This is a genomic window from Streptomyces sp. AV19, assembly GCF_015999245.1.
GTDB lineage: Bacteria > Actinomycetota > Actinomycetes > Streptomycetales > Streptomycetaceae > Streptomyces.
The window spans coordinates 68,183-125,252 of sequence record NZ_JAEAMR010000010.1; the positions used below are offsets into that span (position 1 = coordinate 68,183).

Here is a 57,070-nt window from a genome sequence, read left to right on the forward strand (position 1 = left end):
GGCCTGATGCGGGGCTGCGTCCTCGCGTCCGCTCCCGGGGGCTTCGCCCCCTGGCCCCCCCTTCGGGGCTCCGCCCCGGACCCCGCATCGCGGCTTCGCCGCTCGTCCTCAAACGCCGGACGGGCTGAAGTGCGCGCCCGGGCCGGATGTCCGGTGCGGGCAATATCCGCGCGGGCGATATCCGGTGCGGGCGTGAAACCCAGCCCGTCCGGCGTTTGAGGACAACCGCGCGCAGCGCGGTTTCAGGGGTCCAGGGGGCGAAGCCCCCGGTCCGCGCGGGCGGAGTCGCGCAGTGGGGCCCGGGGCTCCGCCCCGGTTCCGGGAAGGGGCGGGGTGGGGTGGAGGAAAGGCCCAAGAGCCCTACCGCACCGGCGACTTCGTTCGTTCCACCCGCTGCGTCCCGGACTTCGTCCGGTACGAACGTGCCCACGACGCGGCCGACTTCGGGTCCCGCTTGTCGGCCAGGACGTAGTAGTCCATCTGCGCCCGCTCCGCGGTCACGTCCAGGACGCCGTAGCCGTGCGAGTCCATGTCGACCCACTTCACATGCCGGTTCGCGGCCTTGATGGCGGTGGCCGCCGGCAGGGAGACCGTGTGCGGCAGGACATGCAGCGTGTCGTCGAGGTTGTCGGCGGTCACCGAGGTGACGACGAACTCGGTGGCGACGGAGCCGGAGAACAGCGGGTACGTCGCGGCCTTCGCCGGCACGTCGTTGGCCCAGGCCATGTGGATGTCCCCGGTCAGGAAGACCGTGTTGCGGATGCCCCGCCCGGTGAGGTGCTCCAGCAGCTCGTGCCGGTCGTGCGTGTAGCCGTCCCACTGGTCGGAGTTGACGGTGATGCCCTCCCCGGGGAGCCCCAGCAGCTTGGCGAGCGGCCGGAGCAGGTGAGCCGGCATCGCGCCGAAGGCGACCGGGGCCATCATCACGGGGTTGCCGACGAACCGCCAGGTGGTGTCGGAGGCGGTCAGTCCCTCCTTGAGCCAGTCCAGCTGGGCCCGCCCGGTCAGCGTCCGCGACGCGTCGTCGACCGTGCCGCTGCCGGACTTGACCTGCTGCGAGCGGAAGGACCGCAGGTCCAGCAGGTGCAGGTCGGCGAGGCGGCCGAAGCGCAGCCGCCGGTAGGTGGTGCCGGCGACGGAGGGCCGCACGGGCATCCACTCGAAGTACGCCTGCTTGGCGGCGGCCATGCGGGCCGTCCAGTCGCCCTCGGTACCGGGCGTGTGGTTGCCGGCCCCGCCCGGCCAGGCGTTGTCGGCGAACTCGTGGTCGTCCCAGATGGCGACCATCGGCAGCGCGTGGTGCAGCGCCTGGAGGTCGGGGTCGGTCTTGTAACGGCCGTGCCGGACGCGGTAGTCGGCGAGCGTGACGATCTCGTGCTCGGGCTCGTGCTTGCGCACGACGTATTTGGCGGCCGGGTATTCGCCCGACTTGTACTCGTAGATGTAGTCGCCGAGGTGCAGCACCGCGTCCAGGTCGCGCCGGGCCGCGAGGTGGCGGTAGGCGGAGAAGTGGCCCGACTCCCAGTTGGCGCAGGAGACGACGCCGAAGCGCAGGCCGTCCGGTGCCGCGTCGGGGGCCGGGGCGGTGCGGGTGCGGGCGGTGGGGGAGACTGTGCCGTCGGCCGTGAAGCGGTAGAAGTAGCCGGTGGCCGGGCGCAGGCCGCGGACGTCGGCCTTGACGGTGTGGTCGGAGGCGGCGGTCGCGGTGACCGTGCCGGTGGCGACGACCCGGCCGAAGGCGGCGTCCTCGGCCACCTCCCAGGTCACCGGCACGTCGGGACCGCGTCCCGAGCCCGGGCCGGCCTCCGGGACGGGAGTGACTCGCGTCCACAGCAGGACGCCGTCGGGCAGCGGGTCGCCGGAGGCGACGCCGTGGAGGAAGGCGGGGCGGGCACTGCCGTCGGCGCGGGCCGGGGACGCCGGGGACGCGCTCAGCAGCGCTGCGCCGGCCGCTGCGGACGTGACGAGAGTGCGGCGGGATATGCGGGGGTTCACGGGCGATTACCTTAACGCTTTGGTAATGCCCGGGTAATGCGGGGCGGGTGATGAGCGGGTGGGGGAACGGCCCCTGCGGGCCGTCCCCCTGACGGCCCGTTACTTCTTCTTCGCGCCGAACTCCGCGTCGATCGTGGCGTTGAACTGCTGCTCCATGATCGGGGGGTTCTCCGTGCCCGGCACGGTCAGCTGCTTCTTGTTGTGCATGAGGGCCGGGGTGCCCTTCACCCCGTCCTTGCCCATGAGCTTGCCGATCTCCAGCGCCCAGCGGTCGAAGGTGCCGTCCTTGACGTTCTTCTCGAAGTCCTTGTTGTTCTTGAGCGCGGGGACCTGCTGGGCTATGTCGAGGAGCTTCTTGTCGTCGGCGAAGGCGTCGTCCGTCTCCTCGGGGTGGTTGCGCTTGGAGAACAGCGCCTCCTTGTAGTCCGCGAACGCCTCCGGGCTCACGTCGAACGCCGCGCCCAGGGCGCTCACGGCGTTCCTCGAGCCGGTGCCCTTGGCGGCGGGGTTGTCGTCGATGAAGCTGGCCAGCACGTAACGGACCTTGTAACGGCCCTCCTTGACGTCCTGACGCAGCTTCTGGCCGGAATTCTGCTCGAAGACGGAGCAGATCGGGCAGCGCGGGTCCTCGTAGACGGTGAGCGTCTCCTTGGCGTTCTTGTCGCCGATGACGAGCTCGGTGCCGTCCTTGCCCGAGGTGCCGGCCGGCTTCACGAGCGGCTTGCTCGCGGCGGCCTTCCACGGGCCGTCCTCGGTCTTGTTCATCTGCGTCACCGCGTAGGCGACGCCGCCCGCGACGGCGAGGACGACGACGAGGGAGCCCGCGACCATCAACTGGCGGCGGGTCTTGTCCTTCTTGGCCTGGCGCTCGCGCTCGGCGCGCAGCCGCTCGCGGGCGGCCTGCTTGTTCTGTGCGTTGTTCCGGTTGCTCATGATGTCTTCTCCGGGTCGTGTACGGGTGAGGGAACCTTTCGCTCAGGCGGTGAGGGCCTGAGGAGGTCCGCGCCGTACGACGGAGTGCACGAGCAGGGGGAGCGCGGGCGCGGGAAGGACGCCGCGCGGGCGCACGAGCGGCCCGCCGGGCCGCGGGGCCGCGCCGAGCACGGCGGTCACCAGCAGCAGCGGGCGGAACGCGAAGGAGGCCACGGCGCGCAGCAGCCGGGCCAGGGCCACCTCGCCGCGGCGCAGCCAGGCGGCGGCCAGCAGGCCGACGGCCACATGACCGGCGAGCAGCAGCCAGGGGAGCGCCGAGTCCAGCATCCCGGCGGTGTCGCGGCCCGCGGCCATGCGGGCCAGCGGGGTGCCGACCTCGCCGCCGCGGCAGACGAGGTCTATGCCCATGGAGCGCAGCGGGCCGGCGACCGGGCCGCCCGCCGCGCCGTAACAGGCGTGCTGGCCGGTGGTGAAGACGGTGTCCGCGGCCAGTTCCAGCGGGACCAGCAGCGCGGCTATGTGCCAGAAGCCCCGCTCACGGCCGGCCAGCGCGTAGGAGACCGCGAAGAACACGGCCGACAGCACGGCGACGGTGGACACCGGCAGCGGCATCCGGGTGAGCAGGACGTGGGAGGCGGCGGACAGGGTCACGCACAATGCGGTGAACAGCCCGGCGCGCAGCGCCCGCAACCGAACTCCCGTCCCCTTCATAACCGGGAAGTGTGCCATGACACGCCGTAATTGTCGTGTCAAGATTCGGCATCACCAAGCGGCATCGCTCGGGGGACGGGCGTCCGGTCCGGAGGGGTCACTTGAGCCGCGCGTTCACCGCCGACGTGAACTGGTCGCCGGTCATCGGGGGATTCTCGCTCCCCTCGGCGGTCAGCTTCTTGCCGTCCAGCTTGACGGTCGGGGTGCCGGTGATGTCCTTGTTCTTGTCGAACGCGTCGGACATCTCCAGGGCCCACTTGTCGAAGGTGCCGTCCTTGACGTTCTTCTCGAAGTCCTTGTTGCCCTTGAGGGCCGGGACCTGCTGCGCGATCTTCAGCAGGGTGTCGTCCTTCGCGAAGGCGTCCTTGGTCTCCTCCGGGTGGTTCTCCTTGGCGTAGAGCGCCTTGTTGTACTCGACGAACGCCTCCGGGCTGACGTTCAGCGCGGCGCCCACGGCGCTGAGGGCGTTCTTGGCACCGGTGCCGCCGAGGTTCCGGTCGAGGAAGGCGCCGATGTGGTACGAGACCTTGAACTTGCCGTCCTTGACGTCCTTCTCGACCGTCGGGCCGACGTTCTGCTCGAAGACGGAGCAGATCGGGCAGCGCATGTCCTGGTAGATCTCCAGGGTGTGCTCGGCCTTCTTGTCGCCGACGACGATCTCGGTGCCGTTCTCGCCGGTGGTGTTGGCCGGCTTGACGAGGGTCTTCTTGGCGGCGGCCTCCCAGGCGGCGTTCTTGCCGTTGCCGCCCATCTGGGTCACGGCCACGGCTATGCCGGCCGCGACGGCCAGGACGCCGACGAGCGAACCGCCGACGATCAGCTGGCGGCGGGTCTTCGCCTTCTTGGCCTCGCGCTCGCGCTCGGCCTTCAGGCGCTCGCGGGCCGACTGCTTGTTCTCCCAGGTGTTGCGCTTGCTCATGGTGGTGCTTCTCCGTGCTGGTGGGTCTTCAGGGTCAGGCGGGGACGGTGAGACCCGGGGGCCCGCGCCGGACGACGGAGTGGAGGAGCGGCGGCCCGCGCCGGGCCGGGACCGCGCGGCGTACGGGCCGTACGGGCGCGAGCCCGTCGGCCGCGGCCGGGGCGAGCGCCGCGACGAGCAGCCGCAGCGGGCGGAAGGCCGCCGTGGCGGCCGCGCGCAGCAGCCGGCCGAGCGCGGCCTCGCCGCGGCTCAGCCAGGCCGCGGCCAGCAGACCGGTCGCGACGTGCCCGCCGAGCACCAGCCAGGGGCCGGTGCCGGAGCCGAGGGAGGCCAGGGGGCCGCCCATGCCGCCGCCACCGCAGATCAGGGTGAGGGCGCCCGGCAGGGGACGCCCGTCGGCGCCGTAACAGGTGTCCTGCCCCGTGGTGAGGACCGCACCGGCGGCCAGCTCCAGCGGGACGAGGAGGGCGGCGATGGACCCGTACCGCCGCTCGCGGCCGGCCAGCGCGTACGCGAGGCCGAAGACGGCGGCCGTGACGGCGGCGACGGCCGGCGGGGGGAGCGGCCGGCCGGACAGCAGCACATGGGAGGACGCGGACAGCACCACGCAGAGCGCCGTGAACAGCGCCGCGCGCAGAGCCCGCAGTCGTGCCGCCGATATGTCCATGAGGACCGAGTCTGGCACGGGTGGTCATAAACGGCGACTAAAGGCCGTTTCGGTATCGACGATATCGAATGCGCATGCGCGTCGTCGCTCTTGGTGTGTGTGCCCATCGGTGCCCGGCCGCCTCCCGGGGCGCGGCCGGTAACCTTCGAAGCTGCCGTCCCACGCCCCGAACCCGCCCGCCGGAGGTCACTCACCGTGAGCAAGCCGCCCTTCACGCACCTGCACGTCCACACCCAGTACTCGCTGCTGGACGGTGCCGCGCGGCTCAAGGACATGTTCAGCGCCTGCAAGGACATGGGCATGACCCACATCGCCATGTCCGACCACGGCAATCTGCACGGCGCCTACGACTTCTTCCACCAGGCCAAGAAGGCGGAGATCACGCCGATCATCGGCATCGAGGCGTACGTGGCGCCCGAGTCGCGGCGCAACAAGCGGCGCATCCAGTGGGGACAGCCGCACCAGAAGCGCGATGACGTGTCCGGTTCGGGTGGCTACACGCACAAGACGATCTGGGCGGCCGACGTCACCGGTCTGCACAACCTCTTCCGGCTGTCCTCCGACGCCTACGCCGAGGGCTGGCTGACCAAGTGGCCGCGGATGGACAAGGAGACGATCTCCCAGTGGTCCGAGGGCCTGATCGCCTCCACCGGCTGCCCGTCCGGCGAGGTGCAGACCCGGCTGCGGCTCGGCCAGTTCGACGAGGCCGTGCAGGCGGCCAGTGACTACAAGGACATCTTCGGTGAGGGCCGGTACTTCCTGGAGCTGATGGACCACGGCATCGAGATCGAACGCCGGGTCCGCGACGGCCTGCTGGAGATCGGCAAGAAGCTCGGCATCCCGCCGCTGGTCACCAACGACTCCCACTACACGTACGCGCACGAGGCCACCGCCCACGACGCGCTGCTGTGCATCCAGACCGGCAAGAACCTCTCGGACCCCGACCGCTTCAAGTTCGACGGCACCGGCTACTACCTGAAGTCGACCGAGGAGATGTACGCCATCGACTCCTCGGACGCCTGGCAGGAGGGCTGTGCGAACACCCGCCTGGTCGCGGAGCAGATCAACATCGAGGGCATGTTCACGGCCAGGAACCTCATGCCCAAGTTCGACATCCCCGAGGGCTACACCGAGGTCACCTGGTTCCGCGAGGAGACCATGCGGGGCATGCACCGCCGCTTCCCCGGCGGCATCCCCGAGGACCGCATGAAGCAGGTCGAGTACGAGATGGACACCATCATCTCGATGGGCTTCCCGGGCTACTTCCTCGTGGTCGCCGACTTCATCATGTGGGCCAAGAAGCAGGGCATCGCCGTGGGCCCGGGACGGGGCTCCGCGGCCGGCTCGATCGTCGCGTACGCCATGGGCATCACCGACCTCGACCCGATCCCGCACGGCCTGATCTTCGAGCGGTTCCTCAACCCCGAGCGCATCTCCATGCCCGATGTCGACATCGACTTCGACGAGCGCCGGCGCGCCGAGGTGATCCGGTACGTCACCGAGAAGTACGGCGCCGACAAGGTCGCCATGATCGGCACGTACGGCACCATCAAGGCCAAGAACGCGATCAAGGACTCCGCGCGCGTCCTCGGCTACCCGTACGCCATGGGCGACCGCATCACCAAGGCGATGCCCGCCGACGTCCTCGGCAAGGGCATCCCGCTCTCCGGCATCACCGACCCCCAGCACCCGCGCTACAGCGAGGCGGGCGAGGTGCGCGGGATGTACGAGAACGAGCCGGATGTGAAGAAGGTCATCGACACCGCCATGGGCGTCGAGGGCCTGGTCCGGCAGATGGGCGTGCACGCGGCCGGCGTGATCATGTCCAGCGAGACGATCACCGACCACGTCCCGGTCTGGGTCCGGCACTCCGACGGCGTGACCATCACGCAGTGGGACTACCCGAGCTGTGAGTCGCTCGGCCTGCTGAAGATGGACTTCCTCGGCCTGCGCAACCTCACGATCATGGACGACGCCGTCAAGATGGTGAAGGCCAACAAGGGGATCGACATCGACCTCCTGTCCCTCCCGCTCGACGACCCGACGACCTTCGAGCTGCTCCAGCGCGGTGACACCCTCGGCGTCTTCCAGTTCGACGGCGGGCCCATGCGGTCCCTGCTGCGGCTGATGAAGCCCGACAACTTCGAAGACATCTCCGCCGTGTCCGCCCTGTACCGGCCGGGCCCGATGGGCATGAACTCGCACACGAACTACGCGCTGCGCAAGAACGGGCAGCAGGACATCACGCCGATCCACCCGGAGCTGAAGGAGCCCCTCGAAGAGGTCCTCGGCGTCACCTACGGTCTGATCGTCTACCAGGAGCAGGTGCAGAAGGCCGCCCAGATCGTCGCCGGTTACTCGCTCGGCGAGGCCGACATCCTCCGCCGCGTCATGGGCAAGAAGAAGCCCGACGAGCTGGCGAAGAACTTCGTCTTCTTCAAGGAGGGCGCGAAGAAGAAGGGCTTCTCCGACGAGGCCATCCAGGCGCTCTGGGACGTGCTGGTCCCCTTCGCCGGCTACGCGTTCAACAAGGCCCACTCGGCCGCGTACGGACTGGTCTCCTACTGGACCGCCTACCTCAAGGCCAACCACCCGGCCGAGTACATGGCCGCGCTGCTGACCTCCGTCAAGGACGACAAGGACAAGTCGGCGACGTACCTCAACGAGTGCCGCCGCATGGGCATCAAGGTGCTCCCGCCGAACGTCAACGAGTCGGAGTCCAACTTCGCCGCGCAGGGCGACGACGTGATCCTCTTCGGCCTCACGGCCGTGCGCAACGTCGGCCAGAACGTCGTCGACTCGATCATCAAGTGCCGCAAGTCCAAGGGGAAGTACACCACCTTCCCCGACTTCCTGGACAAGGTCGAGGCCGTCGTCTGCAACAAGCGCACCGTCGAATCGCTGATCAAGGCCGGCGCCTTCGACGAGATGGGGCACACCCGCAAGGGCCTCACCGCGCACTACGAGCCGATGATCGACAACGTGGTGGCGGTCAAGCGCAAGGAGGCCGAGGGGCAGTTCGACCTCTTCGGCGGGATGGGCGAGGAGGACAGCAGCGAGCCCGGCTTCGGGCTGGACGTGGAGTTCTCCGACGTCGAGTGGGAGAAGTCCTATCTCCTCGCCCAGGAGCGGGAGATGCTCGGCCTCTACGTCTCCGACCACCCGCTCTTCGGCATCGAGCACGTCCTCAACGACAAGGCCGACGCCGGGATCAGCCAGCTCACCGGCGGCGACTACTCCGACGGCGCGATCGTCACCATCGGCGGCATCATCTCCGGCCTCCAGCGCAAGATGACCAAGCAGGGCAACGCCTGGGCCATCGCCACCGTGGAGGACCTGGCCGGCTCCATCGACTGCATGTTCTTCCCGGCCACCTACCAGCTGGTCTCCACCCAGCTCGTCGAGGACGCCGTCGTCTTCGTCAAGGGCCGGCTCGACAAGCGCGAGGACATCCCGCGGCTGGTCGCCATGGAGCTGATGGTCCCCGACCTGTCCAACGCGGGCAGCAACGCGCCCGTCGTCATCACCATCCCCACGGTCAAGGTCACCCCGCCGATGGTGGAGCGCCTCGGACAGGTGCTCACCCACCACCGGGGCTCCACCGAGGTGCGGATCAAGCTCCAGGGGCCGCGCAAGACGACGGTGCTCCGCCTGGACCGGCACCGGGTCACGCCGGACCCGGCGCTCTTCGGCGATCTGAAGCAACTGCTCGGGCCGTCCTGTCTGGCGGGCTGAGGCCGTCGTATGTGAGTGAGGGCGCGCCCGCTTTGTGCGGGCGCGCCCTCACGCGCTTCCGGACGCCGGTCAGTTGTGCCGGTCGGTCGTGCCGGTCGGTCGTGTCGGTCAGTTGTGACCGAAGCGCTTCTGGCGGCTCTTCTGTGCGAGGTCGGCCGGGGTCACACGGCTCGACTGGGCCTCCATGGCCGATTTCTGCGCCTGCTCCTGGCTGCGCTCCGTCGCGCCGCCCTTCTGCTGCTGACTCCGGTCCTGCTTCTTGTTCTTGGCCATGACTGGTGTTCCTCCACTCAAGGATGCCCCCCGGGTGGTCCCCGTTCCACACCCTCGCATGGTCTGAAGAAACGTGCATTTCGGTGCATATCCAAGGGTGATGGGGGTGCTTCTCGGTCGCACCCCGTATCCGCCACGCCGATGATCCAGTTCGGACTGATAACCCCCGCGCGGTCGGGCAGACTCCTGGGAAAGTCATGCGACAACAGGGGCACTGTCGTGCCGGGGGCGACCGCACATCTGGACAAGCTGGACATACGGAAGAAGGTGCACCGTGGACCGCTGCGTCGTCCTGGTGGACGCCGGGTATCTGCTGGGCGCCGCCGCGAGCCTGCTGGCCGGGGAACCAGCCCGGTCACGCATCACCGTCGACCACGCGACCCTCATCCAGGGTCTGCGCGAGCGCGCCGAGGGCGACACCCAGCGGCCGCTGCTGCGTATCTACTGGTTCGACGGCGCCCCCGACCGGGTGCCCCAGCCCGAGCACCGCAGGCTCCGTGTCATGCCCCGCGTCACCGTCAGGCTCGGTGCCCTCACCCGCACCGACGGCCGCTGGGCGCAGAAGGGCGTGGACGCGGCGATGCACGCCGAACTCACCGAACTCGCCCGGAACCGGGCCTGTTCGGACATCGTGCTGGTGACCGGCGACGGCGACCTGCTGCCCGGGCTGATGTCCGCCAAGGAGCACGGCGTCGCCGTCCACCTCTGGGCCGTCCAGGCCGCGGACGGCGACTACAACCAGTCCGAGGACCTCGTCGCCGAGGCGGACGAACGGCGGGTCCTGGACCGCACCTGGATCACCCGGGCCGTCCGGGCCCGGGAGCTCACCGGGCCCTGCGCCCCGCCGCCGGCGCCCGAGCCCGAGATCGCCGCGATCCTGTCCGCGCCGCTGCCGGAGACGGGGGGCTCGGAGCGGTCCGGCTCCGCGTCGGCGGAGCCGGGCGAGCCCTCGCGCAACGGGACGCGGCCGGTGGCGTCCGTCTCCGGCGGCGAACGGTCCGACGGGGCCGGGGGGCGGTCCGTGCCCACGCCCAAGGACCTCGCGGTCCTCGGCAAGGGGCCCGGCGCCTCCGTTCCCGCGCCGGCGGTCGGGAACCCCAACGCGACGCTGCGCTGGTCGTCCGACAAGGGGCTGGTCGACCGGGCCTCGGGGCCCAACGGGCTCGGCGAGACGCCGGAGGCCGCGGCGCTGCCGACGCTCGCGCAGCTCACCAGTGCCGAGCAGCGGTGGGCCGACCGGGAGGAGGACATCACCACGGTGGGTGGCGACCCCTTCGAGGTCGGGCAGGTCTTCGCCCGGCGCTGGACGGAGCGGATCACGGACTCCGGGGAGTTGCAGCACCTGTCCACGGAGTATCCGCGGATCCCGCACCGGATCGACGGTGAATTGCTGCGGTACGCGGCGCGGTTCGGGTTGCTCGCGCACAAGGACGATCAGATCGACGAGCGGGATCGGTACGCGATTCGGGCCGGGTTCTGGCGGGAGATCGATGCGCGGACGGCGGCGGAGCATGCGCCGGCGGGGGATTGAGGGGGTTTGCCCCCGGCCCGCCCTTTCACCGTTTCTTCCGGGGCTGCGCCCCTCGGCCCGCTTACCGCGCTTCGCGCGGTGGGGGCGGGGGCTTCGCCCCCTGCGCCCCCACCGGGGCTCCGCCCCTGGCCCCCTTGCGGGGCTCCGCCCCGGACCCCGTGTGCTCGGGCGCGCAATTCAGCCCGTCCGGCGTTTGAGGACAACCGCGCGGAGCGCGGTTTCGGGGGGCAGGGGGCGGAGCCCCCGGTTCCGGGGCCAAGGCGCGGCTCAGGTCGGGCCAGGGGGCGAAGCCCCGAAGCGGGGCCCAGGGGCGCAGGGGGCGAAACCCGCTCTGCGCGCGGCGGAGCCGAGCCCGGGACCCGGGGCGGAGCCCCCGCCCACCGCGCGGAGCGCGGTTCGGGGCCGGGCCTGCCCCGGGAAATGGTGAAAGGGCGGGCCGGGGAGAAGACCCGCCCCACCCCGGCGCAAGTCGCGGGCGCCCCTGCGCGTACCCTCATAGCTCGTGGAGATGGGCGCGAGACAGGCGGAGCGGGGCGGCTCCCGGGGGCGGGCGGACGACGTCGTGTGCGCCGTGCGCGGGCTCGTCAAGACCTACACCCCGACCCGCGGCAGCGCGGAGGTCCGCGCCAGTGACGGCATCGACCTCGACGTCCGCCGCGCCGAGATCTTCGGGCTGCTCGGGCCCAACGGGGCGGGGAAGACCACGCTCGTGCGGCAGCTCACCGGGCTGCTCCGGCCCGACGCCGGCAGCGTCGACCTGCTCGGACACGACCTCGTGCGCCACCCCGACCGCGCCGCCCGCCTCGTCGGCTACCTCGGCCAGGAGTCCAGTGCGCTCGACGAGCTGACCGTGGCCCTCGCCGCCGAGACCACCGGCCGGCTGCGCGGGCTGACGCTGCGCGCGGCCCGCGCCGAACGGGACGCCGTCCTCGACGAGCTGGGGCTCGCCCCGATCGCCGGCCGGCCGCTGAAGAAACTCTCCGGCGGCCAGCGCCGCCTCGCCTGCTTCGCCACCGCCCTCGTCGGTGAGCGCCCCGTCCTCGTCCTCGACGAGCCGACCACGGGCATGGACCCCGTCGCCCGCCGCGCCGTGTGGGCCGCCGTGGACCGGCGCCGCGCCGAGCGCGGGACGACGGTGCTGCTCGTCACCCACAACGTCATCGAGGCCGAGACCGTCCTCGACCGGGTCGCCGTGCTGGAGAGCGGCCGGATCATCGCCTGCGACACCCCCGCGGGACTCAAGGAACTCGTCGCCGACGAGGTGCGGGTCGAGCTCGTCTGGCGCGACGCGCCGCCCCTCGACGTCCCCGAGGTCGCCGCCCTGCGCGGCGTGGCGACCGAGACCGGCCGCCGCTGGTCGCTGCGGCTCGACCCCGCCGGGGCGCGGGCCGCCGTCGCGGCCGTGACCGGCGGTCCGGCCTTCGCCGCGCTCGACGACTTCACCCTCGCCACGCCCAGCCTGGAGGACGTCTACCTGGCGCTGGGCGGTCGGGCGGAGGGCCTGGTAAAGGCGTGAAGGGCCCGTGTAGCGAACAGGAGTTGTGCCGCGTGAGTGCTGTATCCGAGGCGGTGCCCGGGAACGTCCGGGCGCGGGGCGTGGTCCGGGCGCGGCCCCCGCACGACGGGGCCGCCGCCCCGCTCGCGCCGCGCGCCCGGCTGCTGCCCGCGCTGTCGGCCGTCTACCGCGCGCAGCTCTCCCGCGCCCGGGTGGCGCGGATCCCGCTGCTGTTCGTCGCCACGTTCCAGTCCATCGGGATCATGGTCCTGATGCGCGGCGTGGTGGACGGGGGCGACGAGGCGCGGGCCGTGGTGGCCGGGTCCAGCGTGCTGGTCGTCGCGTTCGTCGCGCTGAACCTGCTCGCCCAGTACTTCGGCCAGCTGCGCGCCAGCGGCGGCCTCGACCACTACGCGACGCTGCCCGTGCCGCCCGCGGCCGTGGTGCTCGGCGCGGCGGCGGCGTACGCCTCGTTCACCGTCCCCGGCACGGTCGTCACGGCCGTCGTCGGCAGCGTGCTGTTCAAGCTGCCGCTCGCCCACCTGTGGGTGCTGGCCGCGGTGATCCCGCTGGCCGGCGCCGCCCTGTCCGGGCTCGGCGCCGCGCTCGGGCTGCTCGCGCCGCGGCCCGAACTGGCGACGCTCTGCGGCCAGCTGGGCATGTCGGCCGCGCTGCTGCTCGGCGTGCTGCCGGCCGCGCACCTGCCCGCGCCGGTGGCGTGGGCGCGTGATCTGCTGCCCTCGACCTACGGGGTCGAGGCGCTCGCCCGCTCCTTCGACGCGCGGCCCGACTGGCTGCTGACGGCCGCGGACCTGGGCGTGTGCGCCGCCGTCGGCGTGGTGTCGCTGGCCGTGGCGACCTGGGCCTACCGCCGGGCCGCGGTGCGGTGAGGCGGCTGACGCGCCGCGATGGGCGTTCCGCGGGCGCGACCTGGCACGATGGCTGGGTGACCGCACCGCTGACGCCCTCCCCGCACGACCGGCCCGTTCCCGTCTCCCACGAGGACCTCCCGCCCGCCCCCACCCTCTCCCAGGCGCTGCGGGCCGAGCTGCCGTCGGCCGCGGTCGTCGCGGCGGTCGTGACCGTGACCGGGGTGCTGCTGGGGTTCCTGTGGCTGTGGCTGGCTCCGCGGGTGCCGCTGATCTCGGACGGCAGGGCGGTGTTCCTGCGGAGCTCGGAGGGGGAGCAGGCGATCGGTGCCGACGGCACGTTCGCGCTGCTCGGTCTGGGCTTCGGGGCGGTCGCCGCCGCGGTCGTCTTCCTGCTGCGGCGCGCGGGCGGAGTCGGCGTGGTCACCGGGCTCGCGGTGGGCGGGCTGCTCGGGTCGCTGGTCGCCTGGCGGCTGGGGATCTGGCTGGGGCCCACGTCGGACGTGGTCTCCCACGCGCGCGCGGTCGGCAAGGGCGTCGTCTTCGACGCGCCGCTGCGGCTGGGGGCGAAGGGGATGCTGCTGGCGTTCCCGATGGCGGCGATGGCGGTGCATCTGGTGTTGACGGCGTTGTTCGGGCCCCGGGACGAGGTCGTCCCGGGGCCCGAGTCGGCGGTGTGACGCGTCGTCGTTATGCGGGCCTGCGGCCGTGGTTGGCGCGGTTCTTGCGGAGTCGCCATTTGCGCTTGCGGGTCCGTTTCGACATGTAGGTGTCGTAGCGCGGGTGGGGGTGGGTGTCGAGGGGGTGTGCTTCTCCCCGCCCCGCCCTTTCACCGTTTCTTCCGGGCTCCGCCCGGGGCCGGCACCGCGCTCCGCGCGGTGAGCGGGGGGCTCCGCCCCCTGCACCCCCTTTCGGGTCTCCGCCCCGGGGCGCGGAGGCGGGGGCTTCGCCCCCTGCGCCCCCAGGCCCCTCTCGGGGCTGCGGCCCGGGCCCACAACGCGGCTGCGCCGCGTTGACCGGGGGCTGCGCCCCCCCCGCCCCCGCTTCGGGGCTTCGCCCCGGGCCCCGCAACGCGGCTGCGCCGCATTGTCCTCAAACGCCGGACGGGCTGGATTCGGGGCTCCGCCCCGGACCCCGTGTCGCGGCTTCGCCGCTCGTCCTCAAGCTCCCCGGAGGGGGCCCCAGACGGCTGAAGTGCGCGCCAGGGCTGTATGTCCAGCGCGGGTGTGAGATCCAGCGTGGCGCGCACACTCAGCCCGTCTGGGGGGTGACCCCTCCGGGGAGCTTGAGGACAACCGCGCGGAGCGCGGTTTCGGGGGCGCAGGGGGCGAAGCCCCCGTTCCGCCCGGGACCCGGGGCGGAGACCCGAAAGGGGGCGCAGGGGGCGAAGCCCCGGTCAACGCGGCGAAGCCGCGTTGCAGGTCCGGGGCAGAGCCCCGCTCACCGCGCGGAGCGCGGTGCCGGCCCCGGGCGGAGCCCCGGAGGAAACGGTGAAAGGGCGGGGCGGGGAGAGCTCACCCCTTCCCGATCACCGCCACCACCGCCCCCGTCAGCCTCGCCAGATCCCCCGGTGCCAGTTCCACCTCCAGGCCCCGGCGGCCCGCCGAGACGTGGATCGTCGGGTGGGTCAGGGCCGACGCGTCCAGCGCCGTGGGCAGGCGTTTGCGCTGGCCCAGGGGGGAGATGCCGCCGCGTACATAGCCCGTCGTCCGTTCCGCCGCGGACGGGTCCGCCATGACCGCCCGCTTGCCGCCCACCGCCGCCGCCAGCGCCTTGAGGTCCAGCGAGCCGGCGACCGGGACGACGGCCACCGTCAGGGCGCCGTCCACCTCGGCGACCAGGGTCTTGAAGACCCGGGACGGGGCGACGCCGAGGGCCTCGGCCGCTTCCCCGCCGTAGGAGGAAGCTGCCGGGTCGTGTTCGTAGGCGTGGACGGAGAAGGGCACGTCCGCCTTCTCCAGGGCCACGATCGCCGGGGTGCTTCCCGAGCCGGACTTTCCGGGCTTTCCGAGCTTTTCGGGCTTCTTTCCCAAGGGGGTCCGTCTCCGATCAGTTGGGGCTCGTCGGGCGTCGCGTGAGGTCCACCGCCGGCACCGAGGGGAGCTTGGCGATCAACGCCGTCTCGGCGCGCAGCAGTTCGAGTTCGGTCGCGAGCCGGGTGGCCGTGTCGGGCGCCTCCAGCAGCCGCTGGCGCGCCGGGACGTCGAGCACGGCGGCGGCCGCGACCAGGTAGGAGAGGACGGACGGTTCCTGCGGGAGGTCCGCCCGGCCGGCCAGGGACCGTTCGGTCGCCCCGGCCAGCCGCTTCTGGTACGTGCGGAAGGCCCGCAGGACGCCGGAGGCCAGCGCGCCCGCGCCCTCGCCGGGCCGCTCCGGCAGGTCCTCCACCTCGCCGGTCAGATAGGGGCCGGAGGCCTCGACGGACAGCAGCCGGAAGCGGGTGGTGCCGGTCGCCAGCACCTCGTACGTGCCGTTCTCGCGCTCGCGGATGGTCGCGGCGTCCGCCACGCAGCCCACCGTGTGGAACGCCGCGATCGGGTCGGACCCGAAGCCGGTGGCGGGACCGGGCTCCGGCCGCGTCTCCTCGGGCAGGCCCGGCGCGCTGTGCGCCACCTCCAGCCCGTCGCGGATGGCCACGATGCCGAAGCGGCGCGGCTCGTCCTCGGGCAGCTCGTCGAGTTGGCGCATCATCGCGCGGTACCGCTGCTCGAAGACGTTCAGGGGGAGAACGAGGCCCGGGAACAGCACCGAGTTCAGCGGAAAGATCGGAAGGCGCGCGGAGGTCACAGCCGGTAAGCCTAACCGTGCGCGCTCTTCGCCCTCACTGGCGCCGCAGCAGCCGGGACGCCCCCGCGGCGACGGTCGTGGCCAGCACCCAGCCGACCAGGACGAGGCCGCTGGCCAGCCACTGCCCGGTCCCGGTGGTCCGCCAGGCCGGGCCCTGGCCGAGGTCGATCACCGGGAGCAGCAGGTCGAGGGTGTAGAGGGCGGGGTTCCAGCTGGGCCCCTCCTCCGGCTTGACCCGGGGCATCTGGTGTCCGGAGAAGTACGCCGTCCCCAGCGCCCACAGCACGGCCATCCACAGCGCGGCCCGCCCGGGGCGGTAGCCGTAGGCGACGGTCCAGTCCTGGAGGTAGCCCCAGGCCTTGCCGGCCGGCGGCAGCGTCTCGCGGCGGCGGCGCTGCTTGGCCAGCAGCACCGCGCGGGCGTCGGTGTCCTCGCCGCTGTCGCGCAGGGCCGCGGCCAGGCACTCGTACGGCTCGGGGGCGTACTCGGGGGTGGCCGCGGCCACCCACTCCAGGCGTCTGGAGAGCGGGAAACGGCCGTGCGGTATCAGCGTCTCGTAGGAGAAACCCGCCATCGTCAGGGAGCCGGGGCCGGGCCAGCTCTCCCACCGGTCGACCAGGTTGACGACCTTGGCGCCGGAGAGGACCACCCGCCCGCTCTCCGGCCGTTCCCCGAGGAAGCGCAGCTCGGGCGTCTGGACGCGGCGCAGCGAGAGCTCCTGGTCGCCGGTCATCACCAGCCGGGCGCTGCTGAAGTCCACCGCGTCGCCGAACCGGCCGTCGTCCAGCCGCATCCCGCCCTCGCAGGTGAAGCGGCGCATCCGGGTGCCGTGCTCGGGGGTGGCGGGGGAGATGCCGTACGGGGGCGTGCCGCCGGCCGGGGCGGGGCCGGTGTCGGCCGCGGGCGTCAGGTAGACGGTGCGCTCCACGGTGAGCTGCGGGGCGTTGAGCGCGCGCCGCCCGAAGGGGTTGCTCAGGGTGGAGCCGCGCAGGCTGAGCGAGACGCCTATCTTCGCGCCGCGCATGCTCAGCTCCCCGTAGGCGCGGGCCAGCTCGGCCTGGAGGTCCTGGCCGACCGAGAGCCCGTCGGCGGCGATGGCCACGCCGCGCCGGTCGCGGCGCACCACGGCCTGGTTGAGCAGCAGGTCGGTGCCGATCTGCGCGTCGGTCAGCCGGATGCCGCGCCGTACCACGCAGCGCGGCAGGTGCAGGTCGCCCTCGGTGTGCAGGCGGGCGGCCTCCAGCCGGGGGATGGCGCAGCCGACCAGGCGCAGCGTGGTGAAGCGGGTCTCCGGTAACAGCAGCTGCTGCTCGAAGCGGCAGTTCCGCATCTCGACGTAGGGGACGACGGTGCCGCCGGACAGGTCCAGCAGGCCGGTGATCTGCACGCCGTTGAGCTTGAGCGCGGCCACCCGGCCGGGCAGCGGCGCCGGGCCGTCGAGCAGCAGCAGGGCGATGACCCGGGCGCGCACGCTGCGCTCCGGGCCCCAGGTGTGCGGGCCGTTGGGGTCGTTCCGCTCGGGCTGGGGGGTGCGCAGGTCGTGGGTGGTGCCGGTGCGGAAGGACCGCCACATGCCCTGCTCGGCGACGGTGAGGCCGAGCCCGGGGGGCGGGCCGCCGTCGTCCCTCTCGGTCACGGTTCCCTCCCTGGCGGGCGCAGGCGTCCGTACCTCGGTGCGTACTGGCCCGATTCCCCGTGGGTCACCGCTTGAACACCGACCGTGCGCGCGAGTTTGTCGGGGCTCGGTCAAGCTGCCCGGGCGGCGTATCAGTCGGTGGTACGGAGAGCCGTGTGACGGGACGGGTCTGAGACAATTGGTCGCGTGATCTCCCGAATCGATCTGCGCGGCGGCGCCGTCACCGACGGCACCTTCGACCGCGACCTGCTGCCCCGAGCCGAACTCGACGTCGAGGCCGCCCTGGAGAAGGTGCGGCCCATCTGCGAGGACGTGCATCATCGTGGCACCGCGGCGCTGATCGACTACGCGCAGAAGTTCGACGGCGTGACGATCGAGCGGGTGCGCGTCGCGCCCGAGGTGATCGAGCGCGCCCTGGCGGAGCTGGACCCGGAGATCCGGGCAGCCCTGGAGGAGTCCATCCGCCGCGCCCGCCTCGTCCACCGCGAGCAGCGCCGCACCGACAAGACCGTCACCGTCGTCCCCGGCGGCACCGTCACCGAGCGCTGGGTGCCCGTCGAGCGCGTCGGCCTCTACGTCCCGGGCGGCCGGTCCGTCTACCCGTCGTCCGTCGTGATGAACGTGGTGCCCGCGCAGGAGGCGGGCGTCTCCTCGCTGGCGGTCGCCTCCCCGCCCCAGGCGCCCGCTTTCGAAAATGATCCGGCCGGTGGGCTGCCGCACCCGACGATCCTGGCGGCCTGCGCCCTGCTCGGTGTCGACGAGGTGTACGCGGCCGGCGGCGCCCAGGCGATCGCCATGTTCGCGTACGGCACCGAGGAGTGCCGCCCCGTCCACCTGGTCACCGGCCCCGGCAACATCTGGGTCGCCGCCGCCAAGCGGCTGCTCAAGGGCCGCATCGGCATCGACGCCGAGGCCGGCCCGACCGAGATCGCGATCCTCGCCGACGACACCGCCGACCCGGCGCACGTCGCCGCCGACCTGATCAGCCAGGCCGAGCACGACCCGCTGGCCGCCGCCGTCCTGGTCACCCCCTCCGAGGCGCTGGCCTCGGCCGTCGAGGCCGAGCTGAGCACCCAGGCCGCCGCCGCCAAGCACGCCGAGGAGCGGATCCTCCCGGCCCTGGCGGGCCGGCAGTCCGCCATCGTGCTCGTCGACGACCTCGACGCCGGCCTGGCCGTCGTGGACGCCTACGCCGCCGAGCACCTGGAGATCCAGACCGCGGACGCCTCCGCCGTCGCCGCCCGGGTGCGCAACGCGGGCGCGGTCTTCGTCGGCCCGTACGCGCCGGTCTCCCTCGGCGACTACTGCGCCGGCTCCAACCACGTCCTGCCCACCGGCGGCTGCGCCTGCCACTCCTCCGGCCTGTCCGTGCAGTCCTTCCTGCGCGGCATCCACGTCGTGGACTACAGCCGCGACGCGCTCGCCGAGGTCACCCACCACGTGGTGACCCTGGCCGAGGCCGAGGACCTGCCCGCGCACGGCGCCGCCCTCAAGGCCCGCTTCGACTGGAAGGTTCCGGGTAAGAGCACGTGACCCGCATCGACGACCTCCCCGTCCGGGACGAACTGCGCGGCAAGTCCCCTTACGGCGCGCCCCAGTTGGACGTCCCCGTCCGCCTGAACACCAACGAGAACCCGCACCCGCTGCCCGAGCCGCTGGTCGCCCGCATCGCCGAGCGCGTCGCCGAGGCCGCCCGGCACCTCAACCGCTACCCCGACCGGGACGCGGCCGAGCTGCGCACCCGGCTGGCCGCCTACCTCACCCGCACCGGCGGCCACGAGGTCACGCGCGAGAACGTGTGGGCCGCCAACGGCTCCAACGAGGTCATCCAGCAGCTGCTGCAGACCTTCGGCGGCCCGGGCCGCACGGCCCTCGGCTTCGAGCCCTCGTATTCGATGCACTCCCTGATCTCGCGCGGCACCGGCACCGGCTGGATCTCCGGGCCGCGCCGGGACGACTTCACCATCGACGTCGAGGCGGCCGTCCGCACCATCGCCGAGCAGCGGCCGAACGTGGTCTTCGTCTGCTCGCCCAACAACCCCACGGGCACCGCCGTGGACGCGGAGACCGTGCTGCGGCTGTACGAGGCCGCGCAGGCGGCGGGCCCGTCCATGGTGATCGTGGACGAGGCGTACGGCGAGTTCAGCCACCGCCCCTCGCTGCTGCCGCTGCTCGCGGGACGGCCGAACCTGGTCGTCTCCCGCACCATGTCCAAGGCGTTCGGCGCGGCCGGACTGCGCCTGGGCTACCTCGCCGCCGACCCGGCGGTGGTGGACGCCGTCCAGCTCGTCCGGCTGCCGTACCACCTCTCGTCCGTCACCCAGGCGACCGCGCTCGCGGCCCTGGAGCACACGGACACGCTGCTCGGCTACGTCGAGCAGCTCAAGGCCGAACGCGACCGCATCGTCACCGAACTGCGCGCCATGGGCTGTGAAGTGACCGAGTCCGACGCCAACTTCGTGCAGTTCGGGGTCTTCGAGGACGCCCACGCCGCCTGGCAGGCGATCCTCGACCGGGGCGTCCTGGTGCGCGACAACGGCGTACCGGGCCGGCTGCGGGTCACCGCCGGCACCCGCGAGGAGAACGACGCGTTCCTCGACGCGGTGCGCACCGTCATGAAGGAGAACCGATGAACCACCGCGTGGGTCGCATCGAGCGGACCACCAAGGAGACGTCCGTCCTCGTCGAGATAGACCTCGACGGGACCGGGCAGGTCGATGTGTCGACGGGCGTCGGCTTCTACGACCACATGCTCGACCAGCTCGGCCGGCACGGCCTGTTCGACCTGACGGTCAAGACGGACGGCGACCTGCACATCGACACCCACCACACCATCGAGGACACCGCCCTCGCGCTGGGCGCCGCCTTCAAGCAGGCGCTCGGCGACAAGGTGGGGATCTACCGCTTCGGCAACTGCACGGTCCCGCTGGACGAGTCGCTCGCCCAGGTGACGGTGGACCTCTCCGGCCGCCCGTACCTCGTGCACACCGAGCCCGAGAACATCGCGCCGATGATCGGCACCTACGACACGACGATGACCCGGCACATCCTGGAGTCCTTCGTCGCGCAGGCGCAGATCGCGCTGCACGTCCACGTGCCGTACGGGCGCAACGCGCACCACATCGTGGAGTGCCAGTTCAAGGCCCTGGCCCGGGCGCTGCGCTACGCGTGCGAGCGCGATCCGCGGGCCGCGGGCATCCTCCCGTCCACGAAGGGTGCACTGTGACCGGGCTCTCCGCCGCGCTGATCATCGTCGGGCTGTTCCTGGTCGGCGGCATCATCTCCTTCGTCAAGCAGGGCATGGGCAAGAGCGTCATCGTGCTGCTCGGCATCGGAGCCGCCATGTGCCTGACCGCCGGCATCCTCCGGATCGAGGGGCTGTGGTCATGAGCGACAGCCCCAAGAAGGTGGTCGTTTTCGATTACGGGTTCGGCAACGTCCGGTCCGCCGAGCGGGCCCTCGCCCACGTCGGCGCGGACGTCGAGATCACCGGCGACTTCGAGAAGGCCATGAACGCCGACGGGCTGCTCGTGCCCGGCGTCGGCGCGTTCGCCGCCTGCATGGAGGGGCTGCGCGCGGCCCGCGGCGACTGGGTCGTCGGCCGGCGGCTGTCCGGCGGGCGCCCGGTGATGGGCATCTGCGTCGGCATGCAGATCCTCTTCGAGCGCGGCATCGAGCACGGCATCGAGACCGAGGGCCTTGACCAGTGGCCCGGCACGGTCGAGCCGCTCAAGGCCCCCGTCGTCCCGCACATGGGCTGGAACACCGTCGCGCCCGCCGAGGGCTCGGAGCTCTTCGCCGGCCTGGACGCGGACACCCGTTACTACTTCGTGCACTCCTACGCCGTCCGCGCGTGGAATCTCGAAGTCACCAACGCGGCCATCCGCGCGCCCAAGGTCACCTGGGCCGAGCACGGCGAGCCGTTCGTGGCCGCCGTCGAGAACGGGCCGCTGTGGGCCACGCAGTTCCACCCCGAGAAGTCCGGCGACGCCGGTGCCCAGCTCCTCACCAACTGGATCGGAACCCTGTGACTGTGTCGACTGCAAGCGTGCTCGAACTCCTCCCCGCCGTGGACGTGCGCGACGGACAGGCCGTACGCCTGGTGCACGGCGAATCCGGTTCCGAGACCTCGTACGGTGACCCGCTGGCCGCCGCGCAGGCGTGGCAGCGCGCCGGCGCCGAGTGGCTGCACCTGGTCGACCTGGACGCCGCCTTCGGCACCGGCGACAACCGGGCACAGATCGCCGAGGTCGTCCGCGCCATGGACATCAAGGTCGAACTCTCCGGCGGCATCCGCGACGACGCCTCCCTGGCCGCCGCCCTCGCCACCGGCTGCACCCGGGTCAACCTGGGCACCGCCGCCCTGGAGAGCCCCGAGTGGGTGGCCCGCGTCATCGCCGAGCACGGCGACAGGGTCGCCGTCGGCCTCGACGTCCGCGGCACCACGCTCCGCGGCCGCGGCTGGACCCGCGACGGCGGCGACCTCTACGAGGCGCTGGCCCGCCTCGACGCCGAGGGCTGCGCCCGCTACGTCGTCACCGACATCGCCAAGGACGGCACGCTCCAGGGCCCCAACCTGGAGCTGCTGAAGAACGTCTGCGCCGTCACCGACCGGCCGGTCGTCGCCTCCGGCGGCGTCTCCTCCCTTGACGACCTGCGGGCGATCGCCACTCTGGTACCGGAGGGCGTCGAAGGCGCGATCGTGGGCAAGGCTCTCTACGCCAAGGCGTTCACCTTGGAAGAAGCCCTGGAGGCTGTATCCCGATGACCACGAACCCCGCCGCCCCGCGCCGTGTGCAGAGCGACAACTCCTGGGAGGAGACGATGGGCTTCGCACGGGCCGTGGCGGTGGGGGACCGGGTCCTCGTCGCCGGGACGACGCCCGTGGTGCGCGGCGTCCTGCAGGGCGAGGGGGACCCCTACGAGCAGACGAAGGCCGCCTTCGGCAACGCGCTGGACGCGCTGAAGCGCTTCGGGCTCGGACCGGAGGCGGTCGTCCGCACCCGGATGTACATCACCCACGCCCGCGACGTGGACGCGGTCGGCCGGGCCCACAAGGAGCTCTTCGACACGGTCCGGCCCGTGGCCACGCTGGTCGTCGTCTCCGGATTCGCGGACTCGCGCTGGCTGGTCGAAGTAGAAGTGGAAGCTTTTGGAACTTCCGGGGCTTCCGGAGATCTCGGAGGAGAATCCGCGTGACCCTCGCGGTCAGAGTCATCCCCTGCCTGGACGTGGACAACGGCCGGGTCGTCAAGGGCGTCAACTTCCAGAACCTGCGCGACGCGGGCGACCCCGTCGAAATGGCCCGGATCTACGGGCAGGAGGGCGCCGACGAGCTCACCTTCCTCGACATCACCGCCTCCTCCGGCAACCGCGAGACCACCTACGACGTGGTACGGCGGACGGCCGAGCAGGTCTTCATCCCGCTGACGGTGGGCGGCGGCGTCCGCACCGCCGACGACGTGGACAAGCTGCTGCGGGCCGGCGCGGACAAGGTCGGTGTCAACACGGCGGCGATCGAACGACCCGATCTGGTGCGGGAGATCGCGGAGCGGTTCGGGCGGCAGGTGCTGGTGCTGTCGGTCGACGCGCGCCGGACGCCGTCGGGGTCGTTCGAGGTCACCACTCATGGTGGCCGCCGGGGGACGGGGCTCGACGCGGTCGAGTGGGCGCACCGGGCGGCGGAGCTGGGCGCGGGGGAGATTCTGCTCAACTCGATGGACGCGGACGGGACGAAGGACGGGTACGACACGGAGATGATCGCGGCGGTGCGGCGGCATGTCACCGTGCCGGTGATCGCGAGCGGCGGGGCCGGGAAGCTTGCCGATTTCGCGCCTGCGGTGGCGGCGGGGGCGGATGCCGTTCTGGCGGCGTCGGTGTTCCACTTCGGGGATCTGCGGATCCCGCAGGTGAAGGGGGCGTTGCGGGAGGCGGGGCACCCGGTGCGGTGAGTTTTCCCCCACCCCGCCCTTTCACCGTTTCTTCCGGGGCTCCGCCCCTCGCCCCGAAGCGTCCTTCGGGCGACACCCGCGCGGAGCGCGGCGAGAAACGGTGAAAGGGCGGGGTTGGGGCTCAAATCCCCAGGCGGGCGGCCAGCAGCTTCGTCTGGGCCGCCTCGTCGCCCTCCAGGCGGACCCTCGCCGCGTCCTGGCGGCCGGACGCGAACAGCAGCAACTCCGCCGGGTCACCGGTGACCGTCACCACCGGGACCCCCCGGTTCCCCACCACCGTCCGCCCGTCCGGACGCCGCAGCACCATCCCCACCGGCGCCTTGCGCCCCAGCATCCGGGCGATCTTCTCCAGGCGGGACCACAGCGCGTCCGCGAAGACCGGATCGATCTCCCGCGGCGTCCAGTCCGGCTGCGCCCGGCGCACGTCCTCGGTGTGGACGAAGAACTCCACCGTGTTGGCCGCCTCGTCGATCTGCTTGAGGGCGAACGGCGACGTCCGCGGCGGCCCGGTCCGGATGAGCTGGATCAGCTCCTCGTACGGCTTGGCGGCGAACTCGGCCTGCACCCGCTCCAGCCGGGCGGCCAGCGGCTTGAACAGGGCGCCCGCCGCCGCGTCCGAGCGGCGCTCGCGCACCACGACGTGGGCCGCGAGGTCACGGGCGGTCCACCCCTGGCAGAGCGTGGGGGCGTTGGGGTCCGCGGTCTCCAACAGATCGGCGAGGAGCAGGCGTTCGCGCTGTGCGTGGGTTGACATGGCGTCAGCCTACGGTTGCCCCCGCCGCCCTGCCACGGTGCCGCGCCCACCGGTCGGTCAGCCCGGCAGCGGAGCGCCGAGCTTCGCCCCGCCCGGCTTGTCGCTGCGGGCGATCCAGCAGGTCACCCGGCGCTCGCTGGTCAGCAGGTACGTCCGCTCGTTGGGGTAGAGCGCGAAGTAGTAGTACAGCTTGCCGTCGTTGATGGACCTCAGCCGCCGCTCGGCGTCCGGCTTGCACAGCCGCTGGGCGTTGTCACGGATCGCCGACTCGGAGGTCAGCCCGCTGTCCAGCGTCCGGTTGGTGATCGCCTCGCCGTCGTGGGTGCTGTCGCAGGACTTCTTCTCGACCCGGGTGGCCGACGGGGTCATCGCCGGGTGGTCGAAGCACTCGCCGGGCTTGACGACGACCATCGGCACCACGACCTGCGAGGACGCCGAGGCGGACGGCCCCGAGGGCACCGGGATCTTCGGCAGCGGCGGCACCGTGGGCACCGTCGGCGGCGCGGACGGCGCCGACGACGGCTCCGTGCCGCCCGAGGCGCTCGGCGACGGGGAGGACTTCGCCGAGGCGTCGCCCTCGCCGCCCTTGAAGGCCAGCACGACGCCGCCGACGGCCAGGCCGACGACCAGCACCGCGCCCACGATGATCGCGGCTATCTTCGCCCCGCCCCCGGAGGACGGCGGCGGGGGCGGCGGGGCGGGCACCTGCCCGTACGGACCGTACGGCCCGAAGCCCTGGCCCTGGCCGTAACCCGGCTGCTGCCCCTGCCCGTAACCCGGCTGCCCCTGACCGTACGGCGGCTGCCCCGGGCCGGGCTGCCCGGCCGGCGGCGGCATCGGCCCCGGCGGCTGTCCGGGCGGCGGCCCGAAGCCCTGCGGAGGGCCGAAGCCACCGCCGCCGCCCGGCGGTTGCGGCGGGTTCGACGGAGGCGGAGGAGGCGGTGAGGTCATGACGGAAGCATGCCGCATCCCTCCGACATCCGTGCGACCGGGACCGGGGCCGTACCGCCCGGAACCGGGCCGGAAGCGGGGCGGCACAATGAAGGCATGACCGGCAACGCTGTTCCCCCCTCGTCCCTCGACCCCGCCATCGCCGCCCGCCTCAAGCGCGACGTCCACGGCCTGGTGCCCGCCGTCGCCCAGCAGTACGACACCGGTGAGGTGCTGATGGTCGGGTGGATGGACGACGAGGCCCTGCACCGCACCCTCACCACCGGCCGCTGCACCTACTGGAGCCGCAGCCGGCAGGAGTACTGGGTCAAGGGCGGCACGTCCGGCCACGTCCAGCACGTGAAGTCGGTGGCCCTCGACTGCGACGCGGACACCCTCCTCGTCAAGGTGGACCAGGTGGGACCCGCCTGTCACACGGGAGCGCGTACCTGTTTCGACGCAGGAGACCTGCCCCTGGGCCAGTAGGCTCCGCTGCCATGGCTGCCACCACCGACGTCGTACCCGACGCCGCCACCTTCCGCGCCCTGGCCGAGGACCGCCGGGTCATCCCCGTCACCCGCCGCTTCCTCGCCGACGGGGACACCCCCGTCGGCCTCTACCGCAAGCTCGCCGCCGAGCGGCCCGGCACCTTCCTGCTGGAGTCCGCCGAGAACGGCCGCACCTGGTCCCGCTACTCCTTCATCGGCGTCCGCAGCGCCGCCACCCTCACCGTCCGCGACGGCGCCGCCCACTGGCTGGGCACCCCGCCCGTCGGCGTGCCCACCGACGGCGACCCGCTGAAGGCGCTGCGCGCCACCGTCGAGGCCCTGCACACCCCGCGCGACCTCATCGAGGGCGCCGGCCTGCCGCCCTTCACCGGCGGCATGGTCGGCTACCTCGGCTACGAGGTGGTGCGCCGGCTGGAGAAGATCGGCGAGCACTCCGGCGAGCGGGACGACCTCGGCCTGCCCGAGCTGACCATGCTGCTCACCTCGGACCTGGCCGTCCTCGACCACCGGGACGGCACCGTCCTGCTGATCGCCAACGCGATCAACCACAACGACCTGGCGACCGGCGTCGACGAGGCGTACGCGGACGCCGTCGCCCGCCTCGACGCCATGACCGCGGACCTGCACCGCCCCGTGCCCTCCCACCCCGCGCCGCTGCCCTCCGCCGAACTGCCGGAGTACACCCGCCACTGGGGCGGCCCCGGCTACATGGCCGCCGTCGAGGACATCAAGGAGCGCATCCGGGCCGGCGAGGCGTTCCAGGTGGTGCCCTCCCAGCGCTTCGAGACCCCCTGCGCCGCCTCCGCGCTGGACGTCTACCGGATGCTGCGCGCCACCAACCCGAGCCCCTACATGTACCTGCTGCGGTTCGACGGGTTCGACGTGGTCGGCTCCAGCCCGGAGGCCCTGGTCAAGGTCGAGGGCGGCCGGGCCATGGTGCACCCCATCGCCGGCACCCGGCCGCGCGGCGCCACCCCGCAGGCCGACGCCGCGCTCGCCGACGAACTGCTCGCCGACCCCAAGGAGCGCGCCGAGCACCTGATGCTCGTCGACCTCGGCCGCAACGACCTCGGCCGGGTCTGCGAACCCGGCAGCGTCGAGGTCGTCGACTTCATGTCGATCGAGCGCTACAGCCACGTCATGCACATCGTCTCCACCGTCACCGGCCGCGTCGCCCCCGGCCGCACCGCCTTCGACGTGCTCACCGCCTGCTTCCCGGCCGGCACCCTCTCCGGCGCCCCCAAGCCCCGCGCCATGCAGATCATCGAGGAGCTCGAACCCGCCCGCCGCGGCCTGTACGGCGGCTGCGTCGGCTACCTGGACTTCGCCGGGGACTCCGACACCGCCATCGCCATCCGCACCACCGTGCTGCGCGACGGCACCGCCCACGTCCAGGCCGGCGCGGGCGTCGTCGCCGACTCCGACCCGGTCGCCGAGGACGCCGAGTGCCGCAACAAGGCCGCCGCCGTACTGCGCGCCGTGCACGCCGCCCAGCGGCTCACCCGCCCGGGGGCACCGGCGTGACCCCGGCTGCGCGGCGCCCCGGGCGGCAGGGGATAGTGGAGGAGTGAGCGCAGCCGTACCCCACCCCCGTCCGCGGCCCGACGCGAAGCGCCCCGGCCGCAGTGCCCGGCGCAGCGTCGGCGTCGCGCTGTTCCTCACCGTCGCCGGTGCCGCGCTCGTCCTGCTCGCGGGCGGACGCGCCTGGCTCACGGGCAGCGCCGCGAACGCGCGGAACGCCACCGTCGAGCACGTCACCGGCCAGGACGTCAGCGGCGTGCCCGGCGCCCTGGCCCTCGTCGGCCTCGCGGCGCTCGTCGCCGTCTTCGCGGTGCGCGGCGCCGCGCGGACGGTCGTCGCCGCCCTGCTGACCCTGTGCGGCGCGGGCACCGCCGTGATGTGCCTGCGGGGCCGCGGGGACACCGCCACCCTGGAGGAGAAGGCGTCCCGCTCCACCGGCCTGGCGAGCACCGCCGTCGAGCACGTCACCCACAGCTCCTGGCCGTGGGTGTCGCTCGCCGGCGGCGTGCTGATCCTGCTCGCCGGACTGCTCGCGCTGCGGTACGGCCGGCACTGGCCCGCGATGTCCGGCCGGTACGAGCGCGACGGCACCCCGCGCCCGCGCCGTGCCCGCAAGCCGGCGGACCCGGAGCGGCCCGAGGAGCTGTGGAAGGCGTTCGACCGGGGCGAGGACCCCACCGGCGAGACCTCGCCCCGCTAGACCGGGCGGGGACACGACCACCCCACGTCGAGACGGTCACGGGCCGTCAGGGACAATGACCGCGAGGGTCACGCGCCCGCGGGCGCGACTCAGCGAGCCCCATACAACGAGGAGTCACATCATGTCGGGCAGCGCCCAGCACGTCGACATCATCCCCCGGGCCCACCACGGGAAGACCCCGGCCGCCTGGACCGGCGTCGTCATCGCCTTCATCGGCTTCTGCGTGGCCAGCGTCTTCTGCGTGATGGCCAAGCCGGTCGGCTTCTGGGCCGGCGTCGGCCTGTGCCTCCTCGCCGCGGTCGTCGGCGGGATCATGAGCATGATGGGCATGGGCTCGCGTCCCCCGCGCTCGGAGACCAAGGGCTGAGCACCCGGCCCGGCCCTCTCCGACGGCGCGGCCCCGGCCCGTACGGGCGCCCGGGGCTGCGCCGTCGCGCTTCCCGGCCCAGAATCGCGGTGTGAGGCAAGCAGCCCCCCGCCTTGCCGCGCCCCTGGGCGTGGCCGCCCTGCTCGGCGCGGCCGCGGCCCTGGTCGCGGCCGTGGACCCGCACGAGCCCGGCCACTACCCCGCCTGCCCCCTGCTGCGGTGGACCGGGGTGCTCTGCCCCGGCTGCGGCGGGCTGCGCGGGCTGCACGCGCTGCTCCACGGCGACCTGGCCGCCGCCCTGCACGCCAACGCCCTGGCGGTCGCCGGGTACGCCGCCTTCGTCCCGCTCTGGACGGTCTGGTGCGTCCGTGCGGCGCGCCACGGCGGCGGGATGCCCGTCGGGGCGCTCACCCGGCGCCGGTGGGCGCTCGCGGCCCTGGTGCTGGCCTTCACGGTGGTGCGCAACCTGCCGTGCGGTGCGGTTCTGGCGCCCTAGGCCCCCTGGGAAACAGGGGCTCCGGCGACCGGATGCGCGACCTCTGCCCACGGCCAAGTACCATCGCAGTGTGCTGGTGGGGTGAGTACGAGCCGCATCAGCGAGGACCACCGAGCCCGGAAGGGGGCCGCTCGCGTGAGTGTGCTCGACGAGATCATCGACGGAGTCCGTGCCGACCTCGCGGAGCGGCAGGCGCGCGTCAGCCTCGACGAGCTCAAGGAGCGCGCGGCGAAGGCACCGCAGGCCAAGGACGGCGCCGCCGCCCTGCGCGGCGAGAACGTCTCGGTGATCTGCGAGGTCAAGCGCTCCAGCCCGTCCAAGGGTGCGCTGGCCGCCATCGCCGATCCCGCGGGGCTCGCCGCCGACTACGAGGCGGGCGGCGCGTCCGTCATCAGCGTGCTGACCGAGCAGCGGCGCTTCGGCGGCTCGCTCGCCGACCTGGAGGCCGTCCGCGCCCGGGTCGACATCCCCATCCTCCGCAAGGACTTCATCGTCACCGCCTACCAGCTGTGGGAGGCCCGGGCCTACGGCGCCGACCTCGCCCTGCTGATCGTCGCCGCGCTGGAGCAGGAGGCGCTGGTCTCCCTGATCGAGCGCGCCGAGTCCATCGGGCTCACCCCGCTGGTCGAGGTGCACGACGAGGACGAGGCCGAGCGGGCGGTCGCCGCCGGGGCCCGGGTCATCGGCGTCAACGCGCGCAACCTCAAGACCCTGGAGGTCGACCGGGGCACCTTCGCCCGGGTCGCCCCGGAGATCCCCGAGGGCATCGTCAAGATCGCCGAGTCCGGGATCCGCGGCCCGCACGACCTCATCGCCTACGCCAACGACGGGGCCGACGCGGTCCTGGTCGGCGAGTCCCTGGTGACCGGCCGCGACCCCAAGGGCGCCGTGGCCGACCTGGTCGCCGCGGGCGCCCACCCGGCGCTGCGGCACGGGCGGGGCTGAGACCCGCATGAGCCACCGCCGCGTCCGCCGCACGGCGCCGGGTCACCGCCCGGCGCTCGTCGCGGTGCCCGCGGTTGGTGAGGCGTACGCGGGTCTGGCCCGCGGGTGCCGTCCGCGCGGCTGCCGCGCTCCCGCGCGGCGCGTGCGGGGCCGTCGCGTGCGGTACCACATCGGGTGCGAGCCCGGGCAGATCAACGGGATGCGATGGCGCGGCGGCGTCACGCCGTAGCCGTCACCGCTTGCCGGGTGCGGCGCGTCCGCGCCCGCCCGTCGCTCTTCCCGTCACAGGAGTCCCACGTGCCTTCTGAGTTCTTCCTTCCCGACCCCGAGGGTCAAGTCCCCACCGCCGCCGGCTACTTCGGTTCCTTCGGCGGCAAGTTCATCCCCGAGGCGCTGGTCGCCGCCGTCGACGAGGTCGCCGCCGAGTACGAGAAGGCCAAGGCCGACCCGTCCTTCGCCGCCGAGCTCGACGACCTCATGGTCAACTACACCGGGCGTCCCAGCGCGCTCACCGAGGTGCCGCGCTTCGCCGAACACGCCGGCGGCGCCCGGGTGTTCCTCAAGCGCGAGGACCTCAACCACACCGGCTCCCACAAGATCAACAACGTGCTGGGCCAGGCCCTGCTCACCAAGCGGATGGGCAAGACCCGCGTCATCGCCGAGACCGGCGCCGGCCAGCACGGCGTCGCCACCGCCACCGCCTGCGCCCTCTTCGGCCTCGAATGCACCATCTACATGGGCGAGGTCGACACCGAGCGCCAGGCGCTCAACGTCGCCCGGATGCGGATGCTCGGCGCCGAGGTCATCGCCGTGAAGTCCGGCAGCCGCACCCTCAAGGACGCCATCAACGAGGCGTTCCGCGACTGGGTCGCCAACGTCGACCGCACCCACTACCTCTTCGGCACCGTCGCCGGGCCGCACCCCTTCCCGGCGATGGTCCGCGACTTCCACCGGGTCATCGGCGTCGAGGCCCGCAGGCAGATCCTCGAGCGCGCCGGCCGGCTCCCGGACGCCGCGCTGGCCTGCGTCGGCGGCGGCTCCAACGCCATCGGCCTCTTCCACGCCTTCCTCCCCGACGCCGGCGTCCGCCTCATCGGCTGCGAGCCCGGCGGGCACGGCGTGGAGACCGGCGAGCACGCGGCCACCCTCACCGAGGGCACGCCGGGCATCCTGCACGGCTCGCGCTCCTACGTGCTCCAGGACGAGGACGGCCAGATCACCGAGCCGTACTCGATCTCGGCGGGCCTGGACTACCCCGGCATCGGCCCCGAGCACTCCTACCTCAAGGACACCGGACGCGCCGAGTACCGGGCCGTCACCGACGACGCGGCCATGCAGGCGCTGCGCCTGCTGTCGCGCACCGAGGGCATCATCCCCGCCATCGAGAGCGCGCACGCGCTCGCCGGCGCGCTGGAGGCCGGCCGCCAACTGGGCCCCGACGGCCTGCTGTTGGTCAACCTCTCCGGACGCGGCGACAAGGACATGGACACGGCGGCCCGTTACTTCGGGCTCTACGACCCGGAGCAACGCAGCCGAGACGTAGCGGAGGCTGGGGGTGCCGAGGGAGGAACGACCGAGGCGCACCCGGCCGCAGCGGAGTCGAGGCGGAGTGCGACCAAGAATGAGGGGGCGGCCAAGTGAGCGGGAACATCGGGCTGTTGAGCGACGTCCTGGCCAAGGCCAAGGCGGAGGACCGCGCCGCGCTCGTCGGCTACCTGCCGGCCGGCTTCCCCTCCGTGGACGGCGGCGTCCGGGCCATGACCGCCATGATCGAGGGCGGCTGCGACATCGTCGAGGTGGGCCTGCCGCACAGCGACCCCGTCCTCGACGGGCCGGTCATCCAGACCGCCGACGACATCGCCCTGCGCGGCGGTGTGCGGATCGCCGACGTGATCCGCACGGTCGGCGAGGTGCACCGGGCCACCGGCGCGCCGATCCTGTGCATGACCTACTGGAACCCGGTCGACCGCTACGGCGCCGAGCGGTTCGCCGCCGGCCTCGCCGCGGCCGGGGGAGCGGGCTGCATCCTGCCCGACCTGCCGGTCGAGGAGTCCGACGCCTGGCGCGAGGCCGCCGAACAGCACGGCCTGGCCACGGTGTTCGTCGTCGCGCCGAGCAGCCGCGACGAGCGGCTCGCCAGGATCACGGCGGCCGGCTCCGGCTTCGTCTACGCGGCCTCGCTCATGGGCGTCACCGGCACCCGGGAGTCCGTCGGCCGCGAGGCCCAGGACCTGGTGCGCCGCACCCGCGCGGTGACCGGCCTGCCGGTCTGCGTGGGCCTGGGCGTCTCCGACGCCACGCAGGCCGCCGAGGTCGCCGGCTTCGCCGACGGCGTCATCGTCGGCTCCGCCTTCGTCAAGCGGCTGCTGGACGCACCCGACGAGGAGGCGGGCCTGGCCGCCGTACGGGCCCTCGCGGGGGACCTCGCGGCGGGCGTGCGACGAGGCGGGCGGCGACGCGGGTAACGCGACGCGGGTAACCCGTTCGAAGGAACCTGCGACCGGGGGTGCGCTGGGCCGTGCCCCCGGTTCGTTGTACGGGGACGTGAGCCAGAAGAACAGCGACGGAAAGCGCACCGCCCGCGAGCGGCTGCAGGAACAGCGCCTCAAGGACGAGGCCCGGGACAAACGCAGGCGGGGCATGATCGCGGGCGTGGTGGTGCTCGCGGTACTGGGCGCCGGCGCGGGCGTCGCGGCGCTGGTCGCGGGCTCGGGCGAGAAGAAGGAGGAGGCCGCCGGTCCGGCGGTGCCGCCCCAGGGCGTCCTCGGCAAGGACGGCTCGACCATCCCGGTGGGCAAGCGGGCCGCCAAGGCGACCCTCACGGTCTACGAGGACTTCCGCTGCCCGGCGTGCGCCCTGTTCGAGAACGCGTACCGCGAGACGATCCACGACCTCGAGGACGAGGGCAGGCTCCGCACCGAGTACCACATCGTTACGCTCATCGACAAGAACCTGGGCGGCAAGGGCTCCCTCGCCGCGGCCAACGCGGCCGCCTGCGCGCAGGACACCGGCAAGTTCTCCGCGTACCACGATGTGCTCTACAAGAACCAGCCGCCGGAGACGAACGACGCCTTCGCCTCCACGTCCCGCCTGTACGAACTGGCCGGCCAGGTCCCCGGGCTGAACACCCCCGGCTTCCAGAAGTGCGTGGACGACGGCACCCACGAGAGCTGGGTCAAGCAGAACCACGAGGCGTTCCGCAAGCTCAAGCTCAAGGCCACGCCTACCGTCCTGCTCAACGGCAAGAGCATCTACGGCGATCCCGCCCATCCGCTGACCTCGGCGAAGCTGCGGGAAATGACGGTCGCGGCGGCGAAGGAGCGCTGATCCCTCCCGTCGCGCCTGTTACGCCCGTTACGCAGCCGTTGTCACGGGTGGGTTGTCGCGTACGCGGCCCGGCAGGGTAGCGTCGGTGGTGCCATGAATCTCGCATACATCCCCAGCCCGTCGACCGGTGTCCTCCACCTGGGCCCGATCCCGCTGCGCGGCTACGCGTTCTGCATCATCATCGGCGTCTTCGCCGCCGTCTGGCTCGGCAACCGACGCTGGATCGCGCGCGGCGGCCGGGCCGGGACCGTCGCCGACATCGCCGTCTGGGCCGTGCCCTTCGGCCTGGTCGGCGGCCGGCTCTACCACGTGATCACCGACTACGAGCTGTACTTCGGTGAGGGCCGGAACTGGGTCGACTCCTTCAAGATCTGGGAGGGCGGCCTCGGCATCTGGGGCGCGGTCGCGCTGGGCGCGGTCGGCGCGTGGATCGGCTGCCGCCGCCGGGGCATCCCGCTGCCGGCCTGGGCCGACGCGGTGGCCCCCGGCCTCGCCGTCGCGCAGGCGATCGGCCGCTGGGGCAACTGGTTCAACCAGGAGCTCTACGGCAAGCGGACGGACGTGCCGTGGGCGCTGAAGATCGACGCCGACCCCGCGATCGGGCGGGTGGCCGGGACGTACCACCCGACCTTCCTGTACGAGTCGCTGTGGTGCCTGGGCGTCGCGGCCCTGGTGATCTGGGCGGACCGCCGGTTCAAGCTGGGGCACGGGCGGGCGTTCGCGCTGTACGTGGCGGCGTACACGGTGGGGCGCTTCTGGACGGAGTATCTGCGGGTGGACGAGGCGCATCATGTGCTGGGGCTGCGGTTGAACGGGTGGACGTCGATTCTGGTGTTCGTGGCGGCGGTGGCGTACATCGTGGTTTCCTCGCGGAAGGTTCCAGGGCGGGAGGCGGTTGTGGAGCCGGGGGCTGCCGAGGACGGTGGGTCGTCGGACGCGTCGTCGTCGGGGGCGGAGCCCAAGCCGGCTGAGTAGCCGGTGGGTTTGTGCTCCGGACCCCGCATCGTCCTTCGGGCGCTGTCCTCAAACGCCGGACGGGCTGAACAATCAGCCCGTCCGGCGTTTGAGGACGAACGCGGCGCAGCCGCGTTGCCCCGCGCGGGCGTTTGAGGACGAACGCGGCGCAGCCGCGTTGCCCCGCGCGGAGCGCGCGAGAAACGGTGAAAGGGCGGGGCTGGGGCAAACCCCCTGGTCAGCGCGGTAAGTTCGGCCTTCCTTGCTAGCGGATCACCCGCATTCGTGCGTACCTTCGACTCAGCAGAGCCCCACCGGGGCACCCCTGCCCGAAGGAGCACGCGAACACCATGGCTGTCCTCGACAACGCCGCGGCCACACACATCGCCCACCGCGACAACCACACGCACCGTGACGTCAACGGCGGCTGGCTCCGCCCCGCCGTCTTCGGGGCGATGGACGGCCTGGTCTCCAACCTCGCCCTTCTCACCGGCGTCGCCGGTGGTGACGTGTCCTCCCGGACGATGATGATCACCGGCCTCGCCGGCCTCGCCGCGGGCGCGTTCTCGATGGCCGTCGGCGAGTACACCTCCGTCGCCTCGCAGCGCGAACTCGTCCTCGCCGAGCTGGACGTGGAGCGCCGCGAGCTGCGCAGGCACCCCGCGGACGAGCAGGAGGAGCTGGCCGAGCTCTACGTCTCGCGCGGCGTGGAGCCCGCCCTCGCGGCGGAGGTCGCCCGGCAGCTGTCCCGCGACCCGGAGCAGGCGCTGGAGATCCACGCCCGCGAGGAGCTGGGCATAGACCCCTCCGACCTGCCGTCGCCGATGACCGCCGCCCTCGCCTCGTTCGGCTCGTTCGCGCTGGGCGCCCTGCTGCCCGTGCTGCCCTACCTGCTGGGCGCCACGGTGCTGTGGCCGGCCGTGCTGCTGGCGCTGCTGGGGCTGTTCGCCTGCGGTGCCGTCGTCGCCCGGGTGACGGCCCGGTCGTGGTGGTTCAGCGGGCTGCGCCAGCTGCTGCTCGGCGGGGCCGCCGCGGGGGTCACTTATCTGCTGGGTCTTGCGTTCGGCACCGCCGTCGGGTGATGCTTTTGCGGGGCACCGCATAACGCGCAGGTTTCGGCCCTGTTTCAACCCTCCGCCGACAGGGCACATTTATACGAACCCTGTTCGGCAGGGTGATTCCACCGTGAATCCATCCCAGATGTCCGCATAGTGGGATCTGCCTTCCGCATCGCGGGAGCCGGTGTGTAACCTGCACGAAATTTCGCGGAGGGCCAGCGTCGTCCCTCGGCACATGCACGGCATGACTGCCAAGACGACGACGGGAGCGCCGATGCGTTCTGCATCCCACCCCGCCCCGCAGGGGATGTACGACCCTCGCCACGAGCACGACGCCTGTGGCGTCGGGTTCGTCGCGACACTCACCGGCGAGGCGAGCCACGCGCTGGTGGACCGGGCGCTCACCGTCCTGCGCAACCTGGAGCACCGCGGTGCGACCGGCTCCGAGCCCGACTCGGGTGACGGCGCCGGCATCCTCGTCCAGGTCCCGGACGCGTTCCTGCGCGAGGCCGTGGACTTCGAGCTGCCGGAGCGGGGCGCGTACGCGGTCGGCATCGCGTTCCTCGCGGCGGACGGGGACGTCCCGTCCGTCGAGACGATCGCCGCCGAGGAGGGCCTCACCGTCCTCGGCTGGCGTGCCGTCCCCGTCGCCCCCGAACTGCTGGGCAGCTCCGCCCGGGCCACGATGCCGGAGTTCCGGCAGCTGTTCGTGGCGGACGAGGACGGGGAGAGCACCGGCATCGCGCTCGACCGCAAGGCGTTCGCGCTGCGCAAGCGTGCCGAGCGCGAGGCCGGCGTCTACTTCCCGTCGCTGTCCTCCCGCACGATCGTCTACAAGGGCATGCTGACCACCGGCCAGCTGGAGCCCTTCTTCCCGGACCTCTCCGACCGCCGCTTCGCCACGGCCGTCGCCCTGGTCCACTCCCGCTTCTCCACCAACACCTTCCCGAGCTGGCCGCTCGCCCACCCGTACCGCTTCGTGGCGCACAACGGCGAGATCAACACCGTGGGCGGCAACCGCAATTGGATGCGGGCGCGGGAGTCGCAGCTCGCCAGCGGTCTGTTCGGCGACGCGCCGCTGGAGCGGACCTTCCCGGTCTGCACCCCCGACGCGTCCGACTCCGCCTCCTTCGACGAGGTCCTCGAACTCCTGCACCTGGGCGGCCGTTCGCTGCCGCACAGCGTGCTGATGATGATCCCCGAGGCCTGGGAGAACCACGCCTCCATGGATCCGGCGCGGCGCGCCTTCTACCAGTACCACTCCACGCTGATGGAGCCCTGGGACGGCCCGGCCTGTGTCACCTTCACCGACGGCACCCTCGTCGGTGCCGTTCTCGACCGCAACGGTCTGCGGCCCGGCCGGTACTGGGTGACCGACGACGGGCTGGTCGTCCTCTCCTCCGAGGTCGGCGTCCTCGACATCGACCCGGCGAAGGTCGTCCGCAAGGGCCGCCTCCAGCCGGGGAAGATGTTCCTGGTCGACACCGCCGGGCACCGCATCATCGAGGACGACGAGGTCAAGGCGTCCCTCGCCGCCGAACAGCCCTACCGGGAGTGGCTGGAGGCCGGGCTGATCGACCTGGAGGACCTGCCCGAGCGCGAGCACATCGTGCACACCCACGCCTCGGTCACCCGCCGCCAGCAGACCTTCGGCTACACCGAGGAGGAGCTGCGCGTCGTCCTCGCGCCGATGGCCGCGTCCGGCGCGGAGCCGATCGGTTCGATGGGCACGGACTCGCCCATCGCCGCGCTCTCCGAGCGGCCCCGGCTGCTCTTCGACTACTTCACCCAGCTCTTCGCGCAGGTCACCAACCCGCCGCTGGACGCCATCCGGGAGGAGCTGGTCACCTCCCTGGTCTCCTCGCTCGGCCCGCAGGGCAACCTGCTGGAGCCGACGGCGGCCTCCTGCCGCAGTGTCACCCTGCCGTTCCCCGTTATCGACAACGACGAGCTGGCCAAGCTCATCCACATCAACGCCGACGGCGACCTGCCCGGCCTCAAGGCCGTCACGCTCTCCGGCCTCTACCGGGTCTCCGGCGGCGGCGCCGCGCTGGCCGCCCGGCTGGACGCGATGTGCGCCGAGGCCGACGCGGCCATCGCGGACGGCGCCCGGCTGATCGTCCTCTCCGACCGGCACTCGGACGCCGAACACGCCCCGGTCCCCTCGCTGTTGCTCACCTCGGCGATCCACCACCACCTCATCCGCACCAAGCAGCGCACCCAGGTGGGCCTGCTGGTCGAGGCCGGCGACGTCCGCGAGGTGCACCACGTCGCGCTGCTCATCGGCTACGGCGCCGCGGCCGTCAACCCGTACCTGGCGATGGAGTCCGTCGAGGACCTCGTCCGCGCCGGGACGTTCCTGCCGGACACCGAGCCCGAGCAGGCGATCCGCAACCTGATCAAGGCGCTCGGCAAGGGCGTGCTCAAGGTGATGTCCAAGATGGGCATCTCCACCGTCGCCTCCTACCGCGGCGCCCAGGTCTTCGAGGCCGTCGGCCTCGACGCCTCCTTCGTGGACACCTACTTCCACGGCACCACCACCAAGATCGGCGGCATCGGCCTGGAGGCCGTCGCGCGGGAGGTCGCCGCCCGGCACGCCAAGGCGTACCCGGCCACCGGCATCCCCGCCAGCCACCGCAGGCTGGAGATCGGCGGCGAGTACCAGTGGCGCCGCGAGGGCGAGCCGCACCTGTTCGACCCCGACACCGTCTTCCGGCTCCAGCACGCCACGCGCGAGCGGCGCTACGACATCTTCCAGCAGTACACCCGGCGCGTGAACGAGCAGTCCGCGCGGCTGATGACGCTGCGCGGCCTGTTCACGTTCGACAGCGACCGCGAGCCCGTCCCGCTGGACGAGGTCGAGCCGGTCGCCGAGATCGTCAAGCGGTTCTCCACCGGCGCCATGTCGTACGGCTCCATCTCCCGCGAGGCCCACGAGACGCTCGCCGTCGCCATGAACCGGCTGGGCGGCAAGTCCAACACCGGCGAGGGCGGCGAGGACCCGGAGCGGCTGTACGACCCGGCGCGCCGCTCCGGCATCAAGCAGGTGGCGTCCGGACGCTTCGGCGTCACCAGCGAGTACCTCGTCAACGCCGACGACATCCAGATCAAGATGGCCCAGGGCGCCAAGCCCGGCGAGGGCGGCCAGCTGCCCGGCCACAAGGTCTACCCGTGGGTGGCGAAGACCCGGCACTCGACGCCCGGCGTGGGGCTCATCTCCCCGCCGCCGCACCACGACATCTACTCCATCGAGGATCTGGCGCAGCTGATCCACGACCTCAAGAACGCCAACCCCGCCGCCCGCATCCACGTGAAGCTGGTCTCCGAGGTCGGTGTCGGCACGGTCGCGGCCGGCGTCTCCAAGGCGCACGCGGACGTCGTCCTGATCTCCGGGCACGACGGCGGCACCGGCGCCTCGCCGCTCACCTCGCTCAAGCACGCGGGCGGCCCCTGGGAGCTGGGCCTGGCCGAGACCCAGCAGACGCTGCTGCTCAACGGGTTGCGCGACCGCATCGTCGTCCAGGCCGACGGCCAGCTCAAGACCGGCCGCGACGTGCTGATCGCCGCGCTGCTCGGCGCCGAGGAGTTCGGGTTCGCGACCGCGCCGCTCGTCGTCTCCGGCTGCGTCATGATGCGCGTCTGCCATCTGGACACCTGCCCGGTCGGCATCGCCACCCAGAATCCCGTGCTGCGCGAGCGGTTCGCCGGCAAGGCCGAATTCGTGGTGAACTTCTTCGAGTTCATCGCGCAGGAGGTCCGCGAGCTCCTCGCCGGGCTGGGCTTCCGCAGCCTCCAGGAGGCCGTCGGGCACGCCGAACTCCTGGACGTCGAGCGGGCCGTGGGCCACTGGAAGGCCCAGGGCCTGGACCTGGCGCCGCTGTTCCACGTCCCGGACCTGCCCGCCGGCGCCGTCCGCCACCACACCGTCGCCCAGGACCACGGCCTGGCCAAGGCGCTCGACAACCAGCTGATCAAGCTGGCCGCCGACGCGCTCGACACGGTCGGCGCCGAGGAGCCCCAGCCCGTCCGCGCCCAGGTGCCGATCCGCAACATCAACCGGACCGTCGGCACCATGCTCGGCCACGAGGTGACCCGGAAGTTCGGCGGCGCCGGACTGCCGGACGACACGATCGACATCACCTTCACCGGCTCCGCGGGCCAGTCCTTCGGCGCCTTCCTGCCGCGCGGCGTCACCCTGCGGCTGGAGGGCGACGCCAACGACTACGTCGGCAAGGGCCTGTCCGGCGGCCGGATCGTCGTCCGCCCCGACCGGGCCGCCGACCACCTCGCCGAGTACTCCACCATCGCCGGCAACACGCTGGCGTACGGGGCCACCGGCGGCGAGATGTTCCTGCGCGGCAGCGTCGGCGAGCGGTTCTGCGTCCGCAACTCCGGGGCCACCGTCGTCTGTGAGGGCGCCGGCGACCACGGCTGCGAGTACATGACCGGCGGCCGTGCCGTCGTCCTGGGCCCGACCGGGCGCAACTTCGCGGCCGGCATGTCCGGCGGTGCCGCGTACGTCGTCGACCTGGATCCGCGCAACGTCAACAGGGAACTGGCCGGTGCCGTCGAGCCGCTCGACGACGCCGACCGGCGGTGGCTGCACGGCGTGGTGCGCCGCCACCACGAGGAGACCGCCTCCACCGTCGCGGCGGCCCTCCTCGCCGGCTGGGACGCGGCCGCGGACCGCTTCCGCAAGGTCCTCCCGGCCACGTACAAGGCAGTGCTCGCCGCCAAGGACGCCGCCGAGCGAGCCGGTCTCTCCGAGACCGAGACCCACGAGAAGATGATGGAGGCGGCGACCCATGGCTGACCCGAAGGGCTTCCTGACCACCGGCCGCGAGGTCGCCCGCTCCCGCCCGGTCGCCGAGCGCGTCCGCGACTGGAACGAGGTGGCCGTCCCGGGCGCGCTGCTGCCGATCATCGGCAAGCAGGCCGGACGCTGCATGGACTGCGGCATCCCGTTCTGCCACAACGGCTGCCCGCTGGGGAACCTCATCCCCGAGTGGAACGACTACGCGTACCGGGAGGACTGGCGGGCCGCCAGCGAGCGGCTGCACGCGACCAACAACTTCCCCGAGTTCACCGGGCGGCTGTGCCCGGCGCCCTGCGAGTCGGCGTGCGTGCTGGGCATCAACCAGCAGCCGGTCACCATCAAGAACGTCGAGGTCACCATCGTCGACAAGGCGTGGGCGGCCGGTGACGTCACCCCGCAGCCGCCCGAGCGGCTCTCCGGCCGGACCGTCGCCGTCATCGGCTCCGGCCCGGCCGGCCTGGCCGCCGCCCAGCAACTGACCCGGGCCGGCCACACCGTCGCGGTGTACGAGCGGGCCGACCGCATCGGCGGCCTGCTGCGGTACGGCATCCCCGAGTTCAAGATGGAGAAGCGGCACATCAACCGGCGCATCGAGCAGATGCGGGCGGAGGGCACGAAGTTCCGCACCGAGGTGGAGATCGGCCGCGACATCGACGCGGCGAAGCTGCGCGGGCGGTACGACGCGGTGGTCATCGCGGCGGGCGCCACGACCTCCCGTGACCTCCCGGTCCCCGGCCGGGAGCTGAAGGGCGTCCACTTCGCGATGGAGTACCTGCCCGTCGCCAACAAGGTGCAGGAGGGCGACTACGTCGCGCCCACCATCACCGCCGAGGGCAAGCACGTCGTCGTCATCGGCGGCGGCGACACCGGCGCCGACTGCGTCGGCACGGCGCACCGGCAGGGCGCCCTGTCCGTCACCCAGCTGGAGATCATGCCGAGGCCGTCCGACGCGCGCCCGGCGGGGCAGCCCTGGCCGACCTTCCCCCTCCTCTACAAGGTCACCTCCGCCCACGAGGAGGGCGGCGAGCGCGTCTACTCCGTCTCCACGACCCGCTTCGAGGGCGACGAGGACGGCAACGTGCAGTGGCTGCACCTGGCCGAGGTGGAGTTCGCCGGCGGCAAGCTCGAACAGAAGCCGGGCACCGAGCGCCGCATCCCGGCCCAACTGGTCACCCTGGCCATGGGCTTCACGGGTACGGACCGGGCGAACGGCCTGGTCGAGCAGCTCGGGCTGGAGCTGGACGAGCGCGGCAACGTCGCGCGGGACGCGGACTTCGCGACCAACGTCCCGGGCGTCTTCGTCGCGGGCGACGCGGGCCGCGGCCAGTCGCTGATCGTCTGGGCCATCGCGGAGGGCCGCTCGGCGGCCCGGGCCGTGGACCGCCACCTGACCGGCAGCAGCACCCTGCCCGCACCGATCCGGCCGACGGACCGGGCGCTGACGGTGTGATCACGCCATGTCGGCCCGCGCGTACAACTCCGGCGCGGGCTCGGCAGTCCACCGCATGTACGTGAACTCTTCGTCCTGTGGAAGGAACGCGTCATGCGACGGTTGACGACGACGGTGGCAGCGCTGGTCATGCTGACGGGCGCCGGGACGGCTACGGCGGTGGCCGCTCCGGTCCCTGTTCCGGCCTCGGCCGACTGCGCGTCCGGCTGGGGCAGCACCGACAAATCGGCCGAGGGAGCCGACTGCAAGCCGCTGAAGAACATCCGCACCGGCGCGCACGAGTGCTACGACCGCGTCGTCTTCGACCTGGGCGGCGCGCCGAGCCGGCTCGGCTACCACGTGGGCTACGTCGACAAGTTCCACCAGGACGGCTCCGGCGACGAGATACCGGTGGGCGGCGGCGCGATCCTCCAGGTCTACCTCTCGGCCCCGAGCTACGACCCGTCGACGGGCCGCGCGACGTACGCAGGGAAGGCGGGCAAGCCGCTCCCCGGCGTGGACATCGGCGGCTACCGGACCTTCAAGGACACGAAGTTCGGGGCGAGCTTCGAGGGTCAGACCCAGGTGGCCGTCGGCGTCCGCGCCAAACTCCCGTTCCGGGTGCAGCACTCGGGGGACAAGCTGATCGTGGATGTGGCGCACACCTGGTGACGCGTCGGGCGGGTCAGTGTCGCGTGAAGTGGTGCGCCATGTAGTAGCCCGCGAAACGGGCGGCCTTCTCCGTGTCCCCGCCGTGTGCCTCCGGTCGGCGCTCCGTGTCCAGCCGGGCGCACACGGCACAGCCGGGGGCCGGCCGGGGCATGGCCGGAGGCCCTGATACATGCTGGAGGGGCACCAGCCCGGGCAGCGGCATGTACGGCGGAGGCGTCATCATCAGGCGTCGCCTCCGTGCAGGCGCGCGCCCCGGCTCTCCGCGACCCGGAGCGCGTCCGTCAGGCACTCGGACAGCCGCACGCCGAGGTAGCGCAGCTCGCTGGTGGGCGCGTCCGGGTTGCCGAGCACGGTCCGGGTGAGTTCGAGGACTTCCGCGCCGACGGCGAGCTGGACGGCCTCCATCTCGTCGGCCAGCCGCGAAAGATGCCCGGACGGGTCGGCCGAGAGCAGCAGGCACGGCTTGCCGTCCTCCGCCCGCCAGGGCAGCAGCCGGGCCGGGCTCCGGCCGGCGGCGGCGTCGGCGAGGTCGCGCCGGCGTTGGTGTTGTTCGTCGGTCCTGTGGGTCATGGGTCGTCCCCTCGCGGCGGTTTCCGGTGAGGGGACCGTACGGGCAGGGTACGGGCCAAGCCATATACACGAGGGGGTAGTTCGCGACCACGCGCAAGCGATGTATCACGCTGCGCAGTACCTAGCCGGATACTCCCAGGTGAGAGGCCATGCCCCGCATGTCCTGGGTAAGTGTGCGCTTGCGGGTACGGAGAATGTCGGTCATCACGTAGCGCGCCATGGGCTGGTGCGTCAGCCATGACCCGGATGTGCGCCGGAGCTGGGTCAGTTCGTCCATGGCGTCCTGGTGGGAGCCGAGGAGGATGTGTGCGCGGGCCACGTCCAGGCGGTGCCTCCCCCAGTTGGGAGTGGTCGGCCTGCCGAAGTTGCGCAGTGCCTTGGCGCTCAGCAAGCCGTCGTCGGTCCGTCGGAGCACGGCCCGTGCGTCGCCTGCCAAGGCCAGGTCCTCCACCACCTTCATCTCCGCCGTCACCGGGCCGAAGCCACCCCAGTGGTCCGGGAAGGCGACGCACTCGGTGTCCAGGGCGCTGGCGGCCGTCCCCGCCATCCTGCGGGCTTCCCGTGCCACGTCCGGGCGGTTGTTGCGCACGGTGGCGGACGCGACCCTGAGCCACAGTTCACCCCACACAGCCAGCTGGCCCGGAGTCGCCGTGGACAGGCGGGGCTCGATTTCCGCGGCCGTCGTCGCGGCGACCTCTTCGCTTTCGTCGAACCGGTCCTGCCGCAGCAGGAGCCAGCACAGTCCTACGATCCCCGTCGCCGCGAGCTGGGTGCGATCCGTCTCGCGCGCAAGGCGGATGGCCTCGGCGAGCGCGTAATACGCCATGTCGTACTGCCTCACTTGCGTGAGGTACTTGCCGGTGAGCAGGAGGACATGACAGCGGGCGAGCAGCGCCTGGGACCTTTCCGCGCCCTCGGCCGATGCGACGGCCGATTCGGAACTCTCCAGTAGCAGCGGCAGCCTTTTCGCCACGGCACCGTACTGATCCGCCCAGTAAAGGGCGTGCCCTTCCTGAACACCCCTGTGCAGGGCGGAAAGCTCCGGCGGTTCACCCCGGGCGGGCCTCGGCGCGCCCAGCCCCACCGCCGGCATCAACGCCCGCCGCAACTCCGCGAGATAGCGCCGGTTCGCCTCGTCCTCCGGACCGACCACCGGCTTCGGCGCCTCCGTCGCGAACAGCGCCGACGTCGTCACCCCCAGCGCCCGCGCCATCGCGTGCAGGGTCTCGACGCGGGCGTCCCCGCCCTGCTCCACCTTGCGGATCGTACTGAGCGACAGATCCGCCGCCTCGGCCAACCCCTCCTGGCTCAGACCGGCCGCCCGCCGGAACTTCCTCACATTGTCGGCCAGTCCTGTGGGCATGGGATCACCGTCCTCTCAACCCCAGGGTAGACGGGCCCAGTTGCGGCACCGTCCGATGTTCCATGGTGTGGCTGTCGATGTGTCAGGCGCCGAGTGGGATCGCTGCCGCCACCGTCACTGTGGCTCGAAAGTTGCGTGCTGGGGTTTGAGTGAGTGTCGAGGCGCCGGCCAAGTTGAGATAGTCCGGCTGCCTCGAACCGCCTGTTCCGCCTGGCTCAAGCAGGGAGCGCTCCCGTGCTCTTGTTGCAGTCTCCCCCGGTGCGCGGACTCGCTGTCCTGTGCGATCGCCTTAAGTGCTGTAGATGTGGGTGTACAAGCCGAAGGGCCGCGTGGCCCCGGGGAGAGGGGGACACGCGGCCCTGCCCTTGGCGGCTGGAACCAGGGCCGTTACTTGTTGACCAGGGTGTTGCCGTGGGAGAGGTTGCCGACCCCGACCGCCGAGATCACATTGCCCCCGGCGTTCGGGGAGACGTGGGGCGCGACCTGGACGACGTTCCCGGCGGCGACGCCCGGGGACTTGCAGGCCGCGCCGTGGGCCCCGCTGCTGGCGGTGGCACCGGCGGCGCCGGCGCCGATGGCCGCGGCGGCCATCACGGTGACGGCGGCGGCGTTGCGCATGCTGCTCATAGCTCTCTCCATGGGTTGGGGGGAGCCAGTGCAAAAGCTCTGGCAAGAGAGAGTCTTGCGTATGAAAAACCGCTGACGTGATGGAGCGAGATATGTTCATCCTCCCTTGTGATCAAGGCGGTGGTATTGACCACCTGGGAGGTCTGTGCGTCAACTGCTGCTGAGTGTGGGTGAGTTGTGTGTCAAACCCGCGCCCTTCACCCGGTAGTTGCGGCCGGGGGGCGTGCCGGAGTGGGCCTCGCGCCGGGGCGCTCGCACGTCCGGGTGGTCGTGCGTGATCCGTCCATCGGATGTTCGCCGCCGCGCCTATCCAAGGCTTATGGAGCAACCCCCCTTCTCCCGCAGGAAGTTCACCGTCACGGCCACGACGGCCGCTGCCGCCCTGGGGCTCACCCCCGCGGCGGCGGCCCCCGCCCTGCCCGTCCAGCCCCCGAAGTCCACCGCGGACTGGGACACCTGTCTGGAGGTCGCCCGCGCCCTGCTCGTCGTGGACGACGAGAACCGGCCGCTGGCCCCCGCCTACCGGAAGATCCTCGGCGACGGCCTGCCGCGCACCGGTTCCAAGACGGCGAAGAAGGTCCTGGTGATCGGCGCCGGACCGGCCGGGCTCGTGGCCGCCTGGCTGCTCAAGCGGGCCGGGCACCGCGTCACGCTGCTGGAGGCCAACGGCAACCGCGTCGGCGGGCGCATCAAGACCTTCCGCACCGGCGGGCACGAGCACGCGCTGCAGCCGTTCACCGACGCCCGGCAGTACGCCGAGGCCGGCGCCATGCGCATCCCCGGCAGCCACCCGCTGGTGATGAGCCTCATCGACCAGCTCGGCGTCAAGAAGCGCCCCTTCCACCTGGTGGACGTCGACGGGCAGGGCAAGCCCGTCAACCATGCCTGGCTGTACGTCAACGGCATCCGGGTGCGCCGCTCCGAGTACGCCAAGTCCCCCCGGAAGATCAACCGTTCGTTCGGCGTGCCCGACGAGTACCTCGACGTACCGTCCTCGACGATCCTGCGCCGCGCGCTGGACCCGGTGCGCAACGAGTTCAGCACGGCCGGGAAGGACGGCAAGCGGGTCGACAAGCCGATGCCCGAACGGGTGCGGGGCTGGGCCCGGGTGATCCAGAAGTACGGTGACTGGTCCATGTACCGCTTCCTCACCGAGGAGGCCGGCTTCGACGAGCGGACGATCGACCTCGTCGGGACGCTGGAGAACCTGACCTCCCGGCTTCCGCTGTCCTTCGTCCACAGCTTCATCAGCCAGTCGCTGATCAGCCCCGACACGGCCTTCTGGGAGCTGGTCGGCGGCACGGCGACGCTCCCGGACGCGCTGTTGAAGAAGGTCGAGGACGTCCTGCGCCTCGACCGGCGGGTGACGCACATCGAGTACTGGCACCCGGACCGGCCCGGCGACACCGAGCACGTCCGCGAGGACGGGCCGCACGTCTGGGTCGACACGGTGTCCGAGGGGCGCGGCGGGAAGGTGGTCCGCGAGCAGTTCACCGCCGACCTCGCGGTCGTCACCGTGCCGTTCTCCGGGCTGCGGCAGGTGCAGGTCAGCCCGCTGATGTCGTACGGCAAGCGGCGCGCGGTCACCGAACTGCACTACGACAGCGCGACCAAGGTGCTCCTCGAATTCAGCCGCCGCTGGTGGGAGTTGGACGAGGAGGGGTGGCGCCGGGCCCTCGACGACATCCGCCCCGGCCTGTACGAGCAGTACCGCAAGGGCAAGGCGCCGAACGACGGCAGCCTCCTCGGCGCGCACCCCTCCGTCCCGCGCGGCCGCATCACCCCCGCCCAGCGCGCCCACTACGCGGCCAACCGCTGGGCCGGGCGCGACGCACCGGAGGCGGCGCAGATCGTCGGCGGAGGTTCCGTCTCCGACAACTCCAACCGCTTCATGATCAACCCGTCGCACCCCGTCCCCGGCAGCAAGGGCGGCGTCGTCCTCGCCTCCTACAGCTGGGCCGACGACGCGTCGCGCTGGGACTCCTTCGACGACGACGCCCGCTACCCGCACGCACTCCGCGGCCTCCAACAGGTGTACGGACAGCGGGTGGAGGTCTTCTACACGGGCGCCGGCCGCACGCAGAGCTGGCTGCGCGACCCGTACGCGTACGGGGAGGCGTCGGTGCTGCTCCCCGGTCAGCACACGGAGCTGCTCCCGTCGATCCGCACGGCGGAGGGGCCGCTGCGCTTCGCCGGCGACCACACGTCGGTGAAGCCGTCGTGGATCGAGGGGGCGCTGGAGTCGGGGGTGCGGGCGGCCCTGGAGGTGCATTTGGGCTGACGCCCGGGGGATTCTCCCCGCCCCGCCCTTTCACCGTTTCCCGGGGCAGGCCCCGGACCCCGTCCGCCCTACGGGCGGAGCCCTCGCCCCCTCCGGAGGGGGCAACCCCGGTACGAGGCGGCGCTCCGGGGGAGGCGGGTGCCGTCGCTCCGGGCGGCCCTGGGAGCGTCCGCCGGACACGCGGACAGCCGCGTGCCGGCATACGGCAACTCGTCCGTCGGCGGCCGCCGGGTCGCTCGGCGCGGTGCGTGCCCGGCCCAGGGCCTCCGCCCCCAGGGCGAGTTGCACGGCTCCACGTCCTCGGCCGGTCGCGACAGGTCGCGGACCGGTCGTCCGTGAGCGGCAGGCGGGGCTTGTCGTCCTCCGTCGCCCGAGGCAGGAGCCGGGCCGTGTGCCCCGGGACGGCATCGGCGAGGGCGCGTCGCCGCCGGGTCTGCCTTCCTCATGGGCGGGCGGATGGTGTCCACGGATGGTGTCCACGGGGGAGGTCGTGCCGCACTGCCCCGCCTGTGTCCCAAGGGTGGTGACGGCCAAGGGTGGCGACGGCTGCTTCGAAGCCGCGCGGCAGTGCGGGGAGTGCCGGTGCTTCCTCGCGTTGTCGGTCGGCTCTGAGGGTGTGGGCCCAGTGGCGCGTCAACCCCGTTGCAGAACCTAGGGGTTGGGGGGATCCGGATGGTGAACTGTCGGCGGACCTCACCGTCGTCGGTCAAGCGGCTGTCATGAGTCCTCGCCGGCGCAGGTCAGCCAGCTCCGGCTCACCGCCCTTGCCTCGTCCGCCTGTTCCGGCGTGACGACACCCTCCACATCCGGGGAACGCCCCAGGAAATCCTGCACTTGTTCGCGCTCATCCGTGCTGACGACCCAGACGGACGACGTGGAGGACCCGTCGTCATGCCAGTCCAGCACGCTCAAGGTATGCCGATCGGTCATCGCGTCCTCCCAGCCCCTCGCACCGGCTTCGGCACCGTCCTGCGTCAGGATGCGCACCACAGGTGCGCCCGTCGCGTGCCGGAGAGTTCAGAGCAGTTTGACCTGGGAGGCCTGCGGCCCCTTCTGGCCCTGGGTGACCTCGAACTCCACCCTCTGTCCTTCTTCCAGGGAGCGGAAGCCCCCTCCCGTGTCGTCGATCTCCGAGTAATGGACGAAGACGTCGGGGCCGCCCCCCTCCTGTGCGATGAAACCGAAGCCCTTCTCGGCGTTGAACCATTTGACGGTCCCTCTGGCCATGGCTCCTCCTGGGATCGAGGTGGTGGTCCGCTGTTGCGCCGACGGAATCGGCGCCGGCACTTTCACCGACAGATGCCGACAGATGCCGACAGATACCGGCGGAGACGCTCATCCAGTAAGGATGCGGCCACCGGTTCCACGGTACCGTCCACATCCCGGGCGCTCCACACGGGCAACATCAGGTGCTGCCCCCTTTGGGGCAGACGCCCGCCAGTGCTGTGGACAGGGGACGGGACGGCCGCAGGGGTGGAACGGTTCCTGGAGCCGAGGCGGGCGGACTGCCCGCGGTGCGGCCCGGACCGTACTGCGCGGGGTCGCGGGGCGTGCGGCGTGCGGAGCGCCGTCCCTACTCCGCCGCCCGCACCGTCACCTCGCTGAACTCCACCCGCGCGTCCTCCGTGTACATCCCCACGGCCCCCTGCGTGTAGGGACGTTCCTGGTCCTGGTAGGCGACCAGGCCGCGGCCGTCCACGCTGACCTCCATGCGCGCGCCGCGCTGGGCGATGCGGACGGCGGAGGTCCGGCCGGCCGGGTACGAGCCCTGGCCCGTGGCCAGGAAGCGCTGGCCGCCGGGGTAGGCGGGGTCCCGCTTGCCCAGTTCCCAGCCGTTGGGTTTGAGGGTGAGGTAGTAGAAGTGCTCCGGGTCGGAGTAGGACCACAGGAGCCAGGGCACCTCCCAGGGGTTCGGGGCGGGGGTGCGGAGCTGGGAGACGGTGCGCATGCGGGCCGCGTAGTCCACGTTCTCGTACGTCGCCGTCGAGACGACCAGGGCCGCGTGGGTCTCGTCGGGGCGGGTGGCCGGGGCGGGGGAGAGGGTCAGGACGCCGTCGTGGCCGTCGACCGTGCCGTGGCCCGCGAAGACCGTTCGCCAGGGGCCGTGGACCGAACCCTCGGCCCACGGCCCCTCCGGCGCGTTCTCCTCGCTCCACAGGGCGTACGCCCCGAACCCGAGGCCGATGAGGGCGGCCGCGGTGAGGAGGAGCCGATGGAGTCTTGTCATGCGGTCGAGTATGAACCCGGGCCCTCGGGGAGGCGGGCCTCCACGGGGGCCGCGTCCGCGTCCGCCCCGAAGTCCTCCGCGAGCTGGGCGATGATGCGTTCGGTCGCGCGGCCGTCGCCGAACGGATTTCCGGCGCCGGCCATCCGGTCGTACTCCGCGCGGTCGTCGAGGAGGCGTTCGACGGCGGCCAGGATGACGTCGGGCATCGTGCCCACCAGCCGCGCGGCGCCCGCCTCCACCGCCTCGGGCCGCTCGGTGGTGGTCCGCAGGACCAGGGCGGGCTTGCCGAGGCTCGGCGCCTCCTCCTGGATGCCACCGGAGTCCGTCAGCACCAGATCGCAGGCGGCGAGGGTGGCCGAGAAGTCGAGGCAGCCGAGGGGCTCGACGACGCGGACGCGCGGATGGCCGGTCAGCTCGGGCAGCAGCGCGTCACGCACCGCCGGGCTCTTGTGCAGGGGCAGCAGGATCTCCACGTCGCCCCGGTCGGCCAGCCGTCGTATGGCCCGGCCCATGCCGCGCATGGTGTCGCCCTGGTTCTCCCGGCGGTGCAGCGTCAGCAGCACGCGCCGCAGACCGGTGGAGCCGAAGTGGCTGCGGCCGCCCCCCTTCTCCAGCACCCACAGCAGGTTGTCGATGACGGTGTTGCCGGTGGTGAAGACCTCCGAGGCGGCAATGCCCTCGCCCACCAGGTGTGCGGCCGCGCGCGCCGTCGGCGCGAAGTGCCAGCGCGCCACGCGGCCGATGAGGCGGCGGTTGAGCTCCTCGGGGAACGGGTTGTCCAGGACGCCCGTGCGCAGCCCCGCCTCGACGTGGGCGACGGGGACGTGCTCGTAGAAGGCGGCCAGGGCGCCGGTCAGCGCGGTGGTGGTGTCGCCCTGGACGATCACGAGGTCGGGGCGCTGCGCCCGGATGATCTCGCCGAGGCCGTCGACGAGGCGGGCGGTGAGGGTGGACAGCTCCTGGCGCTCGCGCATGACGTCGAGCTCGGTGCGCTCGCGGACCTGGAGCAGGTCCAGCATCTGGTGCAGCATCTCGCGGTGCTGGCCGGTGGTGACGACGAGCGGCTCGAAGAGCTCGGAGGCGGCCATGGCGCGGGCCACGGGCGCGAGCTTGATCGCTTCGGGGCGGGTGCCGAGGACGAGCATGGCACGCACGGGGGCGTTGATCAGGTTCGAGGACACGGTTCTCCCTGGGACGTCACGGAGTCAGGGTGCTGTGCGAAGTGCCTTACGTGCGCGCGGTCTTCAGCCACGTCTGCTTGCCGGTCAGCATCCGCCACAGGCCCCACCATCCGGCGGCGAACCAGATGTAGCCGTAGAAGACGAAGACGTGCGACAGCAGGATCGCGCGGGCCAGTCCGAGGCCCTGTTCGCGCCGGGAGTAGACCCAGCCGTAGACGTAGGCGGCGGTGAAGGACAGGACGTACGGGCCGATCACCCACATCGGGTGGATCAGGGGACGGCCGGCCTCCACCGAGCCGGCCACCGTGCCGCCCACCGCGACCAGGAAGGACAGCGGCAGCAGCGAGGTGAGCAGGATGAGCACCGGGCTGGAGAGGTGGTAGAGCAGGTCCAGCGCGGGCCGGGTGGGGACCTCGCGGACGATCAGCGGGACGAGTCCGGCCGACTGGAGGTGTCCCTGGAACCAGCGCGAGCGCTGGCGCACCAGCCGCCGGACGTCGAGCACGGCCTGCTGGGAGACGGCGGCCGAGGTGCAGTGCTGGTTGGTCCAGCCGTGGGCGATGAGGCGGACGCCGAGGTCGAGGTCCTCGGTCAGGGAGTCGCTCCAGGGGCCGGAGCCGTCCGGGCCCATCAGGGTGTCGAGCGCGGCCAGCCGCATGAACTGGCCGTTGCCGCCCATCCCGACGCTGCCGATGGTGCGGCGGGCGCTCTGGAAGATGTCGCCGTAGATGACGAACTCCATGTCCTGGAGCCGGGCGAGCAGCCCCTGGCCGCGGTTGTACATCCGCACCCCGATCTGGGTGCCGCCGGTGCGCGGGTTGTCGAAGTACGGGTCGACCGCCTGGACGACGTGCGGGTCGAGCCGTCCGTCGGCGTCCACGACGCAGACGATGACGTCGCGCGGGTCGCGCCCGTCGAGCAGGCCGGACGAACGCAGGTGCTGGATACCGGCGTTGAGGGCGGCGCCCTTGCCCTTGCGGGCGTTCGGCAGGTGGCGGCGCAGGAGGCGGACCTTGCCGGGCTCGGCGCGGCAGGCGGTCCCGGCGATCTCGCCGGTGCGGTCGTCGGAGGCGTCGTCGATGACCAGCGCGAGGGTGTTGCGGGCGGGCAGGGCGGTGATGCGGGCCAGGCTCTCGGCGAGCACCTTCTCCTCGTTGAGACAGGCGAGGAGGAAGACGTAGAGGCGCTGGTCCCTGGGACCCCGGGATCTGCGGAAGCCGCGCCGGGAGATGAGGAACAGGGCGGTGTTGTAGCAGCCGGCCATCACGATGATGGCGATGCTGGCCCAGACCAGGAGTTCGCCCTCGATGACGATCTCGTTCAGTGTCACGAGCGGTCACCGGAATTCCGTATCCGGAACCACAATTTGAGCGATATCAGTGTCGCGGCCACCACGCAGTAGAGCAGGAATCCGGCTCCCGCCACCTGCTGGAGCCCTCTCGCGAAGGGAAGTCCCGGAAGGACTTCCGGGGCGGCCGTCAGCCCGGCAAGAGGCACGACGACGCCCAGCGCGGGTTTTCCGTACATGGGTTCCCCCCCCATTTTCCGCCTTCTTCGAGGCGTGCGCTGGGAACGTATCAGACCGCCCGGTCCGTTCAGTCGTACATCCGGGAAATCGTTGAATCCGGCGTGTAAATTCTCGTGACCCGCCGGTAGTTCTGCCTGTTCATCGCGGGTTTGTGACGGGTGAGGTCTGTGGTCCGCACCAATTTCGGATTCGAAAAGGTGCTCGGGAAGTGCCCGGAAGGCGCTCGGAACGCGCCGGGGGCGGCTTCCGGGATGTATTGACAGCGATCGTCCACCCCACCAGAATCGGCCAACTGTCGGCCCGTACGGTGCGGACATCACAGGGGGGAATCGCATATGCGTGCGCGTCATTCCAGGCGGAGACGAGGAATTTCCCGGATCTCGCTGGCGCTTTCGATAGTCGCCGCCCTGACGGGCGGCTTCGCTCTTTCCCAGGAGGGCGCCGGGGCCGCAGGGGCCCCCGGGGGGAAGGAACACGCGTCCCACGCCCTGCAGGGCGCCGGTTCCACGGCCCTGTCCGGCGCCGGCGCCAAGGACCTCAGGGCCTGGCAGGCCGCCCGGCTGGCCAACGAGAAGCTCCGCCGGGAGCACAAGCTCGTCATCCGCCGCACGACGCCGAAGGCGGGCGCCGTCGCCGGGCAGGGCGCCGTCGCCAAGCCGGCGGCGGCCCGCCCGGGCGCCGGGAGCGTCGTGCCCGCGCTCGCCCGGCCGCAGGCGGCGGCCGCCTCGTCCTCCGCGCTCGTCCTGTACGACACCACGGGCCCGTACGGCTACCTCGGTGAGCTCTACGCGATGGCCGCCGCCAACCTCGCCGGGCACTTCGGGACCGTCACCGCCAGGCCCGTCTCCTCGTACACCGCCGGAATGGTCGGCCAGTACACGGCGACGGTCTACATCGGCTCGACCTACTACGGCGGGAGCGTCCCGGACGCCGTGCCCGCGGCGTTCTACCGGGACGCCCTGGCCACCGTCCGTCCCGTCACCTGGATCGGCGACAACATCTGGGGCATGGCGGGCGCCGTCGGCGTGGACGCCTTCAAGCAGCGCTACGGCTGGGACCCGACCAACTCCTACTACACGCCGGGCGGTTCGGCCGGCAACATCACCAAGGTCTCCTACAAGGGGCAGCAGCTGACCCGTAGGATCCCCGCCGGTTACGACGGCGGCGTGCTGCACCCCGCGCTGGTGAGCGGCCCCGGCTACCCGCAGGTCACCCAGCTCGCCCAGGCCACGGACGCCAACTCCGGTGCCACCAGCCCCTGGGCGATCCGCTCCGGCAACCTCACCTACGTCGGGGAGATCCCCTTCACCTACGTCTCCGAGTCCGACCGCGTGATCGTCTTCGAGGACCTGCTCTTCGACGGGCTCGCGCCGGGCACCGCCGAGCGGCACCGGGCGTTCGTGCGGCTGGAGGACATCAGCCCCAAGGCCGACGCGGCCGAACTGCGGCAGGTGGCCGACTACCTGTACGCGCAGAAGATCCCGTACGGGATCAACGTCATCCCTGTCTACAAGGACCCCAAGGGCACCTACAACAACGGGGTTCCCGAGACCGTCACGCTCGACCAGGCGCCCCAGGTCGTCTCCGCGCTCAAGTACATGCTGGCCCGCGGCGCGGTGCTGATGGACCACGGCTACACCCACCAGTACAGCAACGTGAACAACCCCTACTCCGGGGTCACCGGCGACGACTTCGAGTTCTTCCGGGCGCACGTCGACTCCGCCGACAACGTCGTCTACGACGGGCCGCCCGCCGAGGACTCGGCCGCGTGGGCCCAGGCGCGCCTGACCTCCGCCTTCGCCGGTTTCGCCGCGGCCGGGCTGCCGAAGCCGGCACTGTGGACGACACCGCACTACGCGGCCTCGGCCACCGACTACCGTGTCCTCGGACAGAACTTCTCCGCCCGCCTGGAGCGATCCTTGTACTTCGCAGGCACGTTGAGCGGCGCCCCCGCGGACGCCGGCCGGTACATCGGCCAGTTCTTCCCGTACGCGGTCAAGGACGTCTACGGGACCACGGTCCTGCCGGAGAACCTCGGCAACTACGAGCCGGAGGCGTACAACAACCACCCGGCCCGGCTCCCGGCCGACCTGATCGCCTCGGCCAAGGCGAACCTGGCCGTCCGTGACGGGGTGGCGAGCTTCTTCTACCACCCGTACTACGGAACGGGGCCGCTCAAGCAGACGGTCGACGGCATCCGCGCCCTCGGGTACGCCTTCGTCGCACCGGCGGAACTGAACCAGTGAGGGCGAAGAAGGGGGCGGCCGTCCTCGGGCTCGCGGTCGCGGCCGCCCTCTTCCTCGCCGGGTGCTCCACCACGGACTCCTCGGAGCCCCGGGAGTCCCCCGGCGTCACCGCGAGCCGGAGCGCGGCCAAGCGGCCCGACGAGCGGAAGGAGACCCCGCTGAAGGGCATCACCCTCCCCTCCTGGAACAAGGACGACTACGACAGTCCCGAGGCCGGAACGTATCTGCGGCAGATCGCCGCCACGGGGGCCCGCTGGGTGACCTTCACCCCCACCTGGTACCAGGACCGCGTCACCGACGCGGAGTTCCGCCCCACGGACGAGACCGCGAGCGACGACAGCCTGCGGCACATCGTCCGGCTCGCCCACGACGCCGGCCTCAAGACGATGATCAAGCCGCACGTCGACCTGGTGAAGGGCGGCGACCGGGCCGGGATCCGGCCGGAGGACGCCGAGGCCTGGTTCGCGGTCTACCGGCGCTTCATCACGCACTACGCGCGGCTCGCCGACGAGACCGGGGCCGAGCGGTTCGCGGTCGGCACGGAGCTGGCGGGCACCTCGGGGGACGGCGACCGCTGGAAGGAGGCGGTCTCGGCCGTCCGGGCGCGCTACGGAGGGCCGTTGACGTACGCCGCCAACTACGACGAGTACCGGCGCGTCGCCTTCTGGCAGGAGCTCGACCTCATCGGGATCGACGCCTACTGGCCGCTCGGCGACCGGCCCACGGCGGACGCGGCGGCGCTGCGCCAGGCGTGGCAGCCGGTGGTGGAGGAACTGGCGGCGTTCTCCGCGCGGCAGCACCGCCGGATCCTCTTCACCGAGGCGGGCTACGTCAGCCAGCGCGGCTCGACGACGGCGCCGTACTCCTGGACGGTCAGCGGTGCGAACGGCGACGCGGAACAGGCCGCGGGCTACGAGGCGTTGCTGGCCGCGTTCGAGGGCAAGGCGTGGTGGGCGGGGGTGTGCTGGTGGATGTGGGACGACTGGCCCGGGGCGGGGGAGACGCCGCGGAAACTGTCGTACACGCCGCACGGGAAGCCGGCGGAGCGGGTGTTGAGGCGGTGGTGGGGGGTCGCCGGCCGCTGAGGCTGTGCCGGGGTTGCTCCCCGTCCCGCCCTTTCACCGTTTCCGCAGCAGCGCGCTGCGCACGCTGTCCTCAAACGCCGGACGGGCTGGATTGGCGCGCCGAATTCAGCCCGTCCGGCGTTTGAGGACGAACGCGGCGCAGCCGCGTTGCCTCCGCGCGGAGCGCGCGAGAAACGGTGAAAGGGCGGGCGGCGCAGCCGCGTTGCCTCCGCGCGGAGCGCGCGAGAAACGGTGAAAGGGCGGGGCGGGGAGCAATCCCTCACGTGTCGCACTCCGCGACACCCCCGCACACACCGCACCGCACCCGCACCCGCCCCACGCACCCCACCCGAAGCCACTGCCGGCACGTCGGGCACGGGAAACGGACCCGCTGCGGGTCGCCCTCGAAAACGTAGGCGGCGGGCGCCGACGACACCCCCGCCCGCCGGTCCCGCGCGTACCGGTGCCGTCCCAGCCGCCCCGCCCCCGCCAGCGGCGCCCGCCGCTCCTCGTTCCGGGCCCGCCGCGCCCCGGCGGCGTACGCGTCGTACGCCCGCGGGCTGGTGAACCACGGCGCGGGGTCCTCCCCGAAGGCCCGTGCCCGCAGGGCGAGGACGTAGCCGAACTCCTCCGGCGTGAGGTAGCCGAGCTTCTGCGTGGTGAGCGCGTCCTCCCGGTACGCGTCGAGCAGCAGCCACCCAGCCCCGAGGTACGCGGACACCGTGTCGGTGAGGATCTCGTTGTCGCGGGTGCCGGTGAAGGCGAGCCCGAGCCGGTGCAGGAAGACGTGGGTGACCTCGTGGGCGAGGGCCGCCCCGATGTCCCGGCGGTGTTCCTTGAAGCGCGTGTTGAGCTCGACGAAGTACTCGGGCCCGGCGGCGAGTTCGACGCTGCCCGCGTGCCGCATCCCGTGGAAGGTGACGATCATCCGCGCGTCCGGCAGCCGCAGGTGCCGCACGATCGCGCCGGCGACGCGCTGCACGCCGAGGTAGGGGTCCTCGTCGTCGGAGAAGGCGACGTCCGCCGGGGGGACGCTCAGGACGAAGTCCCGCACGCCGGCCGCGGAGAGGCGCCGGTACAGGGCGGTGACCGCGCGGTGCACCGTCGTCAGGTGCGGGAACCCGTGCAGGATCTCGACGTCCGTGCCCACCGGCCACCACCGCCCCGTTCCGGGGCCCGGAGCCCCGCCCCTTCCACTCTACGGGCCCGGCCCTCCCGACCGAACGGTCCGTACGTACTGGCCGGAACCGTCCTTGTCGCGGGAACCGCGCGCTCCGATACTCGCAGCGCGCCCACCCGGGTCACTGTGTGACACACGCATCGGCGACCGTCGTGTGCCTTGTCATGAACCTGGCGAAAGCGCCCAACCTCCCACGAAAGGACGTCCCTTGCGCATCCACACCACGGCAGCGAAGAGATGCCTCGCGGTCGGCGCGGTGGCGCTCGCCGCCTTCAGCCTTCAGCCGGGCGGCGCCCAGGCCGCCCCGGCGAAAGAACCCGGCCCCTACGTCGTCGGCGGCGTCCCCGCCCAGCAGGGCGAGTTCCCCTGGATGGTCCGCCTCTCCATGGGCTGCGGCGGAGCCCTCTACACCAAACAGATCGTCCTCACCGCCGCGCACTGCGTGAACGGCAGCGGACCCAACACCTCGATCACCGCCACCGCGGGCGTCGTCGACCTCAACTCCTCCCAGGCGGTCAAGGTCAACTCCACCCGGGTCCTCCAGGCCCCCGGCTACGACGGCTCCGGCAAGGACTGGGCGCTGATCAAGCTCGCCAAGCCCGTCGACCTGCCCACCCTCAAGACCGCCGACACCACCGCCTACAACTCCGGCACGTTCACCGTCGCCGGCTGGGGCGCCGACAAGGAGGGCGGGGCGCAGCAGCGCTACCTGCTCAAGGCCGACGTGCCGTACGTGGACGACGCCACCTGTAACTCGGCGTACGGCGGCGGCACCATACCCGCCGAGGAGATCTGCGCCGGCTTCCTGGACACCGGCGGCGTG

At 72.2% G+C, this 57,070-nt stretch carries 53 protein-coding genes (1 of these 53 only partly in view); 32 read left to right on the forward strand and 21 right to left on the reverse strand.

Features of this window, described 5'->3' with window-relative positions; genetic code table 11:
* Positions 1-360 precede the first annotated feature (360 nt).
* The 5 genes from I5Q34_RS18645 to I5Q34_RS18665 all read right to left on the reverse strand — a co-directional run bounded on the left by I5Q34_RS18645 (position 361) and on the right by I5Q34_RS18665 (position 5,225).
* Positions 361-1,995 (reverse strand): alkaline phosphatase, encoded by a 1,635-nt coding sequence (locus tag I5Q34_RS18645; RefSeq protein WP_199893465.1) that lies wholly within the window; start codon positions 1,993-1,995, stop codon positions 361-363.
* Between the two features lie 99 nt (positions 1,996-2,094).
* Complete coding sequence (locus I5Q34_RS18650) at positions 2,095-2,928, reverse strand: thioredoxin domain-containing protein (protein WP_199893466.1); 834 nt, start codon at positions 2,926-2,928, stop codon at positions 2,095-2,097.
* A 42-nt stretch (positions 2,929-2,970) separates the two neighbouring features.
* Positions 2,971-3,639 (reverse strand): hypothetical protein, encoded by a 669-nt coding sequence (locus tag I5Q34_RS18655; RefSeq protein WP_199893467.1) that lies wholly within the window; start codon positions 3,637-3,639, stop codon positions 2,971-2,973.
* Positions 3,640-3,736: 97 nt separating this feature from the next.
* Positions 3,737-4,558 carry a thioredoxin domain-containing protein gene (locus I5Q34_RS18660; protein ID WP_199893468.1) on the reverse strand — a complete coding sequence of 274 codons (822 nt, stop codon included), beginning with the start codon at positions 4,556-4,558 and terminating at the stop codon, positions 3,737-3,739.
* Positions 4,559-4,592: 34 nt separating this feature from the next.
* On the reverse strand, positions 4,593-5,225 hold the full coding sequence (locus tag I5Q34_RS18665) for a hypothetical protein (protein ID WP_199893469.1): 633 nt from the start codon (positions 5,223-5,225) through the stop codon (positions 4,593-4,595).
* Positions 5,226-5,420: 195 nt separating this feature from the next.
* Here I5Q34_RS18665 and dnaE point away from each other — a divergent pair, with 195 nt between their 5' ends.
* Entirely contained in the window at positions 5,421-8,960 is a 3,540-nt protein-coding gene (gene dnaE, locus I5Q34_RS18670; protein ID WP_199893470.1) for a DNA polymerase III subunit alpha, read from the forward strand.
* A gap of 108 nt (positions 8,961-9,068) precedes the next feature.
* Here the strand turns inward: dnaE and I5Q34_RS18675 are convergent, their stop codons facing one another.
* The gene (locus I5Q34_RS18675) at positions 9,069-9,233 is read right to left on the reverse strand and encodes a hypothetical protein (protein WP_199893471.1); all 165 of its coding nucleotides are present in this window, start codon (positions 9,231-9,233) and stop codon (positions 9,069-9,071) included.
* Between the two features lie 274 nt (positions 9,234-9,507).
* Between I5Q34_RS18675 and I5Q34_RS18680 the strand changes: the two genes are divergently transcribed.
* The 4 genes from I5Q34_RS18680 (at position 9,508) to I5Q34_RS18695 (ending at position 13,808) form a co-directional block, all read left to right on the forward strand.
* Positions 9,508-10,764, forward strand: coding sequence for an NYN domain-containing protein (locus tag I5Q34_RS18680; RefSeq protein WP_199893472.1), 1,257 nt, complete (start codon positions 9,508-9,510; stop codon positions 10,762-10,764).
* A gap of 562 nt (positions 10,765-11,326) precedes the next feature.
* Positions 11,327-12,280, forward strand: coding sequence for an ABC transporter ATP-binding protein (locus I5Q34_RS18685; RefSeq protein WP_277965498.1), 954 nt, complete (start codon positions 11,327-11,329; stop codon positions 12,278-12,280).
* Between the two features lie 53 nt (positions 12,281-12,333).
* On the forward strand, positions 12,334-13,149 hold the full coding sequence (locus I5Q34_RS18690; RefSeq protein ID WP_374193050.1) for an ABC transporter permease: 816 nt from the start codon (positions 12,334-12,336) through the stop codon (positions 13,147-13,149).
* A gap of 56 nt (positions 13,150-13,205) precedes the next feature.
* Complete coding sequence (locus I5Q34_RS18695) at positions 13,206-13,808, forward strand: ABC transporter permease (RefSeq protein ID WP_374193042.1); 603 nt, start codon at positions 13,206-13,208, stop codon at positions 13,806-13,808.
* 834 nt (positions 13,809-14,642) lie between these two features.
* On the opposite strand, the gene ybaK is transcribed toward I5Q34_RS18695, so the two are convergent.
* The 3 genes from ybaK to I5Q34_RS18710 are packed head-to-tail and all read right to left on the reverse strand — an operon-like array spanning position 14,643 to position 17,551.
* Positions 14,643-15,161: a Cys-tRNA(Pro) deacylase gene (gene ybaK / locus I5Q34_RS18700; RefSeq protein ID WP_199893473.1), complete on the reverse strand. Its 519-nt coding sequence runs from the start codon at positions 15,159-15,161 to the stop codon at positions 14,643-14,645.
* A 16-nt stretch (positions 15,162-15,177) separates the two neighbouring features.
* Positions 15,178-15,915, reverse strand: coding sequence for an LON peptidase substrate-binding domain-containing protein (locus tag I5Q34_RS18705; protein WP_199893474.1), 738 nt, complete (start codon positions 15,913-15,915; stop codon positions 15,178-15,180).
* A gap of 34 nt (positions 15,916-15,949) precedes the next feature.
* Entirely contained in the window at positions 15,950-17,551 is a 1,602-nt protein-coding gene (locus I5Q34_RS18710) for an oxidoreductase (RefSeq protein ID WP_199893475.1), read from the reverse strand.
* Positions 17,552-17,737: 186 nt separating this feature from the next.
* On the opposite strand from I5Q34_RS18710, the gene hisD reads away from it, so the two are divergent.
* Genes hisD through hisF form a run of 8 tightly spaced genes read left to right on the forward strand, consistent with a single transcriptional unit; the run spans position 17,738 to position 23,502 of the window.
* Entirely contained in the window at positions 17,738-19,084 is a 1,347-nt protein-coding gene (gene hisD / locus I5Q34_RS18715; RefSeq protein ID WP_199893476.1) for a histidinol dehydrogenase, read from the forward strand.
* Positions 19,081-20,184: a histidinol-phosphate transaminase gene (locus I5Q34_RS18720; RefSeq protein ID WP_199893477.1), complete on the forward strand. Its 1,104-nt coding sequence runs from the start codon at positions 19,081-19,083 to the stop codon at positions 20,182-20,184. Before hisD ends, I5Q34_RS18720 begins: the two co-directional genes overlap by 4 nt.
* Positions 20,181-20,777, forward strand: a complete 597-nt coding sequence (gene hisB, locus I5Q34_RS18725) for an imidazoleglycerol-phosphate dehydratase HisB (RefSeq protein WP_199893478.1) — start codon at positions 20,181-20,183, stop codon at positions 20,775-20,777. The genes I5Q34_RS18720 and hisB overlap by 4 nt, the downstream gene beginning before the upstream one ends.
* Entirely contained in the window at positions 20,774-20,941 is a 168-nt protein-coding gene (locus tag I5Q34_RS18730; protein WP_199893479.1) for a hypothetical protein, read from the forward strand. The genes hisB and I5Q34_RS18730 overlap by 4 nt, the downstream gene beginning before the upstream one ends.
* Positions 20,938-21,582, forward strand: coding sequence for an imidazole glycerol phosphate synthase subunit HisH (gene hisH, locus I5Q34_RS18735; RefSeq protein ID WP_199893480.1), 645 nt, complete (start codon positions 20,938-20,940; stop codon positions 21,580-21,582). Before I5Q34_RS18730 ends, hisH begins: the two co-directional genes overlap by 4 nt.
* Positions 21,583-21,584: 2 nt before the next feature.
* Positions 21,585-22,319 carry a bifunctional 1-(5-phosphoribosyl)-5-((5-phosphoribosylamino)methylideneamino)imidazole-4-carboxamide isomerase/phosphoribosylanthranilate isomerase PriA gene (gene priA, locus I5Q34_RS18740; RefSeq protein ID WP_199893481.1) on the forward strand — a complete coding sequence of 245 codons (735 nt, stop codon included), beginning with the start codon at positions 21,585-21,587 and terminating at the stop codon, positions 22,317-22,319.
* On the forward strand, positions 22,316-22,750 hold the full coding sequence (locus I5Q34_RS18745) for a RidA family protein (protein ID WP_199893482.1): 435 nt from the start codon (positions 22,316-22,318) through the stop codon (positions 22,748-22,750). The genes priA and I5Q34_RS18745 overlap by 4 nt, the downstream gene beginning before the upstream one ends.
* On the forward strand, positions 22,747-23,502 hold the full coding sequence (hisF, locus tag I5Q34_RS18750; protein ID WP_199893483.1) for an imidazole glycerol phosphate synthase subunit HisF: 756 nt from the start codon (positions 22,747-22,749) through the stop codon (positions 23,500-23,502). Before I5Q34_RS18745 ends, hisF begins: the two co-directional genes overlap by 4 nt.
* 121 nt (positions 23,503-23,623) lie before the next feature.
* On the opposite strand, the gene I5Q34_RS18755 is transcribed toward hisF, so the two are convergent.
* Both I5Q34_RS18755 and I5Q34_RS18760 read right to left on the reverse strand, forming a co-directional pair.
* Positions 23,624-24,256, reverse strand: a complete 633-nt coding sequence (locus I5Q34_RS18755; RefSeq protein ID WP_199893484.1) for a TIGR03085 family metal-binding protein — start codon at positions 24,254-24,256, stop codon at positions 23,624-23,626.
* 57 nt (positions 24,257-24,313) lie between these two features.
* On the reverse strand, positions 24,314-25,207 hold the full coding sequence (locus tag I5Q34_RS18760; RefSeq protein WP_199893485.1) for a hypothetical protein: 894 nt from the start codon (positions 25,205-25,207) through the stop codon (positions 24,314-24,316).
* A 96-nt stretch (positions 25,208-25,303) separates the two neighbouring features.
* Between I5Q34_RS18760 and hisI the strand changes: the two genes are divergently transcribed.
* The 15 genes from hisI (at position 25,304) to I5Q34_RS18830 (ending at position 41,980) form a co-directional block, all read left to right on the forward strand.
* Positions 25,304-25,672: a phosphoribosyl-AMP cyclohydrolase gene (hisI, locus tag I5Q34_RS18765; protein ID WP_199893486.1), complete on the forward strand. Its 369-nt coding sequence runs from the start codon at positions 25,304-25,306 to the stop codon at positions 25,670-25,672.
* Positions 25,673-25,683: 11 nt separating this feature from the next.
* The gene (locus I5Q34_RS18770) at positions 25,684-27,219 is read left to right on the forward strand and encodes an anthranilate synthase component I (protein WP_199893487.1); all 1,536 of its coding nucleotides are present in this window, start codon (positions 25,684-25,686) and stop codon (positions 27,217-27,219) included.
* Positions 27,220-27,262: 43 nt separating this feature from the next.
* The gene (locus I5Q34_RS18775) at positions 27,263-27,916 is read left to right on the forward strand and encodes a TIGR02234 family membrane protein (RefSeq protein ID WP_199893488.1); all 654 of its coding nucleotides are present in this window, start codon (positions 27,263-27,265) and stop codon (positions 27,914-27,916) included.
* Positions 27,917-28,037: 121 nt separating this feature from the next.
* On the forward strand, positions 28,038-28,283 hold the full coding sequence (locus tag I5Q34_RS18780; protein WP_234429138.1) for an HGxxPAAW family protein: 246 nt from the start codon (positions 28,038-28,040) through the stop codon (positions 28,281-28,283).
* Between the two features lie 91 nt (positions 28,284-28,374).
* On the forward strand, positions 28,375-28,779 hold the full coding sequence (locus I5Q34_RS18785) for a DUF2752 domain-containing protein (RefSeq protein WP_199893489.1): 405 nt from the start codon (positions 28,375-28,377) through the stop codon (positions 28,777-28,779).
* Positions 28,780-28,914: 135 nt separating this feature from the next.
* Positions 28,915-29,724, forward strand: coding sequence for an indole-3-glycerol phosphate synthase TrpC (trpC, locus tag I5Q34_RS18790; RefSeq protein ID WP_199893490.1), 810 nt, complete (start codon positions 28,915-28,917; stop codon positions 29,722-29,724).
* A 7-nt stretch (positions 29,725-29,731) separates the two neighbouring features.
* Positions 29,732-29,953 (forward strand): tryptophan biosynthesis modulator TrpM, encoded by a 222-nt coding sequence (gene trpM, locus I5Q34_RS34810; RefSeq protein ID WP_234429139.1) that lies wholly within the window; start codon positions 29,732-29,734, stop codon positions 29,951-29,953.
* A gap of 68 nt (positions 29,954-30,021) precedes the next feature.
* Positions 30,022-31,365, forward strand: coding sequence for a tryptophan synthase subunit beta (trpB, locus tag I5Q34_RS18795; protein WP_277965344.1), 1,344 nt, complete (start codon positions 30,022-30,024; stop codon positions 31,363-31,365).
* Positions 31,362-32,189: a tryptophan synthase subunit alpha gene (gene trpA, locus I5Q34_RS18800; RefSeq protein WP_199893491.1), complete on the forward strand. Its 828-nt coding sequence runs from the start codon at positions 31,362-31,364 to the stop codon at positions 32,187-32,189. The genes trpB and trpA overlap by 4 nt, the downstream gene beginning before the upstream one ends.
* Before the next feature lie 79 nt (positions 32,190-32,268).
* Entirely contained in the window at positions 32,269-33,051 is a 783-nt protein-coding gene (locus I5Q34_RS18805) for a thioredoxin domain-containing protein (RefSeq protein WP_199893492.1), read from the forward strand.
* Between the two features lie 93 nt (positions 33,052-33,144).
* On the forward strand, positions 33,145-34,026 hold the full coding sequence (gene lgt, locus I5Q34_RS18810) for a prolipoprotein diacylglyceryl transferase (RefSeq protein WP_199893493.1): 882 nt from the start codon (positions 33,145-33,147) through the stop codon (positions 34,024-34,026).
* 329 nt (positions 34,027-34,355) lie between these two features.
* Complete coding sequence (locus I5Q34_RS18815; RefSeq protein WP_199893494.1) at positions 34,356-35,087, forward strand: VIT1/CCC1 transporter family protein; 732 nt, start codon at positions 34,356-34,358, stop codon at positions 35,085-35,087.
* A 250-nt stretch (positions 35,088-35,337) separates the two neighbouring features.
* Complete coding sequence (gene gltB, locus I5Q34_RS18820; RefSeq protein WP_199893495.1) at positions 35,338-39,876, forward strand: glutamate synthase large subunit; 4,539 nt, start codon at positions 35,338-35,340, stop codon at positions 39,874-39,876.
* The gene (locus tag I5Q34_RS18825; protein ID WP_199893496.1) at positions 39,869-41,329 is read left to right on the forward strand and encodes a glutamate synthase subunit beta; all 1,461 of its coding nucleotides are present in this window, start codon (positions 39,869-39,871) and stop codon (positions 41,327-41,329) included. The genes gltB and I5Q34_RS18825 overlap by 8 nt, the downstream gene beginning before the upstream one ends.
* A gap of 93 nt (positions 41,330-41,422) precedes the next feature.
* Positions 41,423-41,980, forward strand: coding sequence for a hypothetical protein (locus tag I5Q34_RS18830; RefSeq protein WP_199893497.1), 558 nt, complete (start codon positions 41,423-41,425; stop codon positions 41,978-41,980).
* A gap of 13 nt (positions 41,981-41,993) precedes the next feature.
* On the opposite strand, the gene I5Q34_RS18835 is transcribed toward I5Q34_RS18830, so the two are convergent.
* The 4 genes from I5Q34_RS18835 to I5Q34_RS18850 all read right to left on the reverse strand — a co-directional run bounded on the left by I5Q34_RS18835 (position 41,994) and on the right by I5Q34_RS18850 (position 44,540).
* Positions 41,994-42,203 carry a hypothetical protein gene (locus I5Q34_RS18835; protein WP_199893498.1) on the reverse strand — a complete coding sequence of 70 codons (210 nt, stop codon included), beginning with the start codon at positions 42,201-42,203 and terminating at the stop codon, positions 41,994-41,996.
* The gene (locus I5Q34_RS18840; protein ID WP_199893499.1) at positions 42,203-42,550 is read right to left on the reverse strand and encodes a hypothetical protein; all 348 of its coding nucleotides are present in this window, start codon (positions 42,548-42,550) and stop codon (positions 42,203-42,205) included. Before I5Q34_RS18840 ends, I5Q34_RS18835 begins: the two co-directional genes overlap by 1 nt.
* A 121-nt stretch (positions 42,551-42,671) precedes the next feature.
* A complete protein-coding gene (locus I5Q34_RS18845) occupies positions 42,672-43,913 on the reverse strand; it encodes a helix-turn-helix domain-containing protein (RefSeq protein WP_199893500.1) in 1,242 nt (413 codons plus the stop codon).
* 387 nt (positions 43,914-44,300) lie between these two features.
* A complete protein-coding gene (locus I5Q34_RS18850; RefSeq protein WP_199893501.1) occupies positions 44,301-44,540 on the reverse strand; it encodes a chaplin in 240 nt (79 codons plus the stop codon).
* A 319-nt stretch (positions 44,541-44,859) separates the two neighbouring features.
* On the opposite strand from I5Q34_RS18850, the gene I5Q34_RS18855 reads away from it, so the two are divergent.
* Complete coding sequence (locus I5Q34_RS18855) at positions 44,860-46,821, forward strand: NAD(P)/FAD-dependent oxidoreductase (RefSeq protein ID WP_199893502.1); 1,962 nt, start codon at positions 44,860-44,862, stop codon at positions 46,819-46,821.
* A 717-nt stretch (positions 46,822-47,538) separates the two neighbouring features.
* Here the strand turns inward: I5Q34_RS18855 and I5Q34_RS18860 are convergent.
* The 5 genes from I5Q34_RS18860 to I5Q34_RS18880 all read right to left on the reverse strand — a co-directional run bounded on the left by I5Q34_RS18860 (position 47,539) and on the right by I5Q34_RS18880 (position 51,559).
* On the reverse strand, positions 47,539-47,811 hold the full coding sequence (locus I5Q34_RS18860) for a hypothetical protein (RefSeq protein WP_234429140.1): 273 nt from the start codon (positions 47,809-47,811) through the stop codon (positions 47,539-47,541).
* A 27-nt stretch (positions 47,812-47,838) separates the two neighbouring features.
* The gene (locus I5Q34_RS18865; protein WP_199893503.1) at positions 47,839-48,048 is read right to left on the reverse strand and encodes a cold-shock protein; all 210 of its coding nucleotides are present in this window, start codon (positions 48,046-48,048) and stop codon (positions 47,839-47,841) included.
* A gap of 346 nt (positions 48,049-48,394) precedes the next feature.
* On the reverse strand, positions 48,395-49,048 hold the full coding sequence (locus I5Q34_RS18870; protein ID WP_199893504.1) for a calcium-binding protein: 654 nt from the start codon (positions 49,046-49,048) through the stop codon (positions 48,395-48,397).
* Entirely contained in the window at positions 49,045-50,229 is a 1,185-nt protein-coding gene (gene wecB / locus I5Q34_RS18875; RefSeq protein ID WP_277965345.1) for a non-hydrolyzing UDP-N-acetylglucosamine 2-epimerase, read from the reverse strand. Before wecB ends, I5Q34_RS18870 begins: the two co-directional genes overlap by 4 nt.
* A gap of 46 nt (positions 50,230-50,275) precedes the next feature.
* Positions 50,276-51,559, reverse strand: a complete 1,284-nt coding sequence (locus tag I5Q34_RS18880; protein WP_277965346.1) for a glycosyltransferase — start codon at positions 51,557-51,559, stop codon at positions 50,276-50,278.
* Positions 51,560-52,092: 533 nt separating this feature from the next.
* On the opposite strand from I5Q34_RS18880, the gene I5Q34_RS18885 reads away from it, so the two are divergent.
* Together I5Q34_RS18885 and I5Q34_RS18890 are read left to right on the forward strand one after the other, a co-directional pair.
* Entirely contained in the window at positions 52,093-54,003 is a 1,911-nt protein-coding gene (locus tag I5Q34_RS18885) for a DUF2334 domain-containing protein (RefSeq protein WP_199893505.1), read from the forward strand.
* Positions 54,000-55,088, forward strand: coding sequence for a hypothetical protein (locus I5Q34_RS18890; protein ID WP_199893506.1), 1,089 nt, complete (start codon positions 54,000-54,002; stop codon positions 55,086-55,088). The genes I5Q34_RS18885 and I5Q34_RS18890 overlap by 4 nt, the downstream gene beginning before the upstream one ends.
* A 259-nt stretch (positions 55,089-55,347) precedes the next feature.
* Here I5Q34_RS18890 and I5Q34_RS18895 read toward each other — a convergent pair whose 3' ends face one another.
* A complete protein-coding gene (locus I5Q34_RS18895) occupies positions 55,348-56,217 on the reverse strand; it encodes a hypothetical protein (protein ID WP_199893507.1) in 870 nt (289 codons plus the stop codon).
* Positions 56,218-56,455: 238 nt separating this feature from the next.
* Here I5Q34_RS18895 and I5Q34_RS18900 point away from each other — a divergent pair, with 238 nt between their 5' ends.
* Positions 56,456-57,070, forward strand: the 5' portion of a protein-coding gene (locus I5Q34_RS18900) for a serine protease (protein ID WP_199893508.1). Its footprint extends 183 nt past the window's final position; 615 of the gene's 798 nt are visible here — the first part of the coding sequence; the start codon lies at positions 56,456-56,458; its stop codon lies beyond the right edge, outside the window.

What these genes read in the sequence shown, in the direction of transcription:
- I5Q34_RS18650 (WP_199893466.1), bottom strand. Translation starts at nt 2,928, where the DNA reads ATGAGCAACCGGAACAACGCACAGAACAAGCAGGCCGCCCGCGAGCGG.
- I5Q34_RS18655 (WP_199893467.1), bottom strand. Translation starts at nt 3,639, where the DNA reads ATGAAGGGGACGGGAGTTCGGTTGCGGGCGCTGCGCGCCGGGCTGTTC.
- I5Q34_RS18660 (WP_199893468.1), bottom strand. Translation starts at nt 4,558, where the DNA reads ATGAGCAAGCGCAACACCTGGGAGAACAAGCAGTCGGCCCGCGAGCGC.
- I5Q34_RS18665 (WP_199893469.1), bottom strand. Translation starts at nt 5,225, where the DNA reads ATGGACATATCGGCGGCACGACTGCGGGCTCTGCGCGCGGCGCTGTTC.
- I5Q34_RS18675 (WP_199893471.1), bottom strand. Translation starts at nt 9,233, where the DNA reads ATGGCCAAGAACAAGAAGCAGGACCGGAGTCAGCAGCAGAAGGGCGGC.
- hisB (WP_199893478.1), top strand. Translation starts at nt 20,181, where the DNA reads ATGAACCACCGCGTGGGTCGCATCGAGCGGACCACCAAGGAGACGTCC.
- hisH (WP_199893480.1), top strand. Translation starts at nt 20,938, where the DNA reads ATGAGCGACAGCCCCAAGAAGGTGGTCGTTTTCGATTACGGGTTCGGC.
- I5Q34_RS18745 (WP_199893482.1), top strand. Translation starts at nt 22,316, where the DNA reads ATGACCACGAACCCCGCCGCCCCGCGCCGTGTGCAGAGCGACAACTCC.
- I5Q34_RS18755 (WP_199893484.1), bottom strand. Translation starts at nt 24,256, where the DNA reads ATGTCAACCCACGCACAGCGCGAACGCCTGCTCCTCGCCGATCTGTTG.
- I5Q34_RS18760 (WP_199893485.1), bottom strand. Translation starts at nt 25,207, where the DNA reads ATGACCTCACCGCCTCCTCCGCCTCCGTCGAACCCGCCGCAACCGCCG.
- hisI (WP_199893486.1), top strand. Translation starts at nt 25,304, where the DNA reads ATGACCGGCAACGCTGTTCCCCCCTCGTCCCTCGACCCCGCCATCGCC.
- I5Q34_RS18770 (WP_199893487.1), top strand. Translation starts at nt 25,684, where the DNA reads ATGGCTGCCACCACCGACGTCGTACCCGACGCCGCCACCTTCCGCGCC.
- I5Q34_RS18780 (WP_234429138.1), top strand. Translation starts at nt 28,038, where the DNA reads ATGTCGGGCAGCGCCCAGCACGTCGACATCATCCCCCGGGCCCACCAC.
- trpM (WP_234429139.1), top strand. Translation starts at nt 29,732, where the DNA reads ATGAGCCACCGCCGCGTCCGCCGCACGGCGCCGGGTCACCGCCCGGCG.
- lgt (WP_199893493.1), top strand. Translation starts at nt 33,145, where the DNA reads ATGAATCTCGCATACATCCCCAGCCCGTCGACCGGTGTCCTCCACCTG.
- I5Q34_RS18815 (WP_199893494.1), top strand. Translation starts at nt 34,356, where the DNA reads ATGGCTGTCCTCGACAACGCCGCGGCCACACACATCGCCCACCGCGAC.
- gltB (WP_199893495.1), top strand. Translation starts at nt 35,338, where the DNA reads ATGCGTTCTGCATCCCACCCCGCCCCGCAGGGGATGTACGACCCTCGC.
- I5Q34_RS18825 (WP_199893496.1), top strand. Translation starts at nt 39,869, where the DNA reads ATGGCTGACCCGAAGGGCTTCCTGACCACCGGCCGCGAGGTCGCCCGC.
- I5Q34_RS18830 (WP_199893497.1), top strand. Translation starts at nt 41,423, where the DNA reads ATGCGACGGTTGACGACGACGGTGGCAGCGCTGGTCATGCTGACGGGC.
- I5Q34_RS18835 (WP_199893498.1), bottom strand. Translation starts at nt 42,203, where the DNA reads ATGATGACGCCTCCGCCGTACATGCCGCTGCCCGGGCTGGTGCCCCTC.
- I5Q34_RS18840 (WP_199893499.1), bottom strand. Translation starts at nt 42,550, where the DNA reads ATGACCCACAGGACCGACGAACAACACCAACGCCGGCGCGACCTCGCC.
- I5Q34_RS18845 (WP_199893500.1), bottom strand. Translation starts at nt 43,913, where the DNA reads ATGCCCACAGGACTGGCCGACAATGTGAGGAAGTTCCGGCGGGCGGCC.
- I5Q34_RS18850 (WP_199893501.1), bottom strand. Translation starts at nt 44,540, where the DNA reads ATGAGCAGCATGCGCAACGCCGCCGCCGTCACCGTGATGGCCGCCGCG.
- I5Q34_RS18855 (WP_199893502.1), top strand. Translation starts at nt 44,860, where the DNA reads ATGGAGCAACCCCCCTTCTCCCGCAGGAAGTTCACCGTCACGGCCACG.
- I5Q34_RS18865 (WP_199893503.1), bottom strand. Translation starts at nt 48,048, where the DNA reads ATGGCCAGAGGGACCGTCAAATGGTTCAACGCCGAGAAGGGCTTCGGT.
- I5Q34_RS18870 (WP_199893504.1), bottom strand. Translation starts at nt 49,048, where the DNA reads ATGACAAGACTCCATCGGCTCCTCCTCACCGCGGCCGCCCTCATCGGC.
- I5Q34_RS18885 (WP_199893505.1), top strand. Translation starts at nt 52,093, where the DNA reads ATGCGTGCGCGTCATTCCAGGCGGAGACGAGGAATTTCCCGGATCTCG.